We start from the raw sequence: 57,671 nt of genomic DNA on the forward strand, positions 1-57,671 counted from the left end.
ATCGATTAGCTCGAGTTTCATTTGCTGGCATCAATTAAGATACTCATTTTGTTTATGTCATCGTTAGATGCACAAACTGTATTTCGTTAACGTTTTGCTGTTCAGTTTTCAAGGTTCGTGTTTTTTGCTTCTTGTAAAAGCAACTTCTCTAATATAACTCATCTTACTTTCATTCGTCAAGTCTTTTTTAAAATTCTTTTTCCGAATGTGTTGTGCGCGTTGTTAGAACGTTTCTCCCAAGCGACATTTACTATAATAACATGACGCCAAAGAATAAGTCAACAACTATTTCAACAAAAGTTATAGAGCTGTCGTAGAATCGCTCTACGACAGCTACCGAGCCCTTATAATACGGTACTCTCTATGGAATAGCAACTCATTTTTAGAAGGTACTTGTGTAATTTCGATTAGATTCTTATCCACTAAATATTCGATAAAGAACTCTAAATCCGAGGAATACAACGCTAACTCGTCCTGTTCGTGCAATTGCTGGACGGTCCATGATTCCTTTTCCCTCATGATCGCTAACAAATGTACCGCCGATTCATTTATATAGTTATGGATGAAGAACTCACTTGCCAAGAACACTAAATCTAAACGCTTCTCTATTTCCTCTTCACTGCCTATCAGTTCTTCATATAACTTAAAAACAGCTGGATCTATTTTTTTCATTTGTGTCCAGACTGTATTTTCCGGTAAAACGTTGCGTTTAACTGCAACGAACCTAGCCAGGTGGTGCAATGTATTGATCGCGTACAGATAGGAGTCCATATGTCGTTTTCTTTCAAAATGAATTTTCCCTTCATTATAAGCGCGAATCATTTTAGCCATTTCCATTCCCATTTTAATGCCCCTACCAAACAACGGTTCTTCGGATAAGCGTTCTTTCAGCCGTTCCGCATATTCATCACGGTCAAAAAATACTTTCCCGAGGATGAGCCAATCAATGATTTTCTTGTTTGTTCCTACGAGTAACCAATGCGTTAGTTGTCGTTCGCTAATGATATGCATAGCTGCTTTACGTTTACCATCAGTATAGTGTTTTGTCTGAATCGGTATTTCATTGTTTGAGGTAATAATAAATAAGATCTCATCAAAAGTATCCGTAATCGGGTCGTCTTCTCTTTGATTGCCAATTAGGAGCACGCTTAATGTCTCAGGTAAACTAGCTCTTTCTTGGTACACTGGCCGTAGCATTTGTTCCACTTTCTCGCCTCCCAGCTTGTTATAGGACGTCTCGAATACTCTATTTCGACGAATTTCACATAAAATCCTTTATTTTAAAGGGAGTTTATACTGCATTTACATAATAATATGATATATTAAGTGAGGATAGCGTTAGGAGGAAACTTAAGATGAAGCCTTACAAAAATAAAATAAATCGTATTCGATCATTTGCCTTGGCACTTATTTTCATTGGAGTTGTCATTATGTACATCGGAATCTTTTTCCGTTCCAATGAAATTGTCATGTTGATCTTTATGTTCTTGGGAATGCTGGCGATTATCGGTAGTACAGTGGTGTATGCGTGGATCGGTACCTTGTCGACACGAGCCATACGAGTACAATGTCCAAATTGTGGTAAACATACTAAAGTGCTCGGACGTGTTGATATGTGCGGACATTGCCGCGAGCCATTAACACTCGACCCAAGTCTTGAAGGCAAAGAATTCGACATCGCATATAATAAAAAAGTGAAGCACGAAAAATAATACAAAATAAAAGAGTGTAGCCCATTAGGAGCTACACTCTTTTATTTAGCTTGGGTTTGTTTTGCTGCTGCGCAGTCAGGACAAGTTCCATACACTTCTAAACGATGTGAATTTACTTGAAAACCCGTTACATGCGCTGCAAGATGTTCTACTTCTTCCAGACCGGGATGGTAGAAATCTACAATCTTACCGCAATCGTCACAAATAATATGATAATGATCATGTGTCACGAAATCAAAACGACTTGACGCATCTCCGTATGTCAACTCTTTTACTAATCCAGAGTTTTGGAATACACGCAAGTTGTTATAAACTGTCGCCACACTCATATTAGGAAAATCTTCTTCTAGCGCTTTATAGATTTCATCAGCAGTTGGATGTGAATGGGATGTGATTAAATACTCGAGAATCGCATGTCGTTGCGGAGTAATTCTCACACCACTTTCTTTCAATGTCACTAACGCGTCTTTTAAGAACACTCCAGGCATCGTAATGCACCTCACTTCATAAGGATTACTTCTTTATAATCATTATAATTAGTTTACTCAACTATGGGGTGTATTGTCAACTATTCTGCCGATAACACTATATTAGTAGCCTTTTGCCAAATCTACTTGGTTGATGAGATCTTGATCTCCCGCCACCCATTTTTCAAGATTAATATCCATGATATCTAAGGAGCGTTCAATGTATTGATCAGAAAGACTAGACATATGAGGTGATACCGTACAGTTCGGCAATTTCCAAAGTGGACTATCCTTAGGTAAAGGCTCTGTTTCAAAGACATCAAGTACCGCATGACGAATTTCATTATGTTTTAACGCGTCCAACACATACTGCTCTTTCACTGCGTCTCCCCTACCCACATTCATAAATACAGCTGTCTCCTTCATTGCGCGGAAATGCTCTGGTTGATATATCCATCGCGTTTGAGGTGTGCTCGGCAATATAGAAATCACATAATCGACTTGAGGTAGTTCCTCGAGGATTTCATCTAAAGGAATCGTTTCATTCATATGAGGACTTGCATGCCCTGAACGGTTACATCCAATTGTACGTACATGAAACGCCTGCAGAAGCCTCCCGATTTCTCCTCCTATCGCACCTGTTCCTACTATTAAGGCAGTGGAGTGATTCACTTCACCTGGTAAAGAGTCCAGCTCCCAGTTCTTCTCAGCCTCTCTTTTATAAATGCCCGGCAACCCTCTTTCAAGGGATAATAAATGAGCCAGTACGGATTCGGCTAATGGCATTTTATGAACTCCATGCGAATTAGTGACTAGAATTTTTCGTGCTTGTAGCGCTTCAATCGGCAATGTATCAACTCCTACAGCCGCAACCATGACCCATTTCAATTCAGTAGCTTTTTCGACATGTCCTGATTTTAAATCCCCGCCATCTGTCACGATTACTTCTATATCTCCTAATGCCACTTCATCTATATTTGTTGTGTATATAAAATCGACATTCGGATATTTCTCTTTCAACTGCTCTTTAAATGAGGTTTTAATCTTAAATGTGAATAATATCTTCATCTGTCCACCTCCTAATTCGTCAGTTGCTCGAGTGTCGCGAGCGCATCTTCTACATGACCTTTCACGCGAACTTTCCGCCATTCTTTTACTACGGTACCTGTAGGATCAATCAGGAATGTAGATCGTTCTATTCCCATATACTCTTTACCGAAGTTCTTCTTTAGTTTCCAAACTCCATACTGTTCAGCAACCGAATGATCTTCATCTACAAGTAAAGAAAATGGCAAGCCATGCTTCGCGATAAACTTTTGGTGAGAAGTTGCAGGATCAGGACTGACACCTAGCACTACTGCATTCAACCCTTCAAAATCTGCTTGCGCATCACGAAAATCACAAGCCTCCGTCGTACAGCCAGGTGTTGAGTCTTTCGGATAAAAATACAACACTACATATTTTTTCCCTTTGAATTGATTTAATGAAACCATTTCGCCATTTTCATTCGCTAACGAGAATGCAGGGGCTTGCTTTCCTTCTAATTTTTCCATTGAAAATCCTCCTCTAACTTATAAAAACAAATAGTACATTTCAATCTCTCCATACTCATCGTATCGGAAGTATTTAAATTTTACAATTTACCTATACTTCACACTGAAGGTGGAGACTTCACTCTAATTAATGCTAAAATGGATAACGTATAATTGATTTGGAGGAATTAACTAATGAACCGAAAAAATTCAGAAGCACTCTACGCAGAAGCATGTGAACATATTGTGGGTGGCGTCAACAGCCCAGCCCGAGCTTACGGAGCGGTTGGCGGTGGTGCACCTACTGTCATGGAGCGTGCAGAAGGCGCTTATTTCTATGATGTAGATGGTAATCGCTATATTGACTACTTGGGAGCATACGGCCCGATCATTACAGGTCACGCACATCCTCACATAACAAAAGCTATTACGAAGGCTGCGGAAACAGGCGTACTCTACGGAACGCCTACACGCCATGAAGTACAGTTTGCAAAAATGTTAAAAGAAGCTATTCCAGGAATGGACAAAGTACGCTTCGTAAACTCCGGAACAGAAGCTGTCATGACAACTATTCGTGTAGCAAGAGCTTTTACTGGTCGTACGAAGATTATGAAGTTCGCAGGTTGCTATCACGGTCACTCGGATCTTGTATTAGTAGCTGCTGGATCTGGTCCTGCTACGTTAGGCACGCCCGATTCTGCAGGTGTCCCTTCTTCTATCGCTAAAGAAGTCATCACTATTCCATTTAATGATCCCGAAAGCTATAAAGCAGCAATGAAGCAATGGGGCGATGAACTTGCTTGTATTCTAATCGAACCGATTGTTGGAAACTTTGGAATCGTCGAGCCGAATGAAGGGTTCTTGGAACTCGTTCATGAGTTAGCTAAAGAACAAGGTGTGTTGACTATCTACGATGAGGTCATTACAGCGTTCCGTTTTCATTATGGTGCGGCACAAACGTTACTTGGACTACAACCAGATTTAACAGCATTCGGAAAGATTATCGGCGGCGGTTTACCAATTGGTGCTTATGGCGGTAAAAAAGAAATTATGGAACAAGTTGCTCCACTCGGCCCTGCCTATCAAGCAGGAACAATGGCTGGAAATCCTGCATCCATGCTTTCAGGAATTGCTTGTCTAGAAGTATTGCAAGAACCAGGTATCTATGATGAAATGGATCGCTTAGGTGGTTTACTTGAAGATGGTATTCTAAAACTGGCTAAAAAACACAATATCCCATTGACGATCAATCGTCTCGGAGGCGCACTTACATTGTTCTTCACAGACGTAAAAGTGGAAAACTATAAGCAAGCTGAAGCTACAAACGGAGAAATCTTTGGTCGTTTCTTTAAAGAAATGCTGAAAAACGGTATCAATTTGGCACCATCTAAGTATGAAGCTTGGTTCTTAACTTCTGCTCATACAGAATCCGATATAAACGAAACACTTGAAGCAGTAGATCGTGCATTTAAAGCACTTTGAAATAGAACAATTGACCGTTTTATGCGTATATTGTAAAGTAAGCATAAAAGAGCTTTTAGGAAAGGAATTACCCAATGAAACTTGGTGCCCGCGTCTTTAAGACGGGTATTGCGATTGTATTTGCTCTGTTTCTCGCAAATTTACTAGATTTACCTACAGCAGTGTTCGCAGGTATTGCAGCTATTTTCGCAATCCAACCCTCTATTTACAGATCATACTTAACAATAGTAGAACAACTGCAAGGTAATTTAATCGGTGCCACTATAGCAGTCTTATTTACACTCATCTTTGGACCTCAATTAATAATCGTCGGTTTGGCAGCCGTCATCGTCATGACGATCATGTTGAAACTAGGCCTTGAAAAGTCTATGTCACTCGCACTCGTCACGATGATTGCAGTGATGGAAGTTAAAGATGATGCCTTCTTAACATTCGCCCTTCTTCGTGTAGGTACAATTTTGGTAGGTGTACTAGCAGCATTCATTGTGAACCTAGTCTTTATGCCACCGAAATATGAAACGAAACTGTTTCAGGCGATTCACCAGGCACAGGACGAAATTATTCGTTGGACGCGTCTAGCTGGTCGTCAAGTTTCTGAACACACAGCTATGAAGAAATCGTTGAGTAAGTTAAAGGAACGTCTGATACAAATTGATCAGCTGTACTTATTATTTAAAGAAGAGCGTAGCTATTTCAAGAAAACTTCTGCTGCAAAAGCGAGACGGCTTGTTGTCTATCGGCAAATGGTCGCTACAACTAGAAGTAGTTATGACGTCCTGAAAAGGCTGCACAAATTTGAAAATGAACTCATCAATCTTCCAGAGCATTTTCGTATGATGATTCAGGAGCGTCTAGAGTCACTACTCGTTTATCATGAACAACTCCATCTGAAATTCGTTGGTAAGCTAAAAGCTGATTTCGACGAGGATGAAACACATAGTGAGTTTATTCAGCGACAAGAAGTGATGAATATTTTCGTGAAAGAAATTGCCATTACCAATGAAGAAGAAGAGTTTTCTTCTTACCACTTGCTTCATGTTCTTTCTTCCATCCTGAATTACGAAGAACAGCTGGAGCATCTCGATACGTTGATCACTTCTTATCAAACACGATATGAAGATGAAGAGAATATTTTAGAAGATGAATTCTATTAATAAAACGGCACAAGACTTTTATAGTCTTGTGCCGTTTTTGTTTATATAAATAGTTGAAGTTCAGTTGCTAAATATTTCGGATTTTCGTTATAGGAATCACGCTGATCCTCTCCATATTGCCCCTTCTAATTATCCCCCAAGTTCCTGACGATTGTATAAACCAGCGTATGTACCGTTTAGTTTCATCAATTCCTGGTGGGTACCTGACTCTTTTAAGTCTCCGTGGTCTATCACATAAATACAATCTGCATGTGTAATAGTAGATAATCGATGGGCAACGATTAGTGTAGTACGATCATGCGCCAAGCGTTCCAATGAATCTTGAATGAGCGCTTCACTTTCCAAATCCAAGGCAGATGTTGCTTCATCCAAGATGAGCAATGCCGGGTTCTTCAGGAAGACGCGGGCAATGGAGATACGTTGTTTCTGTCCACCCGACAACTTCACACCGCGTTCTCCTACCCTTGTATCATATCCTTCACTCAGTGTTTCAATAAAATCATGCGCATTTGCTGCTTTTGCTGCAGCGATGACTTCTTCATCTGTCGCGTCCGGCTTCCCCATCAAAATATTACTTTTGACAGAATCGCTGAACAGAATTGAATCTTGAAGTACCATCCCGATCTGATCACGAAGCGATTTAACCTGTACGTCACGGATATCATGACCATCGATGCGAATAGCCCCCGACGTTACATCGTAAAATCTCGGAATCAAACTGATAATAGTGGATTTCCCACCACCACTCATACCAACAAGAGCAGCTGTTTCGCCTGGGCTTATCCTCAAGCTAATATTTTTCAGTACTTCCTCTTCTTCATATGCAAAGCTGACACGATCAAATTGGATTTCTCCAGCAATTGATGGCAATGCTTTTGCATCCTCTTTATCGACAACGTCATATTTTTCATTCATTAAGTCCAGTACTCTGTCCATTGATGCAAATGATTGCGTCAATGAAGTAGATGAGTTAACTAATCGACGTAATGGCGAGTACAGTCTTTCTATGAATGCGATGAAAGCGACCATCGTTCCGACAGTTAATGATCCGTTGATTACTTGGTAGCCCGCATAGCCAATAACGAGTAACGGAGCCACATCGGTAATCGTATTGACGACAGCAAACGCTTTGGCATTCCAGCGTGTATGTTCAATTGCTCGGTCAAGGAATTTATTGTTCACTTCATCAAAACGTTCCTGCTCTTTTTCTTCGATTGCAAAGCTCTTAATAATACTGACTCCCGCCACACGCTCATGCAAATAACTTTGTACATCAGCAAGTGCCTGGGATCGTTTACGTGTTAACTGACGCAATTTACCGAAGAAATGCTTGACACTGAATGCATAAAACGGAAATGCGAGCAATGTGACGAGTGTTAACTCCACATCTAATGTCAACATGATGGCAATTGCAATAATGATGGTAGCTAAGTCCAGCCAGACGTTCATCAAACCAATCATGACGAAGTTTTTTGTCTGCTCTACGTCATTGATGACTCGCGATATCACTTCACCTGCACGTGTATTAGAATAGAAGCGCAATCCAAGCTTTTGCAAATGACTATAAAGCGATTTGCGGATATCGAACAAAATTTTATTACTAACTAACTGTGCATAGTATTGACGATAATATTCCACCGGCGGACGGATCAAGAAGAACACAATGATCGTGCCGCCGAGCCAATAAAATAATTGCTGTGTTTTATCGGAGTCACTTAACGTCGGCGAACCGATGATATCATCAATCACAATTTTAATTAATAATGGTAAAAATAACGGAATGGCAAACTTTACGACACCAATAAGAACAGTGAGAACAATTTGCCAGTTATATGGCTTTACGAATTGAAGATAACGTTTAATACTTTCGCCCATTTAGTCCTCCTACTAAAAAAACCTGACTTGCACGGATGCAAGCAGGTCTAGCTTTGTTCTTCTTGGATTTGCTTATAAAATTCATAACGTGAAGTCCACACATCAATGAAATCGGGAGCAAATGGACCTTTTCGTTGTTTGATCCAGCCAAGAAGCTTCTTTAAGTTATCCTGCAAGATTAAATCTATGACTTCCGGATAATTCATTTGACGCTTATGATCTGCATATTCGTCTTCATCAAGAATCAAATAGCTCATATCAGGAAACACTTTTACGTCCAAGTCATAATCAATATACTTCAAGTACTTTTCATCGTAAACGAATGGTGAACTCATGTTGACATAATAGTAGACACCATCTTCACGTAGCATACAAATGATGTTAAACCAATTTTCCGCATGAAAGTAGCAGATGGATGGCTCACGTGTCAGCCAAGTGCGACCATCGGATTCTGTCACAAGTGTGCGTTCATTACCGCCGATAATAATATTGCGTGTGCCTTTTAATACGAGTGTCTCTTGCCAGACACGGTGAATTTTGCCGTTATGTTTGTAGCTGTGTATCTGTACAGTTTCTCCTTCTTTTGGGATTGCCATTTTTTATACCACCTTTGAGCCTTGCCGCTCTTGCTATCTGTTCATTATACCAACAGCTTTCCTAAATTTAAAACGATTCAACCATCTATTTTGTAATTGATTGAATACAATAGGTCCACAGCATGTTTTTTTACGCAAGAAAACCGGTAGAAATGGCTTATAATAGCCTTTTCTACCGGTCCGTGATGACCACGCTTAGTTTGAACCTTTATATTGATTCGCACGTGCTCCTGAAGCTTTTTGTTTGTTTGCTTCTGCTTTGTTGATTTGTTTCTTCACTTCATTGACATCTGTCTCAGATCCGAACTCCTCGTTCATAGAGGACTGCATCGCGGATGAAGAAGACTGCATGTTCATCGCAGACTGCGCGTTTTGCTGACGAACTTGATTAAAGTCCGTCTCGGAAGCGAACTCTTGATTCATCGATGGTTGCGCATTCTGTTTCTTCACTTGGTTCGCATCTGTCATAGATGGGTCTAGCTGTGAATTTTGTTTTGGTTTCTTTGGCATGGATTATTCACCTCCGTACTGACTATGATGTCCTGTAAGTCGGACTTTTATTCACGGAGAGTTATAAAGTTTTTACCATTCCAGCAAGTCGATAATTTTTAGGACAGGTTTTGACTTTGGCAGCGCTTCAACTTCTTGTTTAGTGAAGAACTGCAAATCACCTTCTGTATGTTCCTCTTCCAATTGTGCACGATATACATGAATATCCCATGTGATATGGGAAAACACGTGATGGACATGCGGTAACTCTTGAAGGTTTTTTAACTTCAATCCCTTCTCTTTTTCAAATGCTTCCACTGCAGAAGCTTCTTGAAGTTCGATCATTGGAAATTCCCAAAGACTAGCAAGCAGTCCCGTGCTTGGGCGTTTCTGCAACAACCAATAGCCGTCTCCATTTTGAATCGCGAAAGCAGCTAACTTAACATGCTTCATTTTCTGCTTTTTTATCTTAATTGGTAATTGCTGTTGTTTTCCTTCTTCAAAAGCGATACAAAAATCTCTAACTGAGCATAATAAACAATGTGGATTCGGCGTACATATGGTTGCGCCCAATTCCATGAGCGCTTGGTTAAAGGAAGATGGATCCTCCTCCGAAATTAACTCCATCACAGCTTGTTCAAATAACTTTTTATTACGTGGCAATGCGATATCTTCTTCAATTAATAAAATTCTCGACAATACACGCATGACATTTCCGTCTACTGCATGTTCAGGTACCCCATAGGCAATACTTAAGATGGCACCTGCCGTGTATGGCCCGACTCCTTTTAATGTAGAAATTTCTTTTCGGTTATTAGGAACTTTCCCGCCATAAGTTTCAACGACTTCTCTCACACCCGATTGAAGGTTGCGCACTCTAGAGTAATATCCTAGTCCTTCCCACATTTTCAAGATATCTTCTTCTGGTGCATCTGAAAGATCTTGCATCGTGGGAAACTTTTTAATGAAACGTTCGTAATACGGTATGACAGTATCTACTCTGGTCTGTTGTAACATAACTTCCGAAATCCAAATATAGTATGGATTATCGGTCCTCCTCCAGGGCAAGTCTCGTTTTTCGGCTTCATACCAAGTCAATAACGCATCTTGAAATGCTTTCTTTCGTTCAATAATTTGCATATGGACCTCGCTTCTTCATGTAAATACTTTTAGTTATGATGATAAAGGGTATATAATTATAAGTAGTATATAACTCTTCGGATAAAGGAGTGATAATTTGGATACAGGCACACATATTGCTATGGGTGTTGCGATTAGTGGATTGGCTCTTGCTGATTCAACTGTAGCAACTGAACCAGCCACAATGGGCGCCGTATTTGCAGGTATTATGGTCGGTTCACTAATTCCCGATATAGATACGGTATTGAAGCTTCGTAACAATGCTGTCTATTTACGTAATCACCGCGGTATTACGCATTCGGTTCCAGCTATTATGCTGTGGCCTTTGCTAATTTCCATACTATTGACTTTCATTGTTCCTGAATCAATTTTCTTTCACGTCTGGGCTTGGACATTTTTAGCTGTGTTCACACATGTATTTGTCGATATTTTCAACTCATATGGTACACAAGCTCTTCGCCCTTTTTCTTATAAATGGGTAGCCATAGGAGTCATTAATACATTTGATCCGATTATATTTGGACTCCATGTAATTGCAATCCTGGCATGGGTGCTCGGCGCAGACCCTGTCTTCACGATGTCCACATTATATATCGTCATCTTCTTCTATTACCTATTGCGCTTTGCAGTGAAGAGCGCAGTGAAGAACGCAGTCAAGAAGACGATTCCAAACGCGACGCATATATTCACTGCACCTACGATGAACTTCTTCCAGTGGAGAGTTGCTGCCACGACAGATGTTGACCATTATGTAGGACGAGCATACGGACGTTCTATTACAATTTACGAACGATTTGAGCGCGAAGTGATGCCGATGTCGCCTCAAGTTGAAGTAGCACTGGAAGATCCGAACATGCAAGCTTTCACTTCGTTTTCGCCGCTTTATCGCTGGTCGATTTCGGAAAAGGGACATATTTATGAAGTTCGTTTAATTGATCTGCGTTATCGAAGCAAGGGTTACTACCCATTCGTTGCAGTCGCACACGTCAATGAAGACTTAGAAGTAGTCAATTCTTATACAGGCTGGATCTTCTCAGAAGAAAAGTTGCGTAAAAAGCTTAATTTCGCCCCAAATAACTAAAGAACGTTCGTGCATAGTGCACGAGCGCTCTTTTTCTGTTTATTTTCCGCTTTTTATATTTTTCAACATAGCAAGTGGCAATGCTTCTTCGGCTTTCTCACCGCCTAAGCGATACCCCCATGCGAACAACCCTTTGAGGTAGTCCACTTGAAAAAAGACCCCATCGTCTCCTTCAATACGGTACATCTCGCCCGGCTTAATAGTAGCCGGATCTACAAGATATGACTGTACAAGAACCGCTTTTCTTTGGTGAACTGCGTATTCACTAATCATCCCCATTTGTTCAGCCTTACGTGCTTTCTCCATTAGGTTAGCGACTTCACTACGCAGTTCGTTTTCATTCATCTCACTATAATGTTTTTCAGTATCCATCTTCTTCATTCCTTTTCTGTTCAATAAATTGATCGATTTGACTGAGCGGAATTCCTTTTTGATACATAGATTGCTTCACGCGTTGTCTAAGATCGGATCCTGAGTATTTGCTTTGGTATCGTCTCCATGCTTTCTCACCAAATGCAGACGTGATATCAGACCACTCTTCTTCATCACGTTCAATGGTCACATTGCTGAGAACTTCCGAAATTTGTTGATAAGAAAATCCTTTTCTAGCCAATGTGTTTTGTATTTTTTGCTTTACTTGTGCAGGAGGCTGTGAATTATTCGAACGAATCGTCTTTTCGGCCAACTTCATGGCATTAGCCATTTGATCTTCCATTGTATATTCCTCCAATGCTTGAGTTTGCAGTTCTTTGGGTATACCTTTTTTATATAGTGATTGCTGAATAGCTCTAGGACCTTTTAATGTGCTATTTTTTTCTGTACGAACAAGGGCTTCCGAAAATGCTTCATCATTCAAAAAGCCAAGTCGTTTTAATTTCACGATAGCTTCTAGAACAACGGCTTCTCCATACTCTTTTTCAAGTAATTTCTTTTTGACTTCCATTTCACTCCGCATTCGGAATGACAAAAAGTGTAACGCACGATTAAATGCCTTTTCAATTTGGTCTGAATAAACAATTTCATCCTTAGACCAATCGTCTAATTCCATCCCTTTTGTGAGCTCAAATTTCACTAGGACTGTTTCATGGACACTAAATGCATATTGATCATCAAGGAAAATATTGTAACGTTCGCTATCTCGTTTTTGTTGTGATATTTTGGTAATAAGCGGCACGTTTCCATCACCTACTTTATCTTAGTATACCGCTTCTTACCGTGGTGGTCAGCAATAGTGTATTAATTTTCAAGAGAATGGAGGGAAACCATTATGAGAGTGGTTATTACAGGGGGAACTGGATTCATTGGTACAATCTTAACTGAGAAGTTGAAGGAAAAAGGTCATGAAGTAGTCATCTTCACGCGCAAGCCTTCATCGAAGCATAATGGAGTTCACTATGTTCAATGGTTGACAGATCAGGCATCACCCGAGAATGAAGTGGGGCAAGTAGATGCATTTGTCAATTTAGCAGGGGTGTCCATTGATGACGGTCGTTGGTCTGAAGAACGAAAAAAGCAAATTTACGATAGCCGAATCACTGCTACACAAGAAGTGTTGCGTATTATACGAACACTTCCGGAGAAACCACGTGTTTTAGTGAATGCGAGTGCGATCGGTATTTACCCTACATCGCTTACAGCTGAATATGCGGAAGATTCCACTGCAGTCGGCGACGATTTTCTAGCCAAAACCGTACATGACTGGGAAAAGCTTGCGGGACAAGCAAATGAAATGGGTGTACGTACTGTATATACACGATTCGGCATTGTACTCGGTAAAGACGGCGGTGCACTTCCACTTATTAAGCTGCCTTATCAATTATTTGCCGGTGGAAAAATTGGTTCAGGCAATCAATGGTTTTCGTGGGTGCATGTTGAAGACCTAGCCAATGCTATTCTCTTCTTAATAGAGAATGATGACGTGGAAGGTCCCGTTAACGTAGTTGCACCGAGTCCGATGCATATGAATGCTTTCGGAAAAACGATCGGCAAAGTATTGCATCGTCCGCACTGGTTCCCAGTTCCAAGTTTTGCAATGAAAGCAGCATTAGGAGAAAAAAGTATCGTTGTTTTGCAAGGTCAGCATGTATTACCGGAAAAGCTACTGGCTAACGGATTTATCTTTTCTTACCCTTCATTACGACCGGCACTTGAAAATCTGTTAAAATGATTTCAAATGTTTGTTAAAATGTTTTTTCGTTTTGACAAACATTTTTTCGTTTTCATTACATACAAAGAGCCGATTAGCACATGCTTAGTAAAAAGGAGTGATGCTTAAATGACTCATCATTTGTCAGGAATTTTACTGGCATCTTGTCTGCTAATTGTGGGAGTTATAATGAACCCTTTCACTGTACAAGCAGAAGCTTTTCATTGGGGGTTTAAAAAGTCCACAGAAGGAGTTCCCCCTTCTGCCGGAGCAGAACTGGATAAATTGCTTGATGATCACGGTGCAATCTATAAAGGGAAAGAAGATAAAAAAGTCGTTTATCTAACATTCGACAACGGATATGAAAATGGCTACACTGAAAGCATTTTAGATACACTAAAAAAAGAGAAAGCACCCGCCACATTTTTCTTGACTGGGCATTATGTAAAAAGCGCCAGTGACTTAGTAAAACGCATGGTGAAAGATGGTCATGGCATCGGAAATCATTCATATGACCACCCGAACATGGCGAACTTAACTGAGAAGCAGATGGAAGATGAGTGGAAGAGGTTAGATGAAATTGTATATGCTACTACTGGTCAAAAAAGGACGATCTATACGAGGCCGCCAGAGGGGACATTCAATGCAAAGTTACTGCAAAAAGGAAATGACCTCGGGTACAGGCATATTTTCTGGTCCGTCGCATTCATTGATTGGCATCGGGATCAACGTAAAGGAAAAGCGTATGCCTATAACGAATTGATGAATCAATTACACCCGGGTGCTGTCATTCTAATGCATACCGTATCTCCTGATAACGCAGAGGCACTCCCCGATTTCATTCGTGATGCCAAGAAGCAAGGCTATAAATTCCACTCACTCGATCAGTTAGTGAAAGAATATGAAAAAGGAAATGCGATTACACAATAAATAAGAGACCTTATCTGTATGTTCAATACCAACAGATAAGGTCTCTAATTATTTGATTCATCTTCAGTTTGCATGTTTACATTCGTAGTTATCCAACGTGTTCTTCGGTGTTGGATTGTTACGGATCCCCTCCTTCGTTGTTATGTGTCTAGGATTCGATTCGTCTCTATAACTACGACCTCCTTTTCTTTTGATTAAACTTACTATACCAACTATTCTGTTAATTGTAAAGTGTTTTAATGAACATTCTTATATTTTTTTTATTTTGCTGTTTACTGCACGTACAACAAAATCAGATTGAAAAAAATAGTGTTTTCGTATACGATATCAATGATAGAAAGAGGTGTACGTATGGATAACTCACAAAATAACGAACAAGTCGTCGAACTGAAGAATCGATTCAATCAATTCATTGAAACATTAGAAGCGATTGAACCTGAACACACGGACCTCCAAGATATAGATCGTCTAATCATGTTACTTGATGAATTGGAAGAACAGATGGATAGTTCAAAAAAATAACATATACTAACGGGGGATTTTGAGATGTACATAGAGACAATTGAGAAGAGTATATATGAACTGGTTTGCGAAACGTCCACAAACCTACCAAAAGACGTTAGACGCGCAATTCTTTCTGCAAAGGAAAAAGAGAATAAAGGAACAAGCGCTGCAATGAGTTTGGATACGATCGCAAATAATATCAATATGGCAGATGATAAACTATCTCCAATTTGTCAGGATACAGGCCTTCCTACATTCAAGATCAAAACACCAATCGGAGTAAACCAATTGGAAATCAAAGCGGCTATTGTACACGCTTTGGAGTTAGCTACAAAAAAGGGAAAGCTCCGTCCGAACGCTGTAGATTCATTAACTGGCGATAATAGCGGCAATAACTTAGGAACCGGCCTACCTGTCGTAAAGTTTGAACAATGGGAAGAAGATTATATAGAAGTAAAGTTAATCTTAAAAGGTGGCGGGTGTGAAAACAAAAACATCCAATACAGCCTCCCTACTGAATTAGAAGGTCTTGGCCGTGCAGGACGCGATTTGGACGGTATTCGTAAATGTATCCTTCACTCTGTTTACCAGGCACAAGGACAAGGTTGTTCTGCTGGATTTATCGGTGTTGGAATCGGCGGCGATCGTTCATCTGGATATGACCTTGCGAAAGAACAACTTTTCCGTGACGTAACAGACGTTAATCCAATTCCTGAATTAGCACGATTGGAAGAATACGTATTAGAAAAAGCTAATCTTCTTGGAATCGGGACAATGGGCTTCGGCGGCGAAGCAACATTACTAGGATGTAAAATCGGTGTCATGCACCGTATTCCTGCAAGCTTCTACGTGTCTGTAGCGTATAACTGCTGGGCATATCGCCGTATGGCAGTGAACATTAATGCCAAAACTGGTGAAATCATGGATTGGCACTATAATGAAGGCGAGAAAATTGCATTCGAACAGCCAGCTGAAGAAGCAAAATCCACTGCACGTATTGTACACTTGCAAGCGCCTATTTCAGAAGAAGACGTTCGCGACCTTCATGTTGGCGACGTGGTAAAAATTTCAGGCCGTATGTACACAGGTCGCGATGCTATCCATAAGCATTTAATGGATAACGATGCACCAGTTGATTTGAATGGTCAAGTCATCTATCACTGCGGACCGGTTGTTCTTAAGAATGATGAAGGTAAGTATGAGATCAAAGCAGCGGGACCTACGACTTCTATGCGTGAAGAACCGTACCAAGGTGATATCATGAAAAAGTTCGGAATCCGCGCGGTGATCGGTAAAGGCGGAATGGGACCTAGAACACTTGCGGCTCTAAAAGAGCACGGCGGTGTGTACTTGAATGGTATCGGCGGCGCGGCGCAGTATTATGCTGACTGTATTAAAGAGGTAGAAGGCGTCGACTTGCTGGAGTTCGGTATTCCAGAAGCGCTCTGGCATTTACGCGTAGAGGACTTCACTGCAGTCGTAACGATGGACTCTCACGGTAACAGCCTGCATGCTGACATCGACAAGTCATCTCTCGAAAAGCTCTCTCAGTTTAAAGATAAAGTATTCAACTAAAAGTAAGCAGCGAATGAGAACCGTCATTCGCTGCTTTTTTTGTTTGTACAATAATTTGGCCTAAATGGGTATTGGGGATAGGGTTTGCTCATCGGGGGTATGCATCGTTACACTGCGTTCCAGGCGGACGCGTTCGGGAGGGCCCGCGTTGAGCCAACCAGTTCGCTTCACTTCCTTTTGGTTGTCTCACCTGTCGGACTGATCCTCCCCGAGTCGCCGCCTTCCACTCCGCTTCACTTTTCACTCGTTCTTTAATTGGAGAGTGTAGTTCAAAACCTTGTGCTTGTTTTTGAAATCGAATTAATTTGCACTTGAGCTTAAATTAGTTAGGAGCTTACACTACTCCTTTTACTAACGCCAATAAAAGTTCTAAGTAGGATTGCTCCCCCGGAACGCGTCCCAAGCTGAAGCTTCAATCCCTTTTTACTCACTGCGTCAACTTTACTCTGTATGTTGACTATCTATTACTTTTGCATGAATTAGCCATTTAAGTAACACTTCTCATTGAGAAATGATATACTGTAGATAATAACTATTACAACTTCATATTCATTCTATTTTGATGCCCGAAAAGTCGATTCTACTACTGTAGAGTCGACTTTACTGCTTTAATAAGAACTTTGAAATTGAAATTCATTATCAATTAGGAGGAGAATACATGACAACACTTACAAAAGAACAACCGGAACAGATGATTGACTGGTCTGCACGTCTTGAACTGATTGCGGCTATATTATCTGGAATTATCATTCTTGCTGCATGGATTTTAGGGAAAAACGGTACCGAATCCTTTTCCATCACGCTGTATATTATAGCGTTTCTGATTGGAGGTTACGCTAAAGCCAAGGAAGGTATTGAAGAAACGATAAAAAACAAAGAACTGAACGTCGAAATGCTCATGATTTTCGCGGCAATCGGTTCAGGAATTATTGGATACTGGGCTGAAGGCGCTATCCTGATTTTCATCTTTGCAATTAGCGGTGCACTAGAAACTTATACGCTCAATAAAAGCCATAATGAAATATCGTCTTTGATGGAATTGCAGCCAGAAGAAGCATGGCTAATACTTGAAGATGGCAGCGAGAAAAAAGTATCCACAGACTCTTTATCGATTGGATCTATATTGTTAGTTAAACCTGGTGAACGAATTCCCGTTGACGGTGAAATCTTGAGCGGCGTCACTTCGATTGATATGTCAGCAATCAACGGTGAATCTATTCCAGTGACGAAGCAGGAAAATGATGAATTATTTGCAGGAACAGTTAATATTAGTGGTGCGATCCGCATGACAATGACCAAACCAAGTTCTGAAACGTTATTCCAAAAGATTATAACGATGGTGCAAAACGCACAAAGCGAGAAATCTCCTTCTCAACAATTTATCGAGCGCTTTGAAGGATCTTATGTAAAGATTGTGCTGGCAGCAGTTGTCATCATGATGTTTCTTCCCCACTTCTTATTTAACTGGGACTGGACTACATCCTTCTACCGTGCGATAGTCTTGCTAGTCGTCGCCTCTCCTTGTGCATTGATGGCTTCGATTATGCCCGCTACATTAGCGGCTGTTTCTAACGGTGCTAGAAAAGGGGTATTATTTAAAGGTGGTATTCACTTAGAACACTTGAGTACATTACAAGCATTCGCTTTTGACAAAACGGGTACTTTGACGAATGGGAAACCAATTGTAATGGATTTCATTGTTCGTGAAGGTACGGATATGAAAGAGGCACTCGCTTTATTTGCAGGTGCAGAATCACTGTCCAATCACCCATTGGCAAAAGCAATTATCCATTACGCTGCAGAGCATGGTGTAGAACCTGAACGTAATCTTCATATTGAAGACGTTCCTGGATTTGGTATTAAAGCAGAGACAGATCACGGCGAAATTCTAATCGGTAAACCGAAATTTGTTGGCGAAGAGTTAGTGGAAGAATTTCAGGACAATGTGGCAGTATCACTTGCGAATGAAGGAAAAACTGTCATCTTTATGAGAGACGAACAAGGAATTGTAGCGCTAGCTGCTTTACAGGATACATTACGAAAAGAAGCTATTTCTGCAATTAAATCGCTGCAATCTCTAGGGCTTCGTACAGTCATGTTAACTGGTGATAATGAAAAGACTGCACATGCAATCGCAAACGAAGTAGGTGTGGATTCCTACGTAGCTGAATGTCTACCTGAGGAGAAAGTGGTTCAGCTTAAGCAACTATTGAAAGAGCACGGTACGGTCGGCATGGTGGGAGATGGAATCAATGATGCACCAGCTCTTGCTACTGCCACTTCCGGCATCGCGATGGGTGAAGGTACAGATGTAGCATTGGAAACAGCTGATGTTGTACTCATGCAAAACGACTTGAATCGTTTATCATATGCTATTAAGCTTTCAAGAAAAATGCAGCGAATTGTTAAACAAAATGTATTCTTCTCGATAGCTGTTATCTCGATCCTCATTATCGCAAACTTCATGCAAGTAGTGGATTTGCCTCTTGGCGTCATCGGACACGAAGGAAGTACGATATTAGTTATATTAAACGGTTTACGGATGCTTAATAAAATAGAATAAAAAAAGTGAGGAAAGGGAATCCCTTTCTTCACTTTTTTATTTATACAGTTGGTTGTGTATGATCTTGACGATTTTTCACAACTGAATTGATCGTACCACCAAGTAACAAAATGATAGCTGATAAGTATAACCACATGATTAATACGATAATCCCAGCGATACTACCATACGTATTGGCATAGCTCCCAAAATTACTAATATAGAAAGAGAACCCTAGTGACGTAATGATCCATCCTATTGTTGCAAAGATAGCACCTGGAAGTATTTCTTTAAAATGTAACTTCACACTTGGCACTAGCCAATATAATAATGAGAATACCGCAAAGATCAGGAATGGTGGAATGAGGAATCGAACCAAATTCCATACTGTCAGGAACGTCTCTTCCAATCCTAAGAACGTGAAGATCACTTGCCCTATTGGTTGACCGAATATAGGTAACACTAACGCAATGATTACCGTCGCAACTAACATAATAGTAAATGCAATTGACAATCCTTTAGAAATGAAAAAATTCCTATCTTCTTCCACTTCATATGCATCATTCAAGCCTTTTGTTACTGCACCCATACCTTTAGACGCGGACCAAATTGTAGCCAAGATTCCGACTGACAGTAACCCTCCACTTTTATTATCCAGCACTTCAGAGAGTGTCCCTTCAATTAAAGAAGCCGTACTATCCGGCGCATACTCGCGGATAAACAAGAAGATTTGGCTCTGGTCTAACTGTAAGTAAGGTAGTAATGTAAAAAGAAAGATTAGTAGAGGGAATAAAGACAATAGGAAAAAGAACGCTAACTGCGAACCAGCTGCTGAAATATCCAATTCTTTCACCCGGATAATCAATTGTTTGAAAAAGCCGCTCGTAGTAGTTGGGTCAAAATCATCCTCTTCTCCGTCTTTTATATCTTTAATGAATTCTTTTACTCTTTCTGTTTGGGATTCCTCTTGATTTTCAGTATCAAAAGAAGGGGCACTTTTTTGTTTATCCAACTGATGTGTCCCCCTTTCATTTACTGATTTTATTCTTATTTTTTCTCTAGTGGTATCACGTTTTTTTTTTGGATCATCGGCGGCAACGAACCATCTCCATCTGTTGAAACAGAAGATGCAGCTGTAGAATTATCCTCGATGATATGCTCATACTCTGATTTGGAATCAGCGATTGCTTCTTTTGTGTCCGCAAACATTTCTTTCACTTGCGGAGTTAGTGTCTTGATTTCATCGACCTGTGATTTGATGTAATTTACATCACCTTTCACTTGATCAACAAGAGTTTGTACTTTTTCTTTTTTCTGTTGGAACTCGTTTTTTATGATATCCGGATTTTCTTTGTAATACAATGCTTTTTCATACGATGTTCTAGCTGTAGTCATCGTGTGTTGTCTAGTTGCTCGGTCCAACATACTCACTGCAGCTCCAAGTAGTGCGCCGCCTAATACATATCTTCCAAATTTACTGGAACCCATATATTTTTCGCCTCCTTATTCACGTTTACGTCTCACTTCATTATACCCATAATGCAACTTACCAAACAATCTTTGTTACACTTTATTCAAAAAAGGCTTGACGAATCGTTCTATTTTTTAGATTATTAACAATAACATGTTAATAACAGAATCTACTGAAAGGAGTTGATTCTCGCAATCTCGGAAACGATTATAAATATCTTAGAGAAATTGGGGGGATGAAATGGAGAACATCGAGAATTTCTTGACTACTGCGTCCGATTTAATATGGGGACCACCGTTACTCATTTTATTAATTGGTACCGGAATTTATTTAACACTGCGCTTAACATTCATTCAATTGCGATTACTGCCCTATTCACTGAAACAAGTATTTACACGGAAGCATGATAAAAAAGCAGACGGTGACATTTCACAGTTCCAGGCTCTAATGACCGCGATGGCCGCCACAGTGGGTGTCGGTAATATTGTCGGGGTTGCATCTGCCGTTGTAGCAGGTGGACCAGGTGCGATTTTCTGGATGTGGCTAGCCGGATTCTTCGGTATGGCAACAAAATACAGTGAGGCAATCTTGGCTGTTAAGTACCGTGTCAAAGATTCCAACGGCTTAATGGCCGGCGGACCGATGTACTATCTTGAACATGGTCTGAAGCAAAAATGGCTCGGCGTACTATTTGCGATATTCGGCGCACTGGCTGCGTTCGGTATTGGTAACGGAACACAATCCAAAGCAGTAGCAGATGTAATGAAAAGCACATTTGAAGTACCCTACTATATTACAGGAATTGCCTTGGTACTATTCGGTGCCCTTGTTATTCTTGGAGGTATCAAATCAATCGGTCGTGTAACGGCATTCTTCGTACCGATCATGGCATTATTCTATTTTATTGCCGGAGCAATCGTTATGGTATTAAACATTGAGCAAGTTCCAGCAGCATTCGGTCTTATCTTCACGGATGCATTCACAGGCCAGGCAGTTGCCGGGGGTGCAATCGGTACAGTCATTCGATTCGGTGTTGCACGCGGACTCTTTTCCAACGAAGCGGGTCTCGGTTCTGCACCAATCGCTGCAGCAGCTGCACGTACAGATATGCCTGGACGTCAGGCTCTCGTTTCAATGACGCAAGTATTATTTGATACGTTAATCATCTGTTCGATTACAGGTGTCACAATTGTTATGAGTAATAAATGGCAAGATCAATCAATTGATGCTGGTACTTTGACAGCTGAAGCGTTCGGCTCTTTCCTTGGTGGTGTCGGACCCATTTTAGTATCAATAGGACTTGTGTTCTTTGCTACATCCACCATTTTAGGTTGGAGTTATTATGGAGAGAAGTGTTTCCAATATCTCTTCCCGAACCGCACTGCAGTCCTTGCCTACCGAGTAATATTCGTAGCATTCATCTATGTAGGTGCTACTGCATCACTAGATCTTGTATGGATTTTGGCGGATGTATTGAATGGCTTAATGGCTATTCCAAACTTAATTGGATTGCTCGGTTTGTCCGGTGTGGTCATTATGGAAACAAGACGTTTCAAGAAGAAAATTGACGAAGAACGTGAAGAAGCTCGTAAGTAACGCCTCACAGTGCAGTTGACAGCTTACTGCTTTCATGAAATGATAGTTTTCATTAGAGGAAAGGCGGTAAGAATATGGATCTATCTACAAAATCACCAGAGAATGTCTCATACATGATTGAAAAGATTAAAGAAAAACTACGCATGGTAAATGTGGATGCGATGAAACCCGAAAATTTCAGTACAGAACAGTACGAGGATTTGTACTATATGTACGAAATGGTCATGAAACGTGACAACATCACACCGAATGAAATGCAAGCAATTGCTACAGAACTTGGTTCTATGCGCAATTAAAAAAGCGACTCCACGTGGAGTCGCTTTTTTATTGCGCTGTGACAGGTGTACCATCTTTTAAGACAAGTGGCTGAATGAGTACTTCCACTCTTCGGTTTTTACTGCGATTTTCTATCGTATCATTTGGTACGATCGGCTTATACTCCCCGTACCCTTTCGCACTGAATAAGTTCGGATCAACTTCATTGTCTGCCACAATGATTTTCAGGAACTCTACCGCACGCATAACGCTTAATTCCCAGTTAGATGAATACTCTGCATTGTTGATCGGTATGTCGTCTGTATGACCCGTGATGACCACTTGACGAGGTCTATCAAGTGTCAGCAGTCCGGAAATATCATTTGCCAGTCTTTTATACTCAGGAGTAATTGTTGCTTCTCCCGATTTAAACAGTACACTATCTCGAATCGTCAGCAATAAGCCTTCGCTTGTCATTTCAGTATCGAACTGATTTTCTAATTCATTCACAGCAATATACTCATCCAAATCATCCTGCGTTTCTCCCAAAGATTGTTGGTCTTCTATATAGGAGGAGTTTTCGTCTTGCTCCCCTACCGAATCGTCTGGAACAGGGGTAGTGGTTGGCGCGCTTTCACTCATGATGCCACTACCACTTTCAAATATTTCACTGAATACTTTAGAGACTTCTGCAAATCGTCCCTCGTCTACCGAACTCGTAGCAAATAATACGATGAATAATGCTAGTAATAATGTCAATAGATCGGCGTAAGGCAATAACCAGGACTCATTAATATGTTCTACTTCGTGTTTCTTTTTCTTACGCTTCTTCGCCAACTTTACCAGCTCCTTCGCCGCCATCAATAGCTAGCTTCTTCCGGTCTTCGACTGAAAGATAAGATGCCAATTTTTGTTCTATAACACGCGGTGCTTCCCCTTCCAATACGGAGAGAATGCCTTCAATCACCATAGTCCTCTGTCGGACTTCTTCTTTAGACTTACGTACGAGTTTATTGGAGAACGGATGCCATAAAACGTACCCTGTGAAAATCCCAAGCAATGTTGCAATAAATGCCGCGGAAATCGCATGTCCTAACGCATCGATATTATTCATATCTTTTAGTGCGGCAATCAGTCCTACAACTGCTCCGAGAACTCCTAGCGTCGGGGCGTATGTACCAGCTTGTGAAAAGATTAATGCACCGACTGAATGGCGCTCTTGCATTGCCTCAACTTCTTCGCTTAATACATCACGAATATAATCGGCATTTTGTCCGTCAATCGCCAAACTCAATCCATTTTTCAAAAATGGATCATCAATTTCATCTGTTTTTGCTTCCAAAGCAAGTAATCCTTCTCGACGAGCAACATCAGCCCATGAAGAAAATAGACGAATTAATTCTGCGTCTGACGCAAGTTTTTGCTGCGTGAAAATAATTTTGAATAATTTAGGTATCTTTTTTAATTCACTCATCGGAAATGCGATGACAACAGCGGCAATCGTTCCTGCTATGATGATTAGGATAGCAGCCGGGTTAAATAACGCGTCGGGGGTTACTCCTTTTAGCGTCATTCCGATAAGGAGAGCTGCAAACCCTAATACTAAACCTATAATTGTGGACAAATCCATGTATAAAGCCTCCAAATACTACATTCTTCTTATTATTTCGGTCATTTTATGACGTTGTTTAGGGAAAACCGCCGACTATTCTTAAGGGTACGAGAGTATTTCATCCTATTTTAATTGCTTTATCGTTGCGAACTGCAATCTTTACTTGTTAGAATTGTCGCAATACGTAAAAAGGAGATGTCATGATGGATCCATTTCAAGATCAACTTTCCAATTATGCCGACTTAGCTGTAAAAGTGGGGGTAAATATTCAACAGGACCAATATCTATTCATCAGCGCTTCTACTGAAAATACATTATTTGTTCGATTAATCGTCGAAAAAGCTTACGATGCAGGAGCACGGCAAGTGTTCGTAGACTGGGTAGACGATGTCGTTACACGTCTGCGTTATGAAAAAGCACCAGCGGATTCGTTTTCCGAGTTTCCTACGTGGAAACAGATGGAACGGGAACAGTTAGCTGAAAAAGGCGCTGCTTTCATGTCCATCGTATCGCAAGACCCAGATTTATTAAACGGTATAGAATCTAGTAGAATACGCGATAATCAAAAAGCTTCCAGCACTGCTCTCAGCAAGTTTCGACAAGCTATGCAGGCAGATAAGTTCAGCTGGACTGTCATTGCTGCACCATCGACAGCTTGGGCAGCTAAAATTTTCCCTGAGTTATCTACAGAAGAACAAGTGCCTGCTCTATGGGATTCTATTTTACGTGCTGTAAGAGCTGATCAGCCTAATCCAGTGCAAGCATGGAAAAAGCACAATGAAAACTTGCATGAAAAAGTAGATTATTTGAATGGTAAACATTACCGTAAACTTCATTATACAGCTCCTGGCACTGACTTAACAATAGAATTACCGGAAAAGCACTTATGGTGTGGTGCTGGTAGTGTCAACCAGGCTGGGCATGAGTTTATGGCGAATATGCCGACTGAAGAAGTCTTTACGGCACCGTTAAAAACTGGAGTGAATGGCTCTGTTACTAGCACAAAACCACTTAGCTATGCAGGAACAATTATTGATGGCTTCACGATTCAATTTAAAGAAGGAAAAATCACAAACGTTACTGCTACTCAAGGCGAGGAAATACTGAAACAACTTGTCGATACGGATGAAGGCTCACAATTCCTTGGCGAAGTGGCACTAGTACCGCACGACTCACCTATTTCTAACTCGAATGTGTTATTCTATAATACATTATTTGATGAAAATGCTTCGAATCATTTGGCAATTGGAAGTGCCTACGCATTTTGTCTAAATGGTGGGAAGGAAATGGATTCCGAACAACTACAAGCTAATGGATTGAATCAAAGCTTAACACACGTCGACTTCATGATTGGATCTGAAAAGATGGATATTGATGGAATTCTCGAAGACGGAACAGTAGAACCTGTCTTCCGTAACGGTAATTGGGCATTCTAAAATCCGTCACTTTTCATTCAAAGTTTACAGTAGCTCTTAATATTTTCTTGAAAATCGTGTATAATAGATAAGAGAACATAATACATTTCAGAAAGAGGGGCTTTCAAATGGCTTTAATGTATACAACAGTTATCGGTTACATGGTTGTTCTTGGACTTGCATCCTTGTTTACGATGCACTTCTTATCTGGATCAATGGATTCAAACGACTCCATTACTATTGATCCGAAACCAGAAGGCAGAAACTAATTTGCTTCTATTCCAGTCTTAACGGATATGGATTTAATGATTAGAGTTGCCTAAAAAGGCGACTCTTTTCTTTTACATACTATAAACGATACGAGGGAGATTAAAACAATGACATCATTATCCGAAATTATGATTTATAACAAAACGTTCGTTGAAGAAAAAAAGTATGAAGAGTTTTCCACTACGAAATTCCCTAATAAACGGATTGTCATCCTTACATGTATGGATACAAGATTAATCGAGCTTCTCCCTAAAGCGATGAATTTGAAAAATGGCGACGCTAAAATTATTAAAAGTGCTGGCGCGATCATCACGTCTCCTTTCGGCGGTCTGATGAGAAGTATTTTAGTTGCCGTTTATGAATTACAAGCAGATGAAGTATACGTAGTTGGCCATCATGATTGCGGCATGAGCTCTATCAACACGGATCACATTATAGGAAATATGATTGAGCGCGGCGTAGATCCAAACATGTTCAAAACATTGAAGTACTCCGGAATTGATATGGAGAAATGGTTGCACGGTTTCAGCGATGTAACTGAGAGCGTGAAAAAGAGTGTGGACGCGATCCGTAACCACCCACTCATCCCAACAGACGTAAATGTCCATGGTCTTGTTATTGATCCTGGTAACGGTAAGCTGGACATTATTGAAGATGGTTACAAAGCACAGGAAGTATCTCAGTAAAATTATATTGATGAAAATAACCGGCCTCTTCTGCTTGAAGGGTCGTTTTTTTGTGTGTTTTTATGGCGTGGCTGTGAGGGGCGGGTCGGAGGTTATTGAGCGGTTGTGTGTCGACTATGATCGCTTAGACCGTATGTATGAGCGGTTGCTAGACGTTATAGAGCGGTTACTCCGTGTGATAGAGCGGAACGGCATGAGCTATGAGCGCTTACACGAAACTATGAGCGGCAACTGCATGCTCACTGCCACCCAACCTCTGGATGGCCTAGCGTGTGGCTATTGAGCGGTTGTGTGTCGACTATGATCGCTTAGACCGTATGTATGAGCGGTTTCTGGACGTTATAGAGCGGTTACTCCGTGTGATAGAGCGGAACGGCATGAGCTATGAGCGCTTACACGAAACTATGAGCGGCAACTGCATGCTCACTGCTGCCCCACCTTAAAAAAGCTGCAAAAAACCGGCATCTTCTATTCGAAGAGCCGGTTTTTCCATATAGTTATCCACTTTTCTAAAAGGGTCTTGCCCTTTCAATAATCTTCTTCCACAATAGCATACATATAATGATCTTCCCATACACCATTAATAAACAATAATTGGCGCAACAATCCCTCACGCTGAAATTGCGCTTTTTCCAATACTTTGACCGAACCGACATTACGAGGGGATACATAGGCTTCCACTCTGTGCAGATTTACTTTTTCAAACGCAAATTGATTAATGAGTGAGACCGCTTCCGTGCCGATTCCTCTGCCCGTTTGCCGCTGATCAATGGAATACCCCACAAAACCACTGGAAAACGGTAACCGTTTAATGCTATACAATGAAATCTGACCGATGATCAAACTTGTTTCCGAATCAAATATACCAAAATTATACTCCCGTCGGTCACGCATTTGATAAAGAGATTCTCGTATTTTATCCCGCTGCATTGCTACTGTGTAATAGGTATTATCGTGCCTTGGTTCAAATTCCGTCCAGTACTCCTTATTGGCAATAAGCAGCTGGGTGAACTGATACGCATCATCTTCTGTGAGTATCCGTAGGTAGCACTGCTCCCCTTCGAGTAAAATCATTTTTCCTCATCCTTTTCGAAGCATTCTGTTCTAACCTTCTACTTTATCCAATCGATACGAATGAAATGGAGATTCAGTGCCAGTTACCTGAATTCATTAGTTCTTATTATAGTTTTTTTACATGTACAAGACAATAGAACGCCACAATTTCTCATTTGTAAAGGAATATTCATACTTTTCCGCTCCATCGATCCGTAATCTCTGTATACTGTTGTTCAGGAGGACTTTATCATGCTAAGAATAATTTTGATGGTACTTTCGCTACTCATCATGATTGGAACTCATATCGCCGCCAATTTAATCCCGCTTAACGGGCTGACTACTTGGGAAATTGCTAATCGAGTACCGGTTCTATTCATGCCTGCAGAGTACGTTTTTTCGATTTGGATAGTGCTAGATCTGTTACTAGTCAGTTGGTTATACTTATTCTTCAAAACATCAGCTAGACTCTCTTCATTTGTTGCTAATTTACGTGCAATTACTTTCTCAGTTAGCTGTTTTTTTAATATCGCATGGCTTTTATTGTGGCATTATAGTTATTATTACTGGGCTATTGTTAGCGTAATCGCCCTATTAATTTGTTTACTAGTTCTGTATTTCAGTTATCCAAAAATAGAGGAAACGATTCGAGAACGACTTCCGATATCAGCTTACATGGCATGGATTTTCATCGCAGTCATCGCAAATTCTAACTATGCTTTCAAACTCCACGATTGGACAGGATGGGGTTTGAGTGATCCACTATGGACAGTCCTCTTCTTAACTTTAACAGCAGCGATTGCTTTACATTTTATGTATCATTACCATGACTCTATGTTTAATTTAATTATCATTTGGTCTTTCATTGGTATCGCAATAAAAAATGGAACCGATGAATTATTTGTTTCAACAGCCGCTTTATTTCTTTCCGCAGTAATCGGTTTTATACTATTTATGGGTCAGCGTTTTTCAAAACCCAAACAATTATAACACGGTGCCAATTGGGCAACCGTGTTTTTTTCACGATTATACCGTAAACTAGGGTATAGGTTAGAGTATGGACTATCATGCTAGAGAGTGGAGGTTACGCTATGTCAAATTCAAAATTATTGTCTTCACTTAGTTATTTCAGTGTATTTTTCGCCCCCCTTCTATTACCAATCATCATTTATTTCGTTGCGGATGAATTCGAAGTTCGTCGTCATGCAAAAAAGGCTTTCGTTTCACATATCGTTCCTATGGCATTACTGATTGCTGGTTTTATCGTCATGTCCTTTTCAATTTTTTCCTTTAATGTCGATACCATTACAAATACAAACAGCAATATGATGTTCTGGGGATTCGTTCCTATGCTATTCATCATTCTGTATAGTTTGTTGTTTGTAAGCGTCTTAATTTGGAATGTGTATCAAGGTGTAAAAGTCTTGAAGTAAGGAATGGAAGAACAAGCGAATCATTAAAAAAACATCAATAAAGTATGATATAGTAGAATTGAATAAATTGTACGGAAGAAAGGACTTGTAAACATGATTGTAAAAAATGATGAACAATTAGAGGGGTTACGGGCAATTGGTAAAATTGTGGCGGAAATTCGTGAAACGTTGAAAGATGCTACAGTACCTGGCATCACGACGAAAGAACTTGATGATATGGCAGGTCGCCTGTTCGCTGAAAAAGGTGCGGTTTCTGCTCCTATCGACCAGTATGACTTCCCTGGCTATACATGCATCAGTGTAAACCATCAGGTAGCGCATGGCATTCCAGGAAGCTACGAGATCCAAGACGGTGATCTTGTGAATATAGATGTTTCTGGATCAGCTGGCGGCTACTTTGCAGACACTGGTATTTCATTCGTGGCCGGTACACCTGACGGGCAAAAGCAGAAGTTATGCGATGTAGCAAAGTCAGCATTGGACCGCGCGTTATTGAAAGTAAAAGCAGGTTCTAGTTTGAATCAAATCGGTAAAGCTGTGGAGCGTGAAGCGAAAGATAATGGCTTGCGTGTGATCAAAAACTTAACCGGTCACGGAATTGGTACGTCTCTTCACGAAGAGCCTCAGCATGTTCTAAATTATTACGATCCTTGGGATAAAACATTATTAAAGGATGGTATGGTTCTTGCCGTGGAGCCGTTCATTTCGCATACTGCTGAGCATGTGATTGAGTTGGATGACGGTTGGACATTTGTTACGCCTGACAAGTCACTTGTTGCGCAGATCGAGCATACGATTGTCGTGACGAAGGGGCAGCCTATTATTTTGACTCAGCTTGATTGATGATGTGAATGAGTGTGTGCGGATGCTTCCGTGCATGCTCATTTTTTTTTATGCTACGAGAGTGTTGGAGAACTGACATACTAGTTAAAATAAAAAAACTGCAGACTGCCCCCATAATACGAGAGTAGTCTGCAGTCTTTTCGTATCGACGTTTGGATGATACGTTTTTTGTTATTTCTTTTTCTTAACTTTTGGTTTTGATTTCTTTGGTGCCGCTTTTTTCAAGTCGTCAACTGTTTTGGAGTTTCCTTCAATCAGTTGTCCATTGTACCAAACTTTTTGGACGGTTTTAATGCCCTTGGAAACTTTACGGTAGTCGCGTTCTTCTGGGTAGGACAGAAGTGTGAGGACTTCTCCGTCTGCTCCGGCGCGGCCAGTTCTTCCTGATCTATGCACGTATTGTTCGGCTGTATGCGGGACGTCGACATGGATGACGTGTGTCAGTCCTTCAATGTCCAATCCTCGTGCCGCTAAGTCTGTAGCGATGAGGATGCGAATAGTGCCTTTCCTGAAGTCTTCCAATGTTTTCTGGCGGTCGAGTTTTTTCATGTCAGAATAAAGGACTGCGATCGGTGCATCATTGTAAAGTAGTTTCAGCTCTTTCATGCGCAATTGATCTACATTATTCATGAATGTTAGTGCTCGTACGCCTGATAATGCGGAAATCCCTCGAAGTATATCCGTCTTATTGCGTTCATCTACTTTTACGTATGAATGAACCACTTGACCGCTATTTGGAATTTCATCTGAATTGACTTGCAGTCGGATTGGATCCTTCATCAGTTGCTTAGCAACGAGTTCGATTTCATCCGTAATGGTGGCCGACACAACCGCTAACTGACGTTTCGGGTTTGCTGCTTCAATCAAGCTTTTCACCAGTACTCGATATTCGCGCGACAAAAGTTGATCCCCTTCGTCAATGACCACGTATTGAATATCATACATTTTTAGTTTTTTTTCTCTTACTAATTCATTTAATCTTCCTGGTGTACCAACTACGATTGTCGGTTTTTTCTTCAGTTTTTCGACCTGACGTTGCATGTTTGCACCGCCAATCAGCTGAGTTACCGTTACAGGAGTTCCTTCAACCAACTCACGTATCACATTGACGATCTGCATAGATAGCTCTTGAGATGGTGTAATGATTAACGCTTGTGTCTTCGGTAGATCTCCGTCGACCAATTGAATCACAGGTAACGTGTAGGCTAGTGTTTTACCTGTCCCTGTTGGTGATTCAGCTACTATGTCTTTACCAGACAACATCTCGGGTATCATTTGAGACTGAATCGGCATAGGCTGTTTAAATTTCCATTTTGTGCGCAAAGATTCATTCAGCTCGTCTAAAAAATTCATTCGGTTCACTCTTTTCTGTAGTTGAGGACTTCAACCGGTTATTTTTTTTGAAGCTTCTTTTTCAACTTCTGAATTTTAGGCACTACTTTCACAAACATGTTATAAATGAACGGCTTGTACACTTTATCGATTTCCCCGATAAATTCTGTCACTCCGTCTACTTGACAAAAACTGTTTTTAAAATTATATAATCCATCTTGCTCACTGTCGAGTACGAATACTCCACCAAGATCATACTGTTTCGCACCGATTTCCAGTCCCCACTTCATCATTTCATAGTTCATGAGATAACTAGGATTTAGATTACGCTTCGTGTTGGAACTGCCTGCGTATAAGTAATACAATTTTCCATTATAGTTAATAGTTACAGCACCGGCTAAGTAGTCATCTTCATGCTTTGCTATATAGATGCGTAAATCATCGAATGCCTCTCGCATTTTGACGAAATAATCATATGAACGAATAGAAATTTGATTCCGAACAGACATTTCTTCATGGATTTCAAAAAACTTCTTTAAATATTCATCACTGCGTGAATAAGATATTTCTACACCTTTACGTGCTGAGCTTCGAATTTTACTTCGTGTTCTGCTACGAAACTTAAGCATTAAAGAATCTTCATCTTCGTCCGTCAATTTAACAATCATATTGTAGCGAGGCTGGATTAAATCTTCTTTACCCGCGCCTTCGTTGCGTACTATGTAACCTGCATCACGATATAACTTGTCCAATTCATCTGTATACAGCTGTTCAGGATCCATTTTTAATGCAAAGGCTTTATGTTTTTTCACAAGCACTTCTGCCTCTTGAATCAATTCTTCAACCAGTTTCTGATCATGTAAATCGCAGATAGGTCCACGTGGTGCATATAGTAATGAAAAACCACCTGGTACCTTTCGTATTAATAAGGACATAGCGGCTACAATTTCTCCGTCCCGTTCTACATATACTTGCTCGTTCCCCCAGTCATCTTTTACATGTGCCCAGTTAGGATCTTGTGTAATCGAACGAAATGGAGAATTCCTCATAAACGTTTCATATCTTTTAACATCTTCCGCATTGCTTTTATCTAAAATCGGCACTGCTCGAACACTCCTTACGTTACTATAGCTCCATACAACTTCCGTTTTTATCTTTTAAAAATCTTTAAGAACCGTACAGCCACAGCTCTATTAAGTGTAGCCTACTGCATTTTTCAAGTCAAGAATCGAAGAGTATGCACCTGCCATTTAACAACGAAGCTTGAAAAATAAGTAATAAATTACTATTAAATGAGACAAGCTATTCCGTTATTAATCAGAATAGCCTATACTATAAAAAAGGGAGAAAGGTTTCATATATAAATTGCAAAAGGGGGATTACATATTGAAAGGTTCAGTACGTAACAAGTTGATAGCGCTTGCAGCATTAGTTATTTTAATACCACTACTAGCTGTAGGTATCGTCAATTACTTTGTAGCGAAGCAAGAGCTTGAGAAAGTCGGGGAAATGGGATTACAGAACGGGACGTATGCTGTCCTAGATTTAATTGATGAGCTCAATGTGCAAGTAGAGAACGGTACAATTAGTTTAGAAGACGCCCAAGAACGGGCTAAAGACAAAATTATGGGACCTATGGCCACAGATGGTACTAGAGCTTTAGACAATCCAGCAAAATACGGGGAGAACTTCTACTTTTATGTAGTGGATGAGGAGGGCACTTTGCTTGTACATCCGCAGAAAGAAGGAGAAAGTCTCTATGAAACCAAAACAAAAGATGGTCGTTACTTTATTCGCGAAGTAATTTCAGAAGCTAAAAACGGAGGCGGTTTTGTACAATATGACTGGCCGCTTCCAAGTAACCTGAATGTAGAAGCACCAAAAATCACCTACGGCTTAGAAGATCCTAATTGGGGATGGATCGTAGTAGCTGGAACCTATCTAGTTGACTTTAACGCCGGAGCCAAAAATGTTTTATGGTACACCTTAATTTCAGTCATTATTTCTATCATTGTAGGCGTTACACTATTCTCCATTTTCTCAGGACGTCTGACATCATACATTAAGAATATTCGCCTCATTACAGCAGAAATTGCGCAAGGTAAACTGACAGGTGAAGATATTCCGATCCGTTCACGTGATGAGCTCGGCCACTTAGCTGAAAATGTGAATAAGATGAAAAATAATCTGAATGAGATGGTCGGTCATACAAGACTTTCTTCAGACCGCATGAGAACATCTTCCGAAACACTTAGCGCAATTACAGAAGAAGCAACAGCATCAGCTGACGAAATCCACAGCGCTATTGCTGAAGTTTCTTCAGGTGCAGTATTGCAATCCGAAGAAGCAGACGTTGCAATCACAAAAGTGGGGCAATTGTCTACGCTGATTTCTAATGCATCTGCACAATATGAAAACGTCGTGACGGAGATGCGCAGCATGAATGATCTACAAAGTTCAGGTATGCAAAAAGCCGAGACATTGGAGGAGAATTCTAATAACTTCAACATCGTAATCAACGACTTGCAAGGTAATTTCTCACAACTCGTATTCAGAATGAATGAGATCCAAGCAATCGTTCAAACGATTTCATCGATCTCAGAACAAACAAACTTACTGGCATTAAACGCCAGTATTGAAGCCGCTCGCGCAGGTGAACACGGAAAAGGATTCGCTGTAGTAGCAAATGAAGTACGTCAATTATCTGAAGACACGAACGAGGCAACTACGAGAGTTCGCGACCTACTAGTGCATATCCGAAAAGATACGACGTCTGCTGAAAATCAAATGAAACACACATTAGATTTGACGAGTGATCAAGAAGGCACGATTATAGATACAAAAAATGCTTTTGAACAATTATCCGATTCCATCCTCAACATCACCTCACTGTTAAAGACTATGGAAGATGATATGAACAGCATGGACGAAAATCGACAACATGTTGTTCAGGCAATTGATCAAATTGCAGCAGTCGCAACTGAATCAGCAGCAGCTACCGAACAGGTCAATGCATCTATCGATGAACAAAAAGCTGCCATCAGCACGATTATGCACGCTTCTCTCGACCTTCATACAGAAGCGGAGACTATGCACGACCTCGTAGACCGATTCAGCTAAATATGTAAGTAAAGATAAAAGATCCCTGCGCATGTGATGTGCAGGGATCTTTTCTTATTTAACAGCATTTTTATATTTCTTGTAGTAGTTAATTTGACGCATCAGTAAATACAATTTACGCTTCATATGCTTATCTTTATTGTAAAATAAAGGATTACCATACTTCCCTGCTTTGATCAGAGATCGGATCTCTTTTTCCATAGGCGGATTATCAACAAACTTTTTCAATACCGCTTTCGGTACGACCGTGAATAGGAAATGGTCATCTAAATATGTTAACGGCTTTTCCTTCCCGTATACCAAGTCATCGACCAAATACTTCGCCATATTCTCACCGCACTGCGTAATGTAATAACTTGAACGTCCTTGACGGATATTCACTTCAAACGCTTTGAATTTGCCATCGCGCTTATCGTATTTCAAGTCGAAGTTTCCGTATCCAACATAACCGATCGCTTCTAGGAACTTCGCAAGCTTCGTCATGATTTCTTCATTATAACGCGTAATCAATGCCGTATAGTTTCCGATTGCTGTCATGGCACGCTCTTGTAGTACCACTTGTGCCAATGTGATTAACTGCGCTTTACCGTGCTGATCAGCATAATATACGGCATCCCACATATACGTATCGTCGCCAGGAATGAAATCCTGAATGATCAGATCTTCCGTATACCCACTGGCTTTTACCATCTGGATAATGCGGTTGATTTCTTCATATGTATCGACTTTATAGATTTTCTGCAATCCTTCAAACGGATGGCGATAGTATTGCACACCGTCGCTCGGCTTGATGATGACCGGAAACAGTACTTCTTCTGTAAATGGTTCATCGGATAAACACGAATGAAAATATGTGGAAGGTGTATCTATTCCATGTTCCGCACATAATTCATAGAAGTTTTTCTTAATATACACGGCATTCATAATTTCTTCATCGATATAATTGAACAAGAAATCTTCTTGTAAAGCTTCCCGCTGCTCAATAATTAGACGGACATATAAGTCATCCGTTCCAACTAAAACTAATTTTTGATCAGCGGTACGGTATTTTTTGGCTATTCCACGTAAAAACTGGACAAATATTTCAGGGTCATGTAAACCTTGATTTAATTCCTGGATATTTGTAATCGTACTATAACTTGTGAATGGCAATGGTTCTCTACCTACAATTACAGGTTTAATGCCGTATTCTTCATGAAATGAAATCGCCATATTATAGGCGTTAATATTAGTTCCGACAATAATCGGTATAAAAGAATGCTTACTCATATATTCCTCCAACGGACGTTTTTCCATTTAGTGTAGTTGCACCGAATTCGTAAGTCAAGAATGGACGGTTCTTCACTAACCATATGTTTTATAAACTTGATCGTGCGTAGTGTATAATTCCCAAGGATAAACCCGTGGTGCTTCTGAAGTAAATTGCATCTTTTCCTTTGTTGTCGGATGTTCTAACTCCAACTTGTGCGCCCATAATGCAATCTGTTCGCCACGCTTATTCATTGAACTTCCATATTTCTGATCACCATAGAGCGGGAGCCCTTCTGTAGCCATTTGTACCCGAATCTGGTGTGATCGTCCTGTATGTAGACGTACACTTACTAAGCTTTGATCAATTTTACTATCGAGTAGTTGATAATCCAAACTGGCCACTTTCCCCTCCGGATGGTTCGGCTTCACACTATACACTTGATTTTTTTGACGACTCTTGTATAAATAATGCTGGAGAGTAGATTGTTTTTTCCGAGGCACACCACGAAGAACCGCTAAATATCTCCGTTCAATGATGCCCCGACGAAGCTGATCGGATAGACGAGATGCCGCTTTGGAAGTTTTGGCAAATACCATCACACCGCCAACAGGACGATCAAGACGATGTACTAATCCAAGATATACCTTTCCTGGCTTTTGATAACGTCTCTTAATATCTTGCTTTAAAATAGTCAATACGTCCAAGTCTCCACTTTCATCTTCTTGCACCGGCACATTGACCGGTTTTTCAACGACTAAGAGATGGTTATCTTCATATAGTATAGGAATCTTCATTTAATGGATTCCTCTTTTTTAATAAGATCCATTAATGCCTGACAACCTTCAAGCACCAAGTCGTATGTTTCTTGAAAATCACCAGTAAAGTACGGATCTGGAACATCTTTTTGATGACTTGTCAAATCCAAAAAACGAAGCACACGCTGATGATCATGATCTCCAAAGATGTTATGAATATTTCGGATGTTTTCTGCGTCCATTCCGATAATATAATTAGATTCCTCTGCATCTTTCACGTTCAATTGACGTCCGGCCATCCCTTCTGCCGAAACTTGAAATTCTGCCAGTTTGGACAGCGTTCCCTCATGGGGTGCTTTCCCGACATGCCAATCGCTTGTTCCTGCCGAGTCTACTTCAATGCGATTCTCTAATCGTTCATCATGAATCATCTTACGAAAAACTCCTTCAGCCATTGGTGAGCGACAAATATTCCCGAGACAAACGAATAATACACGTATCATACCACTCTCTCCTTTTACTAGTGCATTTCTACTCTAGTATACATCATTCGATAATTTCCTTCATTCTATGTAAAGTGATCGCAATATTTCCATATGCGACGAAATATATTGTCCACAAGAGAATTAAGTCGTAGTTAATATTTTTTATTATTCTGTGATATAATAGGACTTAAATATCAATACCAAGGGAATGATATAGGAATAAGGAGGTTGAAACTATGCAAATTGTGTTTGAAGCTACTTGGGAAGCTACTTTATCAGATCAACAAAAACAGGCTTTTATTCATCAATATGAAACTAAAAGATCTGTTCAGGAAGAATTTACAGCTACATCAATACTGTTAAAACATAAACGCGATGGAGGATTAGTTGCTACTGTATTTTTGCAAAATAATCGTGATGAAGTATTATCTATTCGCGAAGCTACAGTATGTGTAGTGAATGGACGAGGAGGTACAGCAGCTGAGGAGACTTTTTCATTGTCCCTCGATATTCCACCTTTTAGTGCAACACCTTGGTCTTTCGTCTTTTTACCTGCTTATGTAGATTCCATTGAAGAACCTACTGACGGATGGAAAGTCATCATAAAGTAATACATGAAAAAACAGCTGCTCCATCACATTATGGAGCAGCTGTTTTTTATGCCAATTCAACATTATGATGAACTTGTTGTACGTCTTCTAAATCATCGAGTGCATCGATCATTTTTTCAAACTGCTCCTGCGCTTCTTCATCCAATGAAATCTCATTCTGAGCAATCATGGACAACTCGGCTACGGTAAAGTCCGTAACACCTGCTTGACGGAATGCTTCCTGCACTTCATGGAAATGGGAAGGATCTGCGTATACTACCACTTGTCCATTTTCCTCTTCGATATCATTTACATCAACATCCGCTTCCATTAATAACTCTAATACTTCATCTTCCGTTTTGCCTTCAACACCGATAATAGCAGCTGGATCAAACATGTAAGCTACAGAACCACTAACTCCCATGTTTCCTCCATTTTTACCAAATGCCGCACGTACTTCGGAAGCTGTCCGATTGACGTTATTTGTTAATGCATCCACGATGACCATAGAGCCGTTCGGTCCGAATCCTTCGTAACGAAGTTCGTCGAAGTTTTCCTCACCGCCACCTTTTGCTTTTTCGATAGCACGGTCAATAATTGCTTTCGGAATGCTGTATGTTTTTGCACGCTCGAGTACGAATTTCAGTGCTTGGTTGGATTCAGGACTGGGATCTCCTGATTTTGCTGCTACATATATTTCACGACCAAACTTTGCATAGATTCTACTTGTGTTCGCATCTTTAGACGCTTTTTTTTCTTTAATGTTATTCCATTTACGGCCCATTGGCTGCACACTCTTTCCTTTAGTTATAATGGTTTACTACTATTTAGTATACCAATTGCCTTTTGACATGAAAAGTAAAAAGAATAACGATGTGAGATAAATAGATTTGGATGGCACTATGACTTATGTTTCAAGCGCTTGGGAAATTGCGCTAGTGATTGGTAATTATTTAGGTCATGGTTTTAACAGAGCTAATAAACTGACAGATTGGGTACAGTACCCGACTAAGAGACGCGTTTGGTGGAACGACTATGCGGCTGTGGGTCTTTGTTGCTTTTTGTTGGGGGCGTTGCTCGACTGGTTGTTGGGTATTGGAGTTAGTGAGTGTTCGCTTTCTGGACCCGCGCAGGCACGTGGGGGATTGCCTCCAGCCAGGAGCCAGCTGGCGGTGGGGCTGCCAGTTGTCTCATGGCCACGGCCTACCCCGCAGTTGTGCCTGCGCTACTAAGTGAAAATTATTTAGGTTGTGGTTTTTACAGGGACGAGATCTGCGACTTGGCGATACTGATTTTCTGCTTTTGAAAAAGAAGTATATGAACTGCCCTACACACAATCCAACGATGGCGACTGCTGTGGTAGGCGAAGCAATGAGACAGAGACAGGCGACTTTCCTGTCTGTGGCTCCTTGCGAAAGCCATCTACTAGCGCAGAAGTGGGGAAAATGAGTATTCCATTCTCATAGCCAGTCAAACGAGTCGCCCTGTACAAAACATAAAAATAAATGATCTTGCCAAACCACTACCCACTACCGCTTATTACCCACCATGCACCAGACTCTAATCCAGATAAACAAATTACCACGACTTAAACAAATATAAACTTTAATCCCTACTATTCTAATTTGCATTGACTATTTTTAATTGTCTGTTAAACTGTTAATAATATAACAGTTAGCGGGGGGATGGAATGATCACATTTGAATCGTGGAAAGATTTACCGGTCTTACCAGAGTTTCCAGCAGACTCCGAGACAAAAGGAGCTTCTGAAGTATTGCAGTGGGCTTATGATCACTATGGAGAAAAGCTAGTTTACGCTTGTAGCTTTGGTATCGAAGGAATTGTATTGATCGAACTGATTTCACGCGTGAAAACCGATGCCAAGATTGTTTTTTTAGACACCAATTATCATTTTAAAGAGACATATGACACGATAGAAAAAGTGAAGAAGCGTTATCCTCAGCTGCAAATTCATTTGCAACAGCCTGGATTGACTATTGAAGAACAGACAGATCAGTATGGTCTAGATCTCTGGAAAACGAATCCGAACAAATGCTGTGATTTGCGGAAGATTAAACCATTGGAAGAAGCGATTGCCCCATCCATTGCTTGGATATCAGGATTACGTCGGGAACAATCTGAAATGAGAAAATCTACCGAGTATCTGAATGTAGATAATCGTTTTGAAAAGATTAAAGTGTGTCCGCTTATTCATTGGACATGGAAAGACGTTTGGCGTTTCGCCCACACACATGAACTGGACTATAATATACTTCATGATCAAGGCTACCCGAGTATTGGGTGCGCAAACTGTACAAAACCAGCGTTTACTGAAGAAGATATGCGCTCTGGACGCTGGACTGGTAGCGGCAAGACAGAATGCGGACTGCACACGTAAATTTTTTTAGTATTAAAACCAAGTATTTCTATATGACTTATTAAAATGAAAAGGATAGGATAGGTGTTCAAAAAAATGACAACAATACAACCACATGGCGGTAATTTAGTTAATTTATATGATCCCACTCTCTCCATTGAGGGACTCCATAAAACAGTTTCAATTGATGCAACATCAGTAAGTGATTTGGAATTAATCGCAACAGGTGCATACAGCCCGTTAACTGGCTTTTTAACTTCCAAAGATTATCATGCAGTCGTCAATGATATTCGTTTAGCAGACGGTACGATATGGAGTTTACCGATTACGCTACCCGTTAAAGACCGTTCGGCTTACTCTGTAGGCGATACGGTTTTACTCGATTATCAAGGCGATATCTACGGCACACTTGAAATTACGGATATCTTCGAACCTGATCAACAAATCGAAGCTGAAAAAGTTTATAAGACAGCTGACCGTGCACATCCAGGTGTTGCGAAGTTACTCGATCGCGGCCATATCTATCTTGGCGGACCGATCAAACTGATCAGAAGAATAGAACAGAAAGATTTCGCTGAATTTTATTTCGATCCTTCTGGAACTCGTCAAGCATTTGAAAATAACGGTTGGAAGACGATCGTCGGATTCCAAACGCGTAATCCTGTACATCGTGCACATGAGTATATTCAAAAAACAGCACTTGAGATTGTTGATGCACTTTTGCTCAACCCGCTAGTTGGCGAGACAAAGTCTGACGACATCCCCGCTGATGTACGGATGGAGAGTTATCAAGTATTACTGCGTGACTACTACCCTGAAGATCGTGTGCAGTTGGCTGTCTTCCCTGCTGCAATGCGTTATGCAGGACCACGTGAAGCTATCTTTCATGCTCTTGTACGTAAAAATTATGGTTGTACACACTTTATCGTCGGCCGTGATCATGCAGGGGTTGGAGATTATTATGGCACATACGAAGCACAAGAAATCTTCTCGAACTTTACAGCGGAAGAAATCGGCATCACATTACTGTTCTTTGAACATAGTTTCTTCTGTAAAGCCTGCGGCAATATGGCAACACCTAAAACTTGCCCGCACTCTAGTGAGGACCATGTAATCCTTTCGGGAACTAAGGTACGGGAGATGTTGAAAAACGGCATCTTGCCTCCACCGGAATTCAGTCGTAAAGAAGTAGTTGATGTACTAATCAATGGCTTACAAGAAAAAGAACTAGCGAAGTGAGGGGAAACGATATGGCAAAGAACATTGTATGGCATGATCAATTAATTTCAAAAGAAGAACAGCGTATAAAAAATAAACATCATAGCGCAGTACTCTACTTCACTGGTCTATCGGGTTCGGGTAAATCTACGATTGCCAATGCAGCCGCTCGCCGGTTGCACGATCTTGGTGCTAACACCTATGTACTTGATGGCGATAATGTCCGTCATGGCTTAAATAAGGACCTTGGCTTCTCTGATGAAGCACGTAAAGAAAATATTCGTCGCATTGGCGAAGTTTCGAAATTATTCATTGACAGTGGTCAGCTTGTGTTCACCGCATTCATCTCCCCTTTCCAAGAAGACCGAGACAGCGTCAGACGTTTGGTGGAAGAGGATGAATTTGTTGAAGTGTATATCAGTTGCCCTCTTGATGCTTGTGAGGAACGTGACCCAAAGGGGTTATATGAAAAAGCACGTGCCGGTGTCATTCCTGAATTTACCGGAATTTCATCACCTTATGAAGCACCAGTAAAACCTGAACTTACATTAGAAACGGATCAATGTACTGTGGAAGAGTGTGTAGAGCAATTAATCGGCTACTTACGTGAAAAAAAATGGATTAATTAAGGAGTGGTTGGAATGGGAAAAGTTTGGCTAGTCGGAGCGGGTCCTGGAGATCCTGATTTATTGACCGTCAAAGCGGTGAAAGCTATACAGCAAGCGGATGTAATTCTTTATGACAGACTGATCAATCAAGAAATTTTAACTTATGCGAAGCCGGATGCGGAATTGATTTTTGTAGGCAAGCTTCCGAAGCATCATTTCCTCCAGCAGGATATGATTAATTCCTTATTGGTTAAACAGGCGAAGCAAGGTAAACAAGTCGTACGTCTGAAAGGCGGCGATCCATTTATATTCGGTCGTGGCGGTGAAGAAGCAGCGTTTGTGGTAAGGCATCACATCCCATTCGAAGTAATTCCGGGCATCACGTCCGGAATCGCAGCTCCTGCCTATGCAGGTATTCCCGTTACTCACCGTGATTATAGTGCATCATTTGCCATCGTCACAGGCCATCGTAAAGAAGGAGCCGAAGAGGCTGAGAAATGGCAGGCTCTCGCGAAAGGAATTGATACACTGGCGATCTACATGGGTGTCAGCAATCTTCCCTATATCCAGAAGCAATTAATCCAACATGGCAAAGATCCAGACACACCCGTCGCATTCATTCATTGGGGGACTACAGAGACGCAACGCACAGTTACTGCCACACTTTCCACCATGACGGACACAGCACGTCTTGAGGAAGTCAAAAACCCTAGCATGATTGTTATTGGTGAAGTAGTAAGCTTACGTGATGAATTACAATGGTTCGAGGAATCGAGCGAAGAACGTCGCTTGCACGAGACGTTAGTATGAGAGCGATTCTATATATTTGCCACGGCAGCCGCGTAAAGAAAGGGCAGCAGGCTGCTTTGGCGTTCATTCAGAAGACGATGGAAACCGAAACGGCTCCTATTCAAGAAGCGTGTTTCCTTGAACTCGCCGATCCGTCTATCGCGGTAGGTGTCGCACGCTGTATAGAACGGGGCGCTACAGAAATTATAGCTATCCCCTTTCTGTTATTGCGCGCAGGTCATGCCAACGTGGACATTCCTACTGAGCTACAGGAAGTCATGATGAATCACCCTAATATTCCTGTTTACTACGGTGATCCAATTGGTGTGGATGAACGAATGGTCGATGTGCTGATCGAACGATTGCATGAAGCGACAGAGTCAATTCCTGAGGATGCATCCATTTTATTGATTGGAAGAGGCAGCAGTGATCCTGCTACGAAAGAAGATTTTGCGGAGATCAAAAGAATCTTCCAAGAGAAAACCAAGCTTCAAAATGTTCATGTTGGTTATCTAGCGGCTTGCGAGCCTTTTTATGAAAAGGAACTCGAACGACTGCTAGAACAGGAGCCAAAGAATCTGTATATTTTACCGTATTTATTGTTCACTGGTATTTTGATGAAATCAATTGAACGAACACTACAGAAAACTAAAACAACAACCGCTATTCATCTATGCCCCGAATTAGGCTATGATCCAGTGATTCATGCGATTCTGAATGAAAGGGCCGATGAGGCAGCAGAAAGGAAACGTGGTCTCTATGTTCCCCATCATGCTTGAAAACATGGATGAATCAAACATATTCTTGGTCGGTGGCGGGCACGTCGCGTATCACAAAGTACTCAACCTACATCGGTTCGGTATTCATCCTACCATTATTAGTCCTGAATTCCATCCGTCTTTTGCAGAACTTGAACAGCAAGGGACGGTTACACTCATCACGAAAGAAGCGGAATGGGAAGATGTTGCGAACGCTTTTCTCACATTGCTCGTTACAGACAACGAAGCAGTAAATGATCATCTAGCCAAGCAATTAAAGGATGCGGGTAAACTAGTCGTACACGCTTCCAATCCATCACTAGGTACTGCGCAGATTCCAGCGGTCACGACTCGCGGTAAACTGATCATCAGCGTCTCTACAAGTGGCGCAAGTCCTTCATTAGCCAAGAAGATTCGGACGGAAATAGCAGAAACGTATGACGAACGTTATGAAGACTACCTAGACTTCTTGGCAGATGTCAGACACTACGTGAAGCAGTTTGTAACGGATCGTGTAGAACGTCGAACTTGGCTGAAAGAGGCCATTGAACCGATTTATCTTCATAACGTAGAAGAACGTCAAACCTTCCTCGATGAACTTAAGCAAACCTTCCCAGCAGAGCAGACTATCAGTTGAAAAGATAAAAAGATCATTAATTCATTTACGAATTAATGATCTTTTTAAAATTTCAATCCAATTACTTATGCATGAAAGATTTGATTTCTTCTTCTGACATAGATGAATCACATTTCACGTTTACTGTGTCTCCGTTAGTGTAAATGAAGCCTGGAACTGTTGGAATGCCATATTCATTACGGAATGCAGAAACACCTTTCATATCTGTGTTGTCAATACTATCTACATAATAGATATGCGCATCCGTCTCTTTAGACACTTTATTTAGTTTTCCAACGAACACTTGGCAAAAAGGACAGACAACCTTGCCTATATAAATTACTGCTTCGCCATCACCTTTTACTAACTCATTTGCTTTTGCCGAATCAATTTTCTCAAAATCCGCTATGTTTTCTTCATAAGTCATGTATAACAAATCTCCCTTCATTTACTATTAGTAGTATACCGCAATGTTTTAGCACTTAAACAAGTAAATGCTTACAAGTAGATTTCGGTTACTAGTTTTCAAGTCAATTGCATTGATCAATCAAAAAACAGAAAAAACCTGCTTATTTGGACAGATTTTTTCCATGACATTTATTGAATACCTTTTTTAACCCACTCTGCCACTGCGACCGTACGTTTGGCTTGATGTTTAACAGCGGCTTCTACATCTTCAATCATCTCGCCAGACTGACCGACCGTAACGCTAGTTCCATATGGGTTTCCACCTGCACCAAAGACTACTGGATCCGAATATCCTGGCGGTACGATAATCGCACCCCAGTGCATCATCGAAGTATATAACGATAGGATAGTTGCTTCTTGACCGCCATGTGGATTTTGAGCTGACGACATTGCACTTACAACCTTATTAATCGTCTTACCTTTCGCCCATATACCGCCTTGTGTATCGAGGAATTGCTTCATCTGAGAAGCCATATTACCAAAACGTGTTGGCGTACTGAAAATGATAGCATCTGCCCATTCTATGTCCTCTGATGTTGCTACCGGGATGTCTTTCGTTGCATCAGCCGTTGCTTTCCATACATTATTTCCTTCTACTACTGATTGTGGAGCCAGTTCCTCTACTTTTAAAACTTCCACCTCAGCACCTGCTTCTTTTGCGCTTTCTTCTGCCCACTTAGCTAATTGATAATTTGTTCCACCCATACTATAAAAAATTACAGCTAACTTAACTTTTGACATCCAAACAGCTCCTTTGGTTTGATAAATAATCTTTATTAAAGGTTCATGCTAATATAACCTTTCCCTTCCCCGTTATTTCTATTACTAATCATCTCTATTTATATAATCTTTATACCAAATCAACTTACCTTTCCATTAAGATAAAGGTGAAATAGGAAAATGGGTATTTTTACAAGTATATCAGTGATCTTCCTAATACATTTTGCTTGAGCGCTAAAAATCCAATACTTCGTTTCAAAAAAGGACAGCTAGATTACTCTCTAGCTGCCCCACTTACCTAATCATACTTTATGGAAATTCGTTCCGTCTGTAGTTTCTGCAACAATGCCAGCACGGATCACAAAGTCTCCGAAGTGTTCACCATCATCGCGTTCTTTCGCATAACGTTTCAATATAGGTCCTAACTCACTTAAAATCTCTTCTTCTCCAATATTCTCACGGTAAATTTTGCTTAAGCGTTGCCCTGTAAAGCCGCCACCTAAGTACATATTATACTTGCCTGGTCCCTTACCAATAAAGCCTAGTTCCGCTATCGCCGGACGTGCACATCCATTCGGGCAGCCTGTCATACGCGTAACGATCTCTTCATCGCCAAGTCCAGCTTCGTCAAGCAAGCCTTCGATTTTTGTGATCAGTGAAGGTAAATAACGTTCTGCTTCTGCCATCGCCAAACCGCATGTCGGTAGTGCTACACATGCCATGGAATTTCTACGTAATGCTGACTGCTCAGCTGGAGACTCCAAACCATACTTCGCAATAATTTCCTCTATATTATTCTTATTTGAATCTGCTACGTCACCCAATACTAAGTTTTGATTTGGACTCAAACGGAAATCACCTGTATGAATTTCGGCAATTTCACGAAGTGCTGTCATCAATTTATAGTTCTCAGTATCACGCACACGACCATTTTCAATGAAGAACGTATAATTCCAGCGATCATTTTCTGCTGGTACCCATCCATAGCGATCCCCGTTATGATCAAAGTGATAAGGGCGCGTTTCTTCCAATTCCCAGCCCAGACGGCTATGAAGTTCACTAATCAGCCAATCTAGTCCCCGAGAATCAATCGTATATTTGAAGCGTGCATACTTTCGCACGGAACGATTTCCGTTGTCACGCTGGATCATCATCAAGTGCTTCGCTACATCTACCACTTGATCTGCAGGTACGAATCCAATCAGACGACCTAACTGAGGGTACGTCTGCTCATCTCCATGCGCCATTCCCATACCGCCACCTACAGCAACGTTGAAGCCGACTAATTTGTCGTCTTCTACTATCGCAATCAACCCAATGTCTTGAGAAAATACATCAATATCATTCATTGGAGGTACCGCAATACCAATCTTGAATTTTCTAGGCAAATACGTCGCGCCGTAGATTGGCTCTACCTCTTCCCCTGCCGTATCCACAACCTTTTCCTCATCCAACCAAATTTCATGATAAGCCGTTGTTTGTGGCAGTAAATCCAAACTTAATCTCTTCGACCACTCATATATTTCCGCGTGAACCGATGACTGATTCGGATTGGGGCTGCACATGACGTTTCGGTTAACGTCACCACAAGCCGCAATAGAATCCAGTAGCGCGTCATTCATTTCCTGGATATTCTTTTTCATATTCCACTTCAAAATCCCATGCATTTGGAATGCTTGGCGTGTCGTTAACTTTAATGTGCCGTTACCATATTTATGTGCCAGTTCATCCATAACAAGCCATTGTTTTGGCGTAGCGAAGCCAGCAGGCGTCCGCACCCGGATCATGAACTGATAGGCTGGCTCCAACTTTTGACGCTGACGCTCTACCCGTAAATCTCGATCATCCTGCAAATAACTACCGTGGAATTTCATTAGACGGTTATCATCATCTGGAATTCCTGAGCTGATGGAATCATTCATCGTTTCAATGAGATTTCCACGCAAGTAATCACTTTCAATTTTAATTTCTTCTACATCACTCGGTGCTCCATCTTGTATATGGATCGGTTTTGTTGTTGAAGACATGCTTCCACTCCCCCTTCTGAATTACTTAATAGACATCTCTCTGATAGCGTTTTTCTTGAACTAACTGTGTAATGAATGCTTCGGCTTCTTCAAGTGATTTGCCGCCTTCTTGTTGAAGGATTTCCAGCAACGTCGCGTGGACGTCTTTTGCCATGTTCTGTTCATCACCACATACATAAATCACTGCACCTTCTTCAATCCATTGGTACAGTTCTTGACTCGCTTGTTTCATACGATGCTGTACATATACTTTTTCATCCGTATCACGTGAAAAGGCTACATCGAGGCGTGTTAACGCACCATCCTTTACGTAATTTTGCCATTCAGTCTGGTAATAGAAATCCGTCACATAATGCTGATCTCCAAAGAACAACCAAGACTTTCCTTCCGCTCCTGTTTCACTACGTTCTTCAATGAATGAACGGAATGGCGCGATACCCGTTCCTGGCCCTATCATGATGATCGGCGTTTCCGACTTAGCAGGTAAGCGGAAGTTGTCATTTTTATGGATATAGATTGGTAATGTATCTCCTGGCTCAAGGTTTTCTGCACATTGGATCGAGCAAACACCTTGTCTGTCACGACCATGTGCTTCGTAACGAACAACACCAATTGTCAGATGCACTTCTTCAGGATTCGCTTCTAGACTACTCGCAATTGAATATAATCTCGCTGGCAATTTACGAAGAATCCCCACCAGTTGTTGTTCTGAAGCTTCTACTGGTCCGAAGTCCGTTAATGCATCTAGTAAATCCCGTCCATCGACATACGCACGAAGTTCATCCGCATTTTCTTTATTTAAAATTCGCTTCAACTCTTCTGACTTAGAGTAATTTGATAGTTTTTCAAGTAACGGTTTAGTCACTACGGTAACCTCTAAGTGATTCAGTAAAGCAATGCGTAAAGCACGGCGCTCTCCTTGTGAGTTAATTTCTACTGTTTCTTCCGCATTCCACTCCCCTACTTTAATAATCTCATCGATTAAGTCGGAATTATTCGTTGGGAAAATCCCTACACTATCGCCTGGTTCATATGTCAGCCCAGAGCCTTCTAGTGAAATCTCTACATGACGCGTTTCTTTATTAGAACCACGGCCGTTTAAGTTAATATTTTCAAGTACTTCTGCATTAAATGGATTCGTGCGTGAATACTGAGTAGAAGATGTAGTTTCGACTTCTACACTAGCTGCAGCTGATTGACCGCCCGTTTGGATTTCCAATGAAACTTCCACCGCAGCTAGCCACTGTGCTGCTGGCTCATCATAATCCAAATCACAATCTACACGTGGTGCTAACTGAACAGCGCCAAGGTCAGATAGTTTCTGATCGAAGTCAGCGCCCGCCTTACAAAAGAATTCATACGAGCTATCGCCAAGTGCCAATACTGAATAATGGAGATGATCTAGTTTCGGGGCACGTTTTCCATGCAAGAATTCAAAAAACGGTAAGGCTGTGTCAGGTGGGTCTCCTTCTCCGTGCGTACTGACGACAAGCAATAGGTTTTCGATTTTTTTTAGATTATTCGGTTTAAAATCATTCATGGACTGGATGGTCACATCAAAAGATTGCTCTTTTAACTTAGCTGCCGCTTGTTCTGCGATTCCCTGCCCGTTGCCTGTTTGGGAGCCATAAAGTACAGTTATTTCTTTTACTGCCGTCGAAACTTCTATAGCGGGACGCTCTAATACAGCGACGCCACCCGATGGTACTGAAGTTGAGCTGATAGCTGTTAAATAACCACTCAACCAATTTTGCTGTGTTTCTGTAATGCTCGGCAATAAACGATTGAGCAATTCTACTTGTTCTTCACTAAAAGGACTGTTCGATACTTGTAACGCCATATTCATCACCCTCGCAACCTCTTATTGTATTTTTTATAATCGCTTAATGTTGCAGAAAATCTGACTAGACTGACAACTATTTTTAAGATGACTTCATTGTATTACGATTAATCCTATTAGTCAAGTAGGTATTTAATAAGGTAAAGTACAAAGTCTAGAGTAGAATGACTAGACACTTTGTTGGGGTGGGGATTTGCGCTTCGGAGGGGACGCTTTCCTATGGGCGCGACCCTTATCTTTCGTTGCAATTCGCTTGTTAATAAAAAATCATCTAACATTGCTAACACACTTTGGTTTTAAACTTAATAATGCAAAAAAGGATGCCCCGTGGTTCTGGGACATCCTTGTCTTGTTAATTCGAAAGTTGTGCTTTGGAACGGTTACCTGCTCTTCGTATCCAGGCAGCCACTAGGATAATGATTAGTAAACCAAGTTGCGCCATGATCGTTTCATTGGTCGGATAAAAACCAATAAAGTCAATAATCGGCAAGCGAGGTTGTACCGTTGTGTGGATCACATTCGTCAACTGTAATGTATGCAGACTGACGCCAATAATCTTGAAAGCTAGCACATAAATCAATATCGTTGCCACTGCAAAGAAGCGGTGAATCGGAACACGATGACTGAGTTTCATGAAGACGGCCGCGACAATCGCCAATATGGAAACTGCTAGCAATATGACCATCACAAATTCCATAGTAGACATCTTCGGCGCAATCCCTGCGTAGAAGACAATCGTTTCCGCACCTTCTCTAAATACAGAAAGGAAGCTGACAGAAGCCATGGCGAGTACGCTTCCTTTTGAAATTGCTTGACCCATTTGTTTAGATATATAACGATTCCACGAGGCTACGTTGGATTTTTGGTTCATCCAAATACCGACACCGATCATCAGAGCAGCCGCCACGAGTCCCACATAACCTTCCATCATTTCACGATCATTGCCTATCGTGACAGATTGTAATACCGTGGACATCATAATCGCAACTACGATACTAAGTGCTAGGCCAGCACCCGCTCCAACATATACCCATTTACGCATAGCTTGTTGTTTAGCGTTCGTTAAGAATGATAATAACGCCATAATGATTAACAATGCTTCAAGACCTTCGCGCAATAAAATCAGCGCAGAATCCCAAAAGCTGAAGCTGTCATTTGTTTGCAGTAAGGCAATTTGCTGTTTGAAATTTTGTAACTGACGTTCGGCCTTTTCAAGATCATAGCCGCTATTCGACAATTGACCAATCATCAATGGCAATTCATTTTCAAGCTCTGAATAAAGGGTGGCATTTTTCGTACGCACTTCCCCTTCCACATTCGGCCAAACTTTAAAGAACTCGCGCAATGACTTCTTGGCGTCATCAAGCTCTTCATTTTGCAATGAGTCTGAACTTTTATCTAACAGTGCCGTCAATGTTGTCAAAGAATAGTCTTCAGTTGCTGTCTCTTTCAACGTCCCACTGACGAACTGATCTATCTTGACAGTTACATCATCAAACTGTGTTCTCAACATTTCAAGATCAGGTTCTTCTTCCGCCAACGTGATTCTTATGAATGCTATACTCGTTTCAATTGCACCATACGCTGAAATACTTTGCTCACGCACCGGACGTTCATTGCGTGTCCAGGTAGAAATAAATTGCTGATTTGCTTGTTCAATTTCTTCTAACGAACCCGACTCGATAGCTTCGTCTAATTCTGTGAGGGCTGGTTCCATCAATTGACCGAATTTCTCGCGTTCAGCTAGTCCGTCCACTGGATTTTCCGACTTTTCTAATTCATGTAAGGCTTTAGATAATGAACTTAATAGCGTACCGCGTGTTTCTGAGTCTGCTTGCAATGCTTGTTTTAATGTTTTATCGATCTCTTTTGTGAACTTCAAACTCTCTAGATTCTGTTGTTGCCAAATCGTTTCGAATTCTTGTAAGGATGCTAACGCTTCTGCATCATTCGCTTTTTTCGTTTGCATAATTGAATCACTGATGGAAATATAGAGATCACTATAATTGGTTTCCGTGTCAGCGAATGCTGGACGGATTGGCATTAATATGACAATTAATATAACCGCAATCCATTTATATAATCGAGAAGAGTGAGTCACCGATAAAGCCTCTCTTTTGAACTCCAGGGAAGCAGGCGAATAACGCGCTGCCACGATGAGTAATATATTCATTTAATTTATCTTCCCGACCAAAACTGTTTTGGATTGCGCTAAATTGTTTGGGATCTTTTTGGAACGAAATGAACAATAAACCCGCATCAAATGTACCAGTTGAATCCATAACGCCCGAACTATAGGAGAATGAACGACGGTAAATTTTCTGTTTGGATTTCTTAGCCAAACGCACATGAGAAGCTTCGGAGATCACATACTCACCGTTTGAATCCTTTTCATCCAAATCTACTTCGTCCATCTCTTTTTCTTTACCTATTGGCGCTCCCGTATCGCGATGGCGGCCAAATGTGGCTTCTTGTTCCTGCAGAGCTGTTCTATCCCATGTTTCCAAATGCATCTGAACTCGACGAACAGCCGTGTACGTACCATTGGTCATCCAACCTTTTGATTGTCCCGCATCGATCCAAGCAACTTTATTCATCTCGGCTTCTTTAGATCCATTAGGATTGACTGAACCAACTTTAAACGCAAATAAATTTCTTGGCGTCTCTTTTTTCTTACCTTTCATTGGATAGGAATTAAAGCCTGCCTGTGTCCATTTTAATGATACTTTTCCTGAAGCTGCACGCACTAAGTTTCGAACCGCGTGGAACGCAACTTGTGGATCATCCGCACATGCTTGAATACAAATATCTCCACCTGTATACGCTGGATCTAGCTGATCTTTCGGAAAGTGTGGTAAATCTTTCAGTTCAGCAGGTTTTTTTGATGCTAAACTTAAAGACTTTCTTTCAAATAGTGACGGACCTACACCTAATGTCAGCGTTAAGTTCGAAGCGTCCAACCCGACTGACTCTCCTGTATCTTTTGCTGGGATGAGCATATTGGAAGTCTGACCATCAATCTGTTCGCCATTCATCATGCGTACAGCAATGGGAGTCCACATTTTAAATAAATCCATCAATTCTTATTGTGAATTCACCAAGACATTCAACGAAGCAAAATATACGTAACTTTGACATTCAGTTGCGATTCCAGATTGGTGCTTTCCATAGAAATTGATCTTATTTTTTGAGCGTGGATTATCTTCTTCCTCTACCATTCCGAATACTTTGAGAACACCGCCAAGGCCCGATGCGCCGATTGCCACACCAGCTGCACCTGCTCCTGTATACTTCAGCATTTGACGACGCGAAATTTTCTTATCATAGAATTTTTCTTCAGTTCGGTCAGTCATAGGATCACTCCGTTACGATGCCCATCATACTTAATGGTTCACCTAGTTGATTTACCGCTTCTGATAGCGATTTTGTATCTTCTTTTGTTAATTCCTCATAGGATATATAGCCGCCATTGCCATCTTCATATTCCGCAAGCAGACTATTAATTGTTTCGAATTTAGTTTCGAGTTCATCGACTAGTTGCTGATCTTTTGCTACCATCTGATCTTTCAAAATTTCATAGATTTTTTCCGCGCCTTCAATATTTGCTTTGAAGTCATATAGATCAGTGTGAGAATAAATTTCTTCTTCACCAGTAATTTTAGAAGTAGAGACTTCATTCAATAAATCGACTGCCCCTGTGATCATCAAATCGGGTGACACTTCAACGGTTTCTACACGTGCACGTAGTTCTTTTGCATCCTTAAGCAATTGATCCGCAATCTCTGCGTACCCTTCAGTTGTATTTTCCACCCATAGACCGTATTCAATTTTATGATAGCCAGACCATTCTTCTTCTCCTTGACCCTCTTCTTGAATATCTGCAAGACGTGCATCGATTCGGGGATCTAAATCTCCAAAGCTTTCTGCAATCGGTTCAGAGCGTTCAAAATACATTCTAGCGATGGGATAAATTTTCTTTGCTTCTTCTATATCTCCCGCTTTAACAGCGGTGACGAATTTTTCTGTGTCCAGCACGAATTCATCCATTTGTTCAAGCGCAAACTCTTTATATGCATCTGTTTCAGCAGTTAAGTCTACTTCTTCAGTCGCTGCTGGTGCTTTTTCAGTAGGTTCTTCAGTTGTTCCACAGCCTGATAGTAAAATTCCTGTTGTTAAAGCGAAGGCATTTACGATTATTTGTTTCATATTTCTTCCTACTGTTTAGTTTTATGTTATCATTGATAATTGTTCTCAAGAGGATGTCAATAGGAAATTAAAGGAGATATATGTATTTTCCTAGTATTTATTGTGTTTTTAAAAAATATGCGAGATACTGTATTCAACTAGATAACTTCTGTAGGACTCTTTTCATTCTTCATATTCTGTAACATATAATAACTTGATTCGTCTACTTAGTAACTAGTATGAAGGGAGGGAATCAGTGTGAAGAGAAATGTCAGTAAACAACAATTCACTTTCTTGCAACAAGAGTTTTCTTTTTTACAACAGCAAGGCAAAATGAAAGAAGCAGATGCTAACGAAATGCTCTCGCTATATGAAGCTAAAGGTAGCACTAATTTCGTGAGAATCTTGCTAGCTTTCGGAGCTATATTAGTCGGGGTCGGGATACTGAGTTTTATCGCAGGCAACTGGGCAGGTCTGACGCCATTCTTTAAGTTTGGATTAATTGTTGCCGGCATGATCTTGGCATACTTTGCAGGATATAAGCTTGAAAGAGATTACGAACGAACATCTCGCAGTATGTACTATATCGGGGCTGCTATTTTTGGTGCGGGGATATTCCTAATTGGTCAAAGCTTTCATTTACAACATACTGTATATACGGACTTCCTATTATGGGGGATCGGCATCTTGCCACTAGCCTACTATCTAAAAGATCAATTGCTTGCTGTATTCGCTAGTGCATTTTTCACAATCTATAGCTTTAGTGCTTTCACAGCTTATGCAGTGGGAAGCTTCGATCCCTTTTGGTTGTTCCTATTGATTCCTCTACTATTCTGGATGAATGAAATGCGATTCGGAAGAAAGAGTTCGTTGTTCGTCATGAATGTTTTGCTTAGTGTGGCTTTTATCGTCAATATGTTAGAGTTCTTCCATGTGGATGAATGGATTTCTGTATTGATTGTCTTTGTATTAGGTGTGCTTCTTGCACTCGCACCTCTCAAACATTATCGTACAGAGTCTTCTTGGGCGGGTTCCGTACTATTTGGAATCACGGGTATTATGCTGACTTTCCCGTTCATATGGGATGATTTACGATTCGAAGATTCTGCACCTTACATCTTCACTGCTGTATTCGTTATCTTGTTGCTTTATCTTCTAAAGAAAGATAGCTTACCAGCTATTTTGATCACATGTGCGTTAATCTACCGCTATTACACGGATATCTCATATAATTTCATGCCAAAATCATTATTTTTCATCATAGGCGGTTTACTGTTAATCGGTTTTGGATTCTGGTTTGAAAAATCACGACGAGAGACGGTGAAACGTCATGAAGAGTAAACGGAATCTATTTCTATTAGCCTTAATCGTCCCAATCATACTTCTATTAGCGATGACTTGGAAGCCTTTATACACAGTGAATACTGGTGAAACTATCACACTGGAAACAGTGCCTGTTGACCCACGCGATATTCTTTATGGTGATTATGTCAGTCTTCAGTTTGCGATTGAAGAATTCTCCAAAGAAGATCTTGACCCTGCGCTCATTAAAGAATTTTCCAAACATGATACTGGAAAGCTAACGGTATATGCTGTATTGCAGTTAGAAGAAGGAGATCTATATGGTTTGAAGACCGTTACACATAAGAAACCAAGCGATGGGTTATTTTTAAAAGGAGATATGTACTACTACGGCGAACTTGATATCGATGAAAATCAGATGTATTTCGCAAACTTCCTTCCTGATCGTTTCTATGTAGCTGAAAACACAGGTATGCAGTTGGAAGATCTATCCCGTAAAGGTAAATTGCTCGCTGACATAAAAGTTCGTGGTGGTTTTGCTGTGTTAGAAGATGTACGGCCTAAATAGGTCACTCTAGTAAAATAGTAGAAGCTGTTACTTGAAGTCGTGGGAAACACGATTTCTAGTAACAGCTTCTTTTTTTGAGTTTGTTTTATTTTGAAGATAGTGAGAAGCCCTCTTTTGGGTAAGGTGCATGGTATGGAGTAAGTGGCATATGTAGTGATTCGGCAAGATCATTTAATTGTTTGTTTTGTACAGAGCTACTCGTTGGATTGCGGGTAGGCAGTTCATATAGTTGTTTTTAAAGGAATATGTGCTTAAGTGACTACGGATTATGTTTCTGTAAAGCGTACGTAATAAGCGGCGTTGGATTGTGGTTCTTGCACGTGCATTTCCTGTTTCCTGTTTGATCTGGAGGTTGTGGTTTAGCTGGCAATCTAAGTGGCAAGTTCATTGTCCCCACTTCGACGCTGGTGGATGGCTTTCGCGTTCGTTGCATCGGGTATAGGGCAGTTCGTATACTTCTTTTTCAAAACTAGAAGATCAGTATCATTAAGTTACTGATTTTATTCTTGTTAGAACCATAATCAAAATAAATACCACTCAGTAGCGCAGGCACAACTGCGGGGTAGGCCGTGGCTAGGAGACAACTGGCAGCACCATCGCCAGCTGGCTCCTGGCTGGAGGCAATCCCCCACGTGCCTGCGCTGGTCCAGAAAACGAACACTCACTAACTTCAGTCCCAACAACCAGCCGAGCAACGCCCCCCAACAAAAAGTGACAAAGACCTCAGCCGCATAGTCTTTCCGCCAACCGCGTTTGCAGGTTGGATAAGTTACGCTATTTATCATTCTTAGAACCACAAACAAAATAAATACCACTCAGTAGCGCAGGCACAACTGCGGGGTAGGCCGTGGCCAGGAGACAACTGGCGGCACTTTGCCAGCTGGCTCATGGCTGGAGGCAATCCCCCACGTGCCTGTGCGAGTCCAGAAAGTAGACACGCACTAATTTCAGTCCCCAACAAACAGTCGAGCGCCGCCCCCAACGAAAAGTGACAAAGACCCGCAGCCGCATAGTCTTTTCGCCAACCGAGTTTGCAGGTTGGGTAAGGTACACAATTCATGATTTTACTATCCTGCTTAGAACCACAATCAAAACTAAAACTGCTCAATAGCACAGACACAACTGCGGGGTAGGCCGCGGCCAGGAGACAACTGGCAGCCCCACCGCCAGCTGGCTCCTGGCTGGAGGCAATCCCCCACGTGCCTGCGCGGGTCCAGAAAGCAGACACGCACTAATTTCAATACCGGACAATAAGTCGAGCAACGACCACAACAAAAAGTCACAATGACCCGCAGCCGCCTAGTCTTTCCGCCAAACGCGTTTGCTAGTCGGGTGCTGTACGCTATCTCTAGTTTTGTAAGCCTATTTAGCACCACTCCACCCCAGCAAATCGAATCCACAGCTTCTTCTTTAGGTATTTCCTCACACCGTCTTGATTTTGTAACTATTTATTCAATTTATACACTGTTCAAAACTACTGTTTCTACGTATAATTTAGGTAATTCACTAAAGGAGCTGGAGCTGGCCTTGAAGTCTATTTCAAAATTAGCATCAAAGATTTTAGTCGTAGCCCTCTTTGTCACGGCGATCGTTGCAGTTGTCACTTGGAACTATTTACAATCTACTGAAGGAAAAGAAGTATCCTTTGCTCAGATGGAAAAACTGATTGCTGAACAATCAGGTGCTAGTGTCTTACTAAATGAAACGGCCAAAGGAAAGTTATCGATCACTATAGATCACACAACATACAGCACGATGGTGCGTCCACAAAGTACATTAGTGGATGACTTGGTTCAGAAATATAATGTGTCTTATCAATATAAAGCAGAAAGTTCGACGGGTAGTTGGATTTTTGGTGGGCTTATATTTGCGGCTCTTTTGACACTTTTCATTCTTCACAAAAAAGGTAAGCTTAATATTGGTGCGTCAGCTATGAAACACCAGGCATCAAAAGCGACTCCGCTTCCTGATATTACAATGGCTGATATCGGTGGAATCCCTCAAGAAATGAAAGAAGAAATCCTACAGACATTAGAAGTATTCAAAAATCCTGAAGCAGCGAAAGAAATGGGCATTGCATTGCCTCAAGGTATTTTATTGTATGGACCTCCGGGGACTGGTAAAACGTTACTAGCTCAGGCTATCGCAAAAGAAATAGGAGCTACTTTTTATTCTTCTAGTGGTGCAGCCTTTACAGAATTATTTGTAGGTGTTGGTGCTTCACGCGTTCGGACACTTTTTGAAAACGCCCGCAAGCAACGCCCCTCTGTCATCTTTATAGATGAAGTAGACGCATTGGCTGGAAAACGAAAAGAACATGGAGGAGAAGAATCTGAAAAGACGTTAACTGAATTGCTCGTTCAACTTGATGGTGGAAATGATAATGACGGTGTTTTATTCATTGCCGCAACGAATCGAAAAGATATGCTGGATGATGCATTCTTGCGACCAGGACGTATCGACTTTACTTTTAACGTTCAACTGCCAGATACAAAAGGACGTCGCGAAATTATCGATATCCATACAAACGGCAAAACGTTGGCTCCTAATGTAGCAACTTCTCTCGATACACTTGCAGACAGCACTTCAGGTTTTTCCGGTGCAGAAATTAGCAGTTTGTTCGAAACAGCTAGCCGCCGCGCCATTCGCGAAGGTCGGAAACTAATCGAGAAGCATGATTTGGATTTTGCAATTGACCGAACAATCCTTGGAAATACAGCGCGCACGTTAAGCGATCAAGAAACGAAGCGTCGTGTTGCCATTCACGAAGCGGGGCACGCCATCATCGCTGCTCTTACAAAG

At 41.0% G+C, this 57,671-nt stretch carries 55 protein-coding genes and 1 pseudogene (1 of these 56 running past the window's edge); 28 read left to right on the plus strand and 28 right to left on the minus strand.

Annotated features, from left to right (window positions below):
* Window positions 1-333: 333 nt before the first annotated feature.
* Entirely contained in the window at window positions 334-1,197 is an 864-nt protein-coding gene (locus tag CSV80_RS08660) for a nucleotidyltransferase-like protein (protein ID WP_369802815.1), read from the minus strand.
* A gap of 158 nt (window positions 1,198-1,355) precedes the next feature.
* On the opposite strand from CSV80_RS08660, the gene CSV80_RS08665 reads away from it, so the two are divergent.
* Window positions 1,356-1,712 carry a YgzB family protein gene (locus CSV80_RS08665; RefSeq protein ID WP_099670510.1) on the plus strand — a complete coding sequence of 119 codons (357 nt, stop codon included), beginning with the start codon at window positions 1,356-1,358 and terminating at the stop codon, window positions 1,710-1,712.
* A gap of 41 nt (window positions 1,713-1,753) precedes the next feature.
* Here CSV80_RS08665 and perR read toward each other — a convergent pair whose 3' ends face one another.
* The 3 genes from perR to bcp all read right to left on the minus strand — a co-directional run bounded on the left by perR (window position 1,754) and on the right by bcp (window position 3,732).
* Entirely contained in the window at window positions 1,754-2,200 is a 447-nt protein-coding gene (gene perR, locus CSV80_RS08670) for a peroxide-responsive transcriptional repressor PerR (RefSeq protein ID WP_029055230.1), read from the minus strand.
* Window positions 2,201-2,302: 102 nt separating this feature from the next.
* Complete coding sequence (locus CSV80_RS08675; RefSeq protein ID WP_099670511.1) at window positions 2,303-3,247, minus strand: D-2-hydroxyacid dehydrogenase; 945 nt, start codon at window positions 3,245-3,247, stop codon at window positions 2,303-2,305.
* An 11-nt stretch (window positions 3,248-3,258) separates the two neighbouring features.
* Window positions 3,259-3,732 (minus strand): thioredoxin-dependent thiol peroxidase, encoded by a 474-nt coding sequence (bcp, locus tag CSV80_RS08680; protein ID WP_099670512.1) that lies wholly within the window; start codon window positions 3,730-3,732, stop codon window positions 3,259-3,261.
* A gap of 174 nt (window positions 3,733-3,906) precedes the next feature.
* On the opposite strand from bcp, the gene CSV80_RS08685 reads away from it, so the two are divergent.
* A complete protein-coding gene (locus tag CSV80_RS08685) occupies window positions 3,907-5,193 on the plus strand; it encodes a glutamate-1-semialdehyde 2,1-aminomutase (RefSeq protein ID WP_099670513.1) in 1,287 nt (428 codons plus the stop codon).
* Between the two features lie 74 nt (window positions 5,194-5,267).
* Window positions 5,268-6,347, plus strand: a complete 1,080-nt coding sequence (locus CSV80_RS08690) for an FUSC family protein (RefSeq protein ID WP_099670514.1) — start codon at window positions 5,268-5,270, stop codon at window positions 6,345-6,347.
* Window positions 6,348-6,476: 129 nt separating this feature from the next.
* Here the strand turns inward: CSV80_RS08690 and CSV80_RS08695 are convergent, their stop codons facing one another.
* From CSV80_RS08695 to mutY, 4 genes are all read right to left on the minus strand, one after another.
* Window positions 6,477-8,222, minus strand: a complete 1,746-nt coding sequence (locus CSV80_RS08695; protein ID WP_099670515.1) for an ABC transporter ATP-binding protein — start codon at window positions 8,220-8,222, stop codon at window positions 6,477-6,479.
* 47 nt (window positions 8,223-8,269) lie between these two features.
* Window positions 8,270-8,818: a nucleoside tri-diphosphate phosphatase gene (gene ntdP / locus CSV80_RS08700; RefSeq protein WP_029055236.1), complete on the minus strand. Its 549-nt coding sequence runs from the start codon at window positions 8,816-8,818 to the stop codon at window positions 8,270-8,272.
* Between the two features lie 195 nt (window positions 8,819-9,013).
* On the minus strand, window positions 9,014-9,328 hold the full coding sequence (locus CSV80_RS08705) for a gamma-type small acid-soluble spore protein (RefSeq protein WP_099670516.1): 315 nt from the start codon (window positions 9,326-9,328) through the stop codon (window positions 9,014-9,016).
* A gap of 72 nt (window positions 9,329-9,400) precedes the next feature.
* Window positions 9,401-10,447, minus strand: a complete 1,047-nt coding sequence (mutY, locus tag CSV80_RS08710; protein ID WP_099670517.1) for an A/G-specific adenine glycosylase — start codon at window positions 10,445-10,447, stop codon at window positions 9,401-9,403.
* A 97-nt stretch (window positions 10,448-10,544) separates the two neighbouring features.
* Between mutY and CSV80_RS08715 the strand changes: the two genes are divergently transcribed.
* Window positions 10,545-11,528, plus strand: a complete 984-nt coding sequence (locus CSV80_RS08715; protein WP_099670518.1) for a metal-dependent hydrolase — start codon at window positions 10,545-10,547, stop codon at window positions 11,526-11,528.
* Window positions 11,529-11,567: 39 nt separating this feature from the next.
* Here CSV80_RS08715 and CSV80_RS08720 read toward each other — a convergent pair whose 3' ends face one another.
* Window positions 11,568-11,900 carry a YfhH family protein gene (locus tag CSV80_RS08720; protein ID WP_029055240.1) on the minus strand — a complete coding sequence of 111 codons (333 nt, stop codon included), beginning with the start codon at window positions 11,898-11,900 and terminating at the stop codon, window positions 11,568-11,570.
* Window positions 11,890-12,702, minus strand: a complete 813-nt coding sequence (gene recX, locus CSV80_RS08725) for a recombination regulator RecX (protein WP_029055241.1) — start codon at window positions 12,700-12,702, stop codon at window positions 11,890-11,892. Before recX ends, CSV80_RS08720 begins: the two co-directional genes overlap by 11 nt.
* Before the next feature lie 93 nt (window positions 12,703-12,795).
* Between recX and CSV80_RS08730 the strand changes: the two genes are divergently transcribed.
* From CSV80_RS08730 to CSV80_RS08750, 5 genes are all read left to right on the plus strand, one after another.
* Window positions 12,796-13,695: a TIGR01777 family oxidoreductase gene (locus tag CSV80_RS08730; RefSeq protein WP_099670519.1), complete on the plus strand. Its 900-nt coding sequence runs from the start codon at window positions 12,796-12,798 to the stop codon at window positions 13,693-13,695.
* A gap of 108 nt (window positions 13,696-13,803) precedes the next feature.
* Window positions 13,804-14,604: a delta-lactam-biosynthetic de-N-acetylase gene (gene pdaA, locus CSV80_RS08735; RefSeq protein ID WP_099670520.1), complete on the plus strand. Its 801-nt coding sequence runs from the start codon at window positions 13,804-13,806 to the stop codon at window positions 14,602-14,604.
* 351 nt (window positions 14,605-14,955) lie between these two features.
* Window positions 14,956-15,126: an SE1561 family protein gene (locus tag CSV80_RS17650; RefSeq protein ID WP_099635128.1), complete on the plus strand. Its 171-nt coding sequence runs from the start codon at window positions 14,956-14,958 to the stop codon at window positions 15,124-15,126.
* Window positions 15,127-15,150: 24 nt separating this feature from the next.
* Window positions 15,151-16,683, plus strand: a complete 1,533-nt coding sequence (locus CSV80_RS08745) for a fumarate hydratase (RefSeq protein WP_099670521.1) — start codon at window positions 15,151-15,153, stop codon at window positions 16,681-16,683.
* Window positions 16,684-17,341: 658 nt separating this feature from the next.
* Entirely contained in the window at window positions 17,342-19,246 is a 1,905-nt protein-coding gene (locus CSV80_RS08750) for a heavy metal translocating P-type ATPase (protein ID WP_099670522.1), read from the plus strand.
* Window positions 19,247-19,286: 40 nt separating this feature from the next.
* Here CSV80_RS08750 and CSV80_RS08755 read toward each other — a convergent pair whose 3' ends face one another.
* Both CSV80_RS08755 and CSV80_RS08760 read right to left on the minus strand, forming a co-directional pair.
* A complete protein-coding gene (locus CSV80_RS08755) occupies window positions 19,287-20,237 on the minus strand; it encodes a YihY/virulence factor BrkB family protein (RefSeq protein WP_051210634.1) in 951 nt (316 codons plus the stop codon).
* A gap of 35 nt (window positions 20,238-20,272) precedes the next feature.
* Window positions 20,273-20,713 (minus strand): YtxH domain-containing protein, encoded by a 441-nt coding sequence (locus CSV80_RS08760; protein WP_099670523.1) that lies wholly within the window; start codon window positions 20,711-20,713, stop codon window positions 20,273-20,275.
* A gap of 223 nt (window positions 20,714-20,936) precedes the next feature.
* Between CSV80_RS08760 and CSV80_RS08765 the strand changes: the two genes are divergently transcribed.
* Both CSV80_RS08765 and CSV80_RS08770 read left to right on the plus strand, forming a co-directional pair.
* Entirely contained in the window at window positions 20,937-22,292 is a 1,356-nt protein-coding gene (locus tag CSV80_RS08765; protein WP_099670524.1) for an alanine/glycine:cation symporter family protein, read from the plus strand.
* A 74-nt stretch (window positions 22,293-22,366) separates the two neighbouring features.
* The gene (locus CSV80_RS08770) at window positions 22,367-22,588 is read left to right on the plus strand and encodes a DUF1128 domain-containing protein (RefSeq protein WP_029055089.1); all 222 of its coding nucleotides are present in this window, start codon (window positions 22,367-22,369) and stop codon (window positions 22,586-22,588) included.
* A 28-nt stretch (window positions 22,589-22,616) separates the two neighbouring features.
* On the opposite strand, the gene motB is transcribed toward CSV80_RS08770, so the two are convergent.
* Together motB and motA are read right to left on the minus strand one after the other, a co-directional pair.
* On the minus strand, window positions 22,617-23,384 hold the full coding sequence (gene motB / locus CSV80_RS08775) for a flagellar motor protein MotB (RefSeq protein WP_029055090.1): 768 nt from the start codon (window positions 23,382-23,384) through the stop codon (window positions 22,617-22,619).
* Window positions 23,368-24,177, minus strand: coding sequence for a flagellar motor stator protein MotA (motA, locus tag CSV80_RS08780; protein ID WP_099670525.1), 810 nt, complete (start codon window positions 24,175-24,177; stop codon window positions 23,368-23,370). The genes motB and motA overlap by 17 nt, the downstream gene beginning before the upstream one ends.
* Window positions 24,178-24,362: 185 nt before the next feature.
* Between motA and CSV80_RS08785 the strand changes: the two genes are divergently transcribed.
* The 3 genes from CSV80_RS08785 (at window position 24,363) to CSV80_RS08790 (ending at window position 26,530) form a co-directional block, all read left to right on the plus strand.
* Complete coding sequence (locus CSV80_RS08785) at window positions 24,363-25,595, plus strand: aminopeptidase (protein WP_099670526.1); 1,233 nt, start codon at window positions 24,363-24,365, stop codon at window positions 25,593-25,595.
* Between the two features lie 107 nt (window positions 25,596-25,702).
* Window positions 25,703-25,843, plus strand: coding sequence for a hypothetical protein (locus CSV80_RS17655; protein ID WP_169535197.1), 141 nt, complete (start codon window positions 25,703-25,705; stop codon window positions 25,841-25,843).
* Between the two features lie 108 nt (window positions 25,844-25,951).
* Entirely contained in the window at window positions 25,952-26,530 is a 579-nt protein-coding gene (locus tag CSV80_RS08790) for a beta-class carbonic anhydrase (protein WP_099670527.1), read from the plus strand.
* A gap of 528 nt (window positions 26,531-27,058) precedes the next feature.
* Here the strand turns inward: CSV80_RS08790 and CSV80_RS08795 are convergent.
* Window positions 27,059-27,604 carry a GNAT family N-acetyltransferase gene (locus tag CSV80_RS08795; protein WP_029055094.1) on the minus strand — a complete coding sequence of 182 codons (546 nt, stop codon included), beginning with the start codon at window positions 27,602-27,604 and terminating at the stop codon, window positions 27,059-27,061.
* Window positions 27,605-27,835: 231 nt separating this feature from the next.
* On the opposite strand from CSV80_RS08795, the gene CSV80_RS08800 reads away from it, so the two are divergent.
* The 3 genes from CSV80_RS08800 to map all read left to right on the plus strand — a co-directional run bounded on the left by CSV80_RS08800 (window position 27,836) and on the right by map (window position 29,859).
* Complete coding sequence (locus tag CSV80_RS08800) at window positions 27,836-28,573, plus strand: hypothetical protein (RefSeq protein ID WP_099670528.1); 738 nt, start codon at window positions 27,836-27,838, stop codon at window positions 28,571-28,573.
* Between the two features lie 101 nt (window positions 28,574-28,674).
* Complete coding sequence (locus CSV80_RS08805; RefSeq protein ID WP_029055096.1) at window positions 28,675-29,016, plus strand: magnetosome magnetite crystal formation protein family; 342 nt, start codon at window positions 28,675-28,677, stop codon at window positions 29,014-29,016.
* A gap of 93 nt (window positions 29,017-29,109) precedes the next feature.
* Window positions 29,110-29,859, plus strand: coding sequence for a type I methionyl aminopeptidase (gene map / locus CSV80_RS08810; protein ID WP_099670529.1), 750 nt, complete (start codon window positions 29,110-29,112; stop codon window positions 29,857-29,859).
* A gap of 171 nt (window positions 29,860-30,030) precedes the next feature.
* On the opposite strand, the gene CSV80_RS08815 is transcribed toward map, so the two are convergent.
* Both CSV80_RS08815 and CSV80_RS08820 read right to left on the minus strand, forming a co-directional pair.
* Window positions 30,031-31,212 carry a DEAD/DEAH box helicase gene (locus CSV80_RS08815; RefSeq protein ID WP_099670530.1) on the minus strand — a complete coding sequence of 394 codons (1,182 nt, stop codon included), beginning with the start codon at window positions 31,210-31,212 and terminating at the stop codon, window positions 30,031-30,033.
* A gap of 38 nt (window positions 31,213-31,250) precedes the next feature.
* The gene (locus tag CSV80_RS08820) at window positions 31,251-32,294 is read right to left on the minus strand and encodes a lipid II:glycine glycyltransferase FemX (RefSeq protein ID WP_099670531.1); all 1,044 of its coding nucleotides are present in this window, start codon (window positions 32,292-32,294) and stop codon (window positions 31,251-31,253) included.
* Between the two features lie 283 nt (window positions 32,295-32,577).
* On the opposite strand from CSV80_RS08820, the gene CSV80_RS08825 reads away from it, so the two are divergent.
* Complete coding sequence (locus tag CSV80_RS08825; protein ID WP_099670532.1) at window positions 32,578-34,311, plus strand: methyl-accepting chemotaxis protein; 1,734 nt, start codon at window positions 32,578-32,580, stop codon at window positions 34,309-34,311.
* A 54-nt stretch (window positions 34,312-34,365) separates the two neighbouring features.
* Here CSV80_RS08825 and CSV80_RS08830 read toward each other — a convergent pair whose 3' ends face one another.
* The 3 genes from CSV80_RS08830 to CSV80_RS08840 all read right to left on the minus strand — a co-directional run bounded on the left by CSV80_RS08830 (window position 34,366) and on the right by CSV80_RS08840 (window position 36,821).
* The gene (locus tag CSV80_RS08830) at window positions 34,366-35,580 is read right to left on the minus strand and encodes a carboxylate--amine ligase (RefSeq protein ID WP_099670533.1); all 1,215 of its coding nucleotides are present in this window, start codon (window positions 35,578-35,580) and stop codon (window positions 34,366-34,368) included.
* 75 nt (window positions 35,581-35,655) lie between these two features.
* Window positions 35,656-36,357: an RluA family pseudouridine synthase gene (locus CSV80_RS08835; RefSeq protein WP_099670534.1), complete on the minus strand. Its 702-nt coding sequence runs from the start codon at window positions 36,355-36,357 to the stop codon at window positions 35,656-35,658.
* Window positions 36,354-36,821: a low molecular weight protein-tyrosine-phosphatase gene (locus CSV80_RS08840; protein WP_099670535.1), complete on the minus strand. Its 468-nt coding sequence runs from the start codon at window positions 36,819-36,821 to the stop codon at window positions 36,354-36,356. The genes CSV80_RS08835 and CSV80_RS08840 overlap by 4 nt, the downstream gene beginning before the upstream one ends.
* A gap of 218 nt (window positions 36,822-37,039) precedes the next feature.
* Between CSV80_RS08840 and CSV80_RS08845 the strand changes: the two genes are divergently transcribed.
* Window positions 37,040-37,414: an SLAP domain-containing protein gene (locus tag CSV80_RS08845; RefSeq protein ID WP_099670536.1), complete on the plus strand. Its 375-nt coding sequence runs from the start codon at window positions 37,040-37,042 to the stop codon at window positions 37,412-37,414.
* 46 nt (window positions 37,415-37,460) lie between these two features.
* On the opposite strand, the gene CSV80_RS08850 is transcribed toward CSV80_RS08845, so the two are convergent.
* Window positions 37,461-38,177: a YebC/PmpR family DNA-binding transcriptional regulator gene (locus CSV80_RS08850; protein ID WP_029055105.1), complete on the minus strand. Its 717-nt coding sequence runs from the start codon at window positions 38,175-38,177 to the stop codon at window positions 37,461-37,463.
* Window positions 38,178-39,083: 906 nt separating this feature from the next.
* Here CSV80_RS08850 and CSV80_RS08860 point away from each other — a divergent pair.
* From CSV80_RS08860 to CSV80_RS08885, 6 genes are all read left to right on the plus strand, one after another.
* Window positions 39,084-39,791 carry a phosphoadenylyl-sulfate reductase gene (locus tag CSV80_RS08860; RefSeq protein ID WP_099670538.1) on the plus strand — a complete coding sequence of 236 codons (708 nt, stop codon included), beginning with the start codon at window positions 39,084-39,086 and terminating at the stop codon, window positions 39,789-39,791.
* A gap of 75 nt (window positions 39,792-39,866) precedes the next feature.
* Window positions 39,867-41,009: a sulfate adenylyltransferase gene (gene sat / locus CSV80_RS08865; RefSeq protein ID WP_099670539.1), complete on the plus strand. Its 1,143-nt coding sequence runs from the start codon at window positions 39,867-39,869 to the stop codon at window positions 41,007-41,009.
* An 11-nt stretch (window positions 41,010-41,020) separates the two neighbouring features.
* Window positions 41,021-41,617: an adenylyl-sulfate kinase gene (cysC, locus tag CSV80_RS08870; protein ID WP_099670540.1), complete on the plus strand. Its 597-nt coding sequence runs from the start codon at window positions 41,021-41,023 to the stop codon at window positions 41,615-41,617.
* Between the two features lie 12 nt (window positions 41,618-41,629).
* Window positions 41,630-42,406, plus strand: a complete 777-nt coding sequence (gene cobA / locus CSV80_RS08875; protein ID WP_099670541.1) for a uroporphyrinogen-III C-methyltransferase — start codon at window positions 41,630-41,632, stop codon at window positions 42,404-42,406.
* Complete coding sequence (locus tag CSV80_RS08880) at window positions 42,403-43,164, plus strand: sirohydrochlorin chelatase (protein ID WP_099671859.1); 762 nt, start codon at window positions 42,403-42,405, stop codon at window positions 43,162-43,164. Before cobA ends, CSV80_RS08880 begins: the two co-directional genes overlap by 4 nt.
* Window positions 43,145-43,780, plus strand: a complete 636-nt coding sequence (locus CSV80_RS08885; RefSeq protein ID WP_099670543.1) for a precorrin-2 dehydrogenase/sirohydrochlorin ferrochelatase family protein — start codon at window positions 43,145-43,147, stop codon at window positions 43,778-43,780. The genes CSV80_RS08880 and CSV80_RS08885 overlap by 20 nt, the downstream gene beginning before the upstream one ends.
* A 61-nt stretch (window positions 43,781-43,841) precedes the next feature.
* On the opposite strand, the gene CSV80_RS08890 is transcribed toward CSV80_RS08885, so the two are convergent.
* From CSV80_RS08890 to efeO, 7 genes and pseudogenes are all read right to left on the minus strand, one after another.
* Window positions 43,842-44,186 carry a DUF6568 family protein gene (locus CSV80_RS08890; RefSeq protein ID WP_233201555.1) on the minus strand — a complete coding sequence of 115 codons (345 nt, stop codon included), beginning with the start codon at window positions 44,184-44,186 and terminating at the stop codon, window positions 43,842-43,844.
* A 170-nt stretch (window positions 44,187-44,356) separates the two neighbouring features.
* Window positions 44,357-44,968: an NAD(P)H:quinone oxidoreductase gene (wrbA, locus tag CSV80_RS08895; RefSeq protein WP_099670545.1), complete on the minus strand. Its 612-nt coding sequence runs from the start codon at window positions 44,966-44,968 to the stop codon at window positions 44,357-44,359.
* 281 nt (window positions 44,969-45,249) lie between these two features.
* Complete coding sequence (gene cysI / locus CSV80_RS08900) at window positions 45,250-46,974, minus strand: assimilatory sulfite reductase (NADPH) hemoprotein subunit (protein ID WP_099670546.1); 1,725 nt, start codon at window positions 46,972-46,974, stop codon at window positions 45,250-45,252.
* Window positions 46,975-46,999: 25 nt separating this feature from the next.
* A complete protein-coding gene (locus CSV80_RS08905; RefSeq protein WP_199083957.1) occupies window positions 47,000-48,814 on the minus strand; it encodes an assimilatory sulfite reductase (NADPH) flavoprotein subunit in 1,815 nt (604 codons plus the stop codon).
* Between the two features lie 352 nt (window positions 48,815-49,166).
* The gene (locus CSV80_RS08910; protein WP_099670547.1) at window positions 49,167-50,987 is read right to left on the minus strand and encodes an FTR1 family iron permease; all 1,821 of its coding nucleotides are present in this window, start codon (window positions 50,985-50,987) and stop codon (window positions 49,167-49,169) included.
* Window positions 50,890-52,167 (minus strand): annotated as a pseudogene (efeB, locus tag CSV80_RS08915) (iron uptake transporter deferrochelatase/peroxidase subunit). Before efeB ends, CSV80_RS08910 begins: the two are co-directional and overlap by 98 nt.
* Window positions 52,168-52,171: 4 nt before the next feature.
* Entirely contained in the window at window positions 52,172-53,020 is an 849-nt protein-coding gene (gene efeO / locus CSV80_RS08920; RefSeq protein ID WP_099670548.1) for an iron uptake system protein EfeO, read from the minus strand.
* A gap of 237 nt (window positions 53,021-53,257) precedes the next feature.
* Here efeO and CSV80_RS08925 point away from each other — a divergent pair, with 237 nt between their 5' ends.
* The 3 genes from CSV80_RS08925 to CSV80_RS08935 form a co-directional block, all read left to right on the plus strand.
* Entirely contained in the window at window positions 53,258-54,340 is a 1,083-nt protein-coding gene (locus CSV80_RS08925; RefSeq protein WP_099670549.1) for a DUF2157 domain-containing protein, read from the plus strand.
* Window positions 54,330-54,869, plus strand: coding sequence for a GDYXXLXY domain-containing protein (locus CSV80_RS08930; RefSeq protein WP_099670550.1), 540 nt, complete (start codon window positions 54,330-54,332; stop codon window positions 54,867-54,869). Before CSV80_RS08925 ends, CSV80_RS08930 begins: the two co-directional genes overlap by 11 nt.
* Window positions 54,870-56,396: 1,527 nt before the next feature.
* A protein-coding gene (locus CSV80_RS08935) for an AAA family ATPase (RefSeq protein ID WP_099670551.1) crosses the window boundary here: on the plus strand, window positions 56,397-57,671 show its 5' portion. Its footprint extends 459 nt past the window's final position; only the first 1,275 of its 1,734 coding nucleotides appear in the window; the start codon lies at window positions 56,397-56,399; its stop codon lies beyond the right edge, outside the window.

It is taken from the genome of Sporosarcina sp. P12(2017) (assembly GCF_002743035.1).
Taxonomy (GTDB): Bacteria; Bacillota; Bacilli; order Bacillales_A; family Planococcaceae; genus Sporosarcina; species Sporosarcina ureae.

Excerpts from the sequence above, each read along its gene's own strand:
- CSV80_RS08830 (WP_099670533.1), bottom strand. The coding sequence starts at position 35,580 with ATGAGTAAGCATTCTTTTATACCGATTATTGTCGGAACTAATATTAAC.
- CSV80_RS08690 (WP_099670514.1), top strand. The coding sequence starts at position 5,268 with ATGAAACTTGGTGCCCGCGTCTTTAAGACGGGTATTGCGATTGTATTT.
- CSV80_RS08880 (WP_099671859.1), top strand. The coding sequence starts at position 42,403 with ATGAGAGCGATTCTATATATTTGCCACGGCAGCCGCGTAAAGAAAGGG.
- CSV80_RS08730 (WP_099670519.1), top strand. The coding sequence starts at position 12,796 with ATGAGAGTGGTTATTACAGGGGGAACTGGATTCATTGGTACAATCTTA.
- motA (WP_099670525.1), bottom strand. The coding sequence starts at position 24,177 with ATGGATTTGTCCACAATTATAGGTTTAGTATTAGGGTTTGCAGCTCTC.
- CSV80_RS08705 (WP_099670516.1), bottom strand. The coding sequence starts at position 9,328 with ATGCCAAAGAAACCAAAACAAAATTCACAGCTAGACCCATCTATGACA.
- CSV80_RS08695 (WP_099670515.1), bottom strand. The coding sequence starts at position 8,222 with ATGGGCGAAAGTATTAAACGTTATCTTCAATTCGTAAAGCCATATAAC.
- CSV80_RS08785 (WP_099670526.1), top strand. The coding sequence starts at position 24,363 with ATGGATCCATTTCAAGATCAACTTTCCAATTATGCCGACTTAGCTGTA.
- CSV80_RS08840 (WP_099670535.1), bottom strand. The coding sequence starts at position 36,821 with ATGATACGTGTATTATTCGTTTGTCTCGGGAATATTTGTCGCTCACCA.
- CSV80_RS08745 (WP_099670521.1), top strand. The coding sequence starts at position 15,151 with ATGTACATAGAGACAATTGAGAAGAGTATATATGAACTGGTTTGCGAA.
- mutY (WP_099670517.1), bottom strand. The coding sequence starts at position 10,447 with ATGCAAATTATTGAACGAAAGAAAGCATTTCAAGATGCGTTATTGACT.
- CSV80_RS08905 (WP_199083957.1), bottom strand. The coding sequence starts at position 48,814 with ATGGCGTTACAAGTATCGAACAGTCCTTTTAGTGAAGAACAAGTAGAA.
- CSV80_RS17650 (WP_099635128.1), top strand. The coding sequence starts at position 14,956 with ATGGATAACTCACAAAATAACGAACAAGTCGTCGAACTGAAGAATCGA.
- map (WP_099670529.1), top strand. The coding sequence starts at position 29,110 with ATGATTGTAAAAAATGATGAACAATTAGAGGGGTTACGGGCAATTGGT.
- CSV80_RS08675 (WP_099670511.1), bottom strand. The coding sequence starts at position 3,247 with ATGAAGATATTATTCACATTTAAGATTAAAACCTCATTTAAAGAGCAG.
- CSV80_RS08765 (WP_099670524.1), top strand. The coding sequence starts at position 20,937 with ATGGAGAACATCGAGAATTTCTTGACTACTGCGTCCGATTTAATATGG.
- cysC (WP_099670540.1), top strand. The coding sequence starts at position 41,021 with ATGGCAAAGAACATTGTATGGCATGATCAATTAATTTCAAAAGAAGAA.
- bcp (WP_099670512.1), bottom strand. The coding sequence starts at position 3,732 with ATGGAAAAATTAGAAGGAAAGCAAGCCCCTGCATTCTCGTTAGCGAAT.
- pdaA (WP_099670520.1), top strand. The coding sequence starts at position 13,804 with ATGACTCATCATTTGTCAGGAATTTTACTGGCATCTTGTCTGCTAATT.
- CSV80_RS08815 (WP_099670530.1), bottom strand. The coding sequence starts at position 31,212 with ATGAATTTTTTAGACGAGCTGAATGAATCTTTGCGCACAAAATGGAAA.
- CSV80_RS08805 (WP_029055096.1), top strand. The coding sequence starts at position 28,675 with ATGTCAAATTCAAAATTATTGTCTTCACTTAGTTATTTCAGTGTATTT.
- CSV80_RS08860 (WP_099670538.1), top strand. The coding sequence starts at position 39,084 with ATGATCACATTTGAATCGTGGAAAGATTTACCGGTCTTACCAGAGTTT.
- CSV80_RS08885 (WP_099670543.1), top strand. The coding sequence starts at position 43,145 with ATGTTCCCCATCATGCTTGAAAACATGGATGAATCAAACATATTCTTG.
- CSV80_RS08890 (WP_233201555.1), bottom strand. The coding sequence starts at position 44,186 with ATGACTTATGAAGAAAACATAGCGGATTTTGAGAAAATTGATTCGGCA.
- CSV80_RS08685 (WP_099670513.1), top strand. The coding sequence starts at position 3,907 with ATGAACCGAAAAAATTCAGAAGCACTCTACGCAGAAGCATGTGAACAT.
- cysI (WP_099670546.1), bottom strand. The coding sequence starts at position 46,974 with ATGTCTTCAACAACAAAACCGATCCATATACAAGATGGAGCACCGAGT.
- CSV80_RS08770 (WP_029055089.1), top strand. The coding sequence starts at position 22,367 with ATGGATCTATCTACAAAATCACCAGAGAATGTCTCATACATGATTGAA.
- CSV80_RS08910 (WP_099670547.1), bottom strand. The coding sequence starts at position 50,987 with ATGAATATATTACTCATCGTGGCAGCGCGTTATTCGCCTGCTTCCCTG.
- CSV80_RS08750 (WP_099670522.1), top strand. The coding sequence starts at position 17,342 with ATGACAACACTTACAAAAGAACAACCGGAACAGATGATTGACTGGTCT.
- perR (WP_029055230.1), bottom strand. The coding sequence starts at position 2,200 with ATGCCTGGAGTGTTCTTAAAAGACGCGTTAGTGACATTGAAAGAAAGT.
- CSV80_RS08930 (WP_099670550.1), top strand. The coding sequence starts at position 54,330 with ATGAAGAGTAAACGGAATCTATTTCTATTAGCCTTAATCGTCCCAATC.
- wrbA (WP_099670545.1), bottom strand. The coding sequence starts at position 44,968 with ATGTCAAAAGTTAAGTTAGCTGTAATTTTTTATAGTATGGGTGGAACA.
- CSV80_RS08850 (WP_029055105.1), bottom strand. The coding sequence starts at position 38,177 with ATGGGCCGTAAATGGAATAACATTAAAGAAAAAAAAGCGTCTAAAGAT.
- CSV80_RS08795 (WP_029055094.1), bottom strand. The coding sequence starts at position 27,604 with ATGATTTTACTCGAAGGGGAGCAGTGCTACCTACGGATACTCACAGAA.
- CSV80_RS08660 (WP_369802815.1), bottom strand. The coding sequence starts at position 1,197 with ATGCTACGGCCAGTGTACCAAGAAAGAGCTAGTTTACCTGAGACATTA.
- CSV80_RS08835 (WP_099670534.1), bottom strand. The coding sequence starts at position 36,357 with ATGAAGATTCCTATACTATATGAAGATAACCATCTCTTAGTCGTTGAA.
- CSV80_RS17655 (WP_169535197.1), top strand. The coding sequence starts at position 25,703 with ATGGCTTTAATGTATACAACAGTTATCGGTTACATGGTTGTTCTTGGA.
- efeO (WP_099670548.1), bottom strand. The coding sequence starts at position 53,020 with ATGAAACAAATAATCGTAAATGCCTTCGCTTTAACAACAGGAATTTTA.
- CSV80_RS08720 (WP_029055240.1), bottom strand. The coding sequence starts at position 11,900 with ATGGATACTGAAAAACATTATAGTGAGATGAATGAAAACGAACTGCGT.
- cobA (WP_099670541.1), top strand. The coding sequence starts at position 41,630 with ATGGGAAAAGTTTGGCTAGTCGGAGCGGGTCCTGGAGATCCTGATTTA.
- CSV80_RS08760 (WP_099670523.1), bottom strand. The coding sequence starts at position 20,713 with ATGGGTTCCAGTAAATTTGGAAGATATGTATTAGGCGGCGCACTACTT.
- ntdP (WP_029055236.1), bottom strand. The coding sequence starts at position 8,818 with ATGGCAATCCCAAAAGAAGGAGAAACTGTACAGATACACAGCTACAAA.
- sat (WP_099670539.1), top strand. The coding sequence starts at position 39,867 with ATGACAACAATACAACCACATGGCGGTAATTTAGTTAATTTATATGAT.
- CSV80_RS08800 (WP_099670528.1), top strand. The coding sequence starts at position 27,836 with ATGCTAAGAATAATTTTGATGGTACTTTCGCTACTCATCATGATTGGA.
- CSV80_RS08665 (WP_099670510.1), top strand. The coding sequence starts at position 1,356 with ATGAAGCCTTACAAAAATAAAATAAATCGTATTCGATCATTTGCCTTG.
- CSV80_RS08845 (WP_099670536.1), top strand. The coding sequence starts at position 37,040 with ATGCAAATTGTGTTTGAAGCTACTTGGGAAGCTACTTTATCAGATCAA.
- CSV80_RS08790 (WP_099670527.1), top strand. The coding sequence starts at position 25,952 with ATGACATCATTATCCGAAATTATGATTTATAACAAAACGTTCGTTGAA.